The sequence below is a fragment of the Pseudochelatococcus contaminans genome, from assembly GCF_014195635.1.
In the GTDB taxonomy this organism is placed as follows: domain Bacteria; phylum Pseudomonadota; class Alphaproteobacteria; order Rhizobiales; family Beijerinckiaceae; genus Pseudochelatococcus; species Pseudochelatococcus contaminans.
The window spans coordinates 172273-229874 of record NZ_JACICC010000006.1 but is presented as its reverse complement, the minus strand read 5'-3'; the positions used below and the strand labels follow the sequence as shown (position 1 = coordinate 229874).

The 57602-nt window shown below is 60.9% G+C and carries 46 protein-coding genes and 1 riboswitch (1 of these 47 running past the window's edge); of the genes, 10 read left to right on the top strand and 36 right to left on the bottom strand.

Annotation, left to right across the window (positions count from 1 at the left end):
* Nucleotides 1-86: 86 nt before the first annotated feature.
* Nucleotides 87-719, bottom strand: coding sequence for a TetR/AcrR family transcriptional regulator (locus FHS81_RS13110; RefSeq protein ID WP_183753634.1), 633 nt, complete (start codon nucleotides 717-719; stop codon nucleotides 87-89).
* A gap of 153 nt (nucleotides 720-872) precedes the next feature.
* On the opposite strand from FHS81_RS13110, the gene FHS81_RS13105 reads away from it, so the two are divergent.
* Nucleotides 873-2369 carry a carotenoid oxygenase family protein gene (locus tag FHS81_RS13105; RefSeq protein WP_183753632.1) on the top strand — a complete coding sequence of 499 codons (1497 nt, stop codon included), beginning with the start codon at nucleotides 873-875 and terminating at the stop codon, nucleotides 2367-2369.
* A 58-nt stretch (nucleotides 2370-2427) separates the two neighbouring features.
* Nucleotides 2428-2979 carry a DUF3159 domain-containing protein gene (locus tag FHS81_RS13100; RefSeq protein WP_183753630.1) on the top strand — a complete coding sequence of 184 codons (552 nt, stop codon included), beginning with the start codon at nucleotides 2428-2430 and terminating at the stop codon, nucleotides 2977-2979.
* Between the two features lie 23 nt (nucleotides 2980-3002).
* Here the strand turns inward: FHS81_RS13100 and FHS81_RS13095 are convergent, their stop codons facing one another.
* The gene (locus tag FHS81_RS13095; protein WP_183753672.1) at nucleotides 3003-3551 is read right to left on the bottom strand and encodes a cupin domain-containing protein; all 549 of its coding nucleotides are present in this window, start codon (nucleotides 3549-3551) and stop codon (nucleotides 3003-3005) included.
* A gap of 175 nt (nucleotides 3552-3726) precedes the next feature.
* Here FHS81_RS13095 and aptA point away from each other — a divergent pair, with 175 nt between their 5' ends.
* Nucleotides 3727-5064, top strand: a complete 1338-nt coding sequence (aptA, locus tag FHS81_RS13090) for an omega-aminotransferase AptA (RefSeq protein ID WP_183753628.1) — start codon at nucleotides 3727-3729, stop codon at nucleotides 5062-5064.
* Nucleotides 5065-5192: 128 nt separating this feature from the next.
* Nucleotides 5193-6692 carry a CoA-acylating methylmalonate-semialdehyde dehydrogenase gene (locus FHS81_RS13085; protein ID WP_183753626.1) on the top strand — a complete coding sequence of 500 codons (1500 nt, stop codon included), beginning with the start codon at nucleotides 5193-5195 and terminating at the stop codon, nucleotides 6690-6692.
* 183 nt (nucleotides 6693-6875) lie between these two features.
* Here the strand turns inward: FHS81_RS13085 and FHS81_RS13080 are convergent, their stop codons facing one another.
* From FHS81_RS13080 to FHS81_RS12985, 20 genes are all read right to left on the bottom strand, one after another.
* On the bottom strand, nucleotides 6876-7721 hold the full coding sequence (locus FHS81_RS13080) for a FadR/GntR family transcriptional regulator (RefSeq protein ID WP_183753624.1): 846 nt from the start codon (nucleotides 7719-7721) through the stop codon (nucleotides 6876-6878).
* A gap of 10 nt (nucleotides 7722-7731) precedes the next feature.
* Nucleotides 7732-9216: a M81 family metallopeptidase gene (locus FHS81_RS13075; protein WP_183753622.1), complete on the bottom strand. Its 1485-nt coding sequence runs from the start codon at nucleotides 9214-9216 to the stop codon at nucleotides 7732-7734.
* Nucleotides 9217-9229: 13 nt separating this feature from the next.
* Entirely contained in the window at nucleotides 9230-10495 is a 1266-nt protein-coding gene (locus FHS81_RS13070; RefSeq protein WP_183753620.1) for a Zn-dependent hydrolase, read from the bottom strand.
* A 13-nt stretch (nucleotides 10496-10508) separates the two neighbouring features.
* Nucleotides 10509-11216: an ABC transporter ATP-binding protein gene (locus FHS81_RS13065; RefSeq protein ID WP_183753618.1), complete on the bottom strand. Its 708-nt coding sequence runs from the start codon at nucleotides 11214-11216 to the stop codon at nucleotides 10509-10511.
* A complete protein-coding gene (locus FHS81_RS13060) occupies nucleotides 11213-12043 on the bottom strand; it encodes an ABC transporter ATP-binding protein (protein ID WP_183753616.1) in 831 nt (276 codons plus the stop codon). Before FHS81_RS13060 ends, FHS81_RS13065 begins: the two co-directional genes overlap by 4 nt.
* Nucleotides 12040-13044, bottom strand: a complete 1005-nt coding sequence (locus FHS81_RS13055; RefSeq protein ID WP_183753614.1) for a branched-chain amino acid ABC transporter permease — start codon at nucleotides 13042-13044, stop codon at nucleotides 12040-12042. The genes FHS81_RS13060 and FHS81_RS13055 overlap by 4 nt, the downstream gene beginning before the upstream one ends.
* Before the next feature lie 4 nt (nucleotides 13045-13048).
* Complete coding sequence (locus FHS81_RS13050; protein WP_183753611.1) at nucleotides 13049-13903, bottom strand: branched-chain amino acid ABC transporter permease; 855 nt, start codon at nucleotides 13901-13903, stop codon at nucleotides 13049-13051.
* Between the two features lie 274 nt (nucleotides 13904-14177).
* On the bottom strand, nucleotides 14178-15386 hold the full coding sequence (locus FHS81_RS13045; protein ID WP_210281680.1) for an ABC transporter substrate-binding protein: 1209 nt from the start codon (nucleotides 15384-15386) through the stop codon (nucleotides 14178-14180).
* Nucleotides 15387-15664: 278 nt separating this feature from the next.
* Nucleotides 15665-16579 carry a 2-hydroxyacid dehydrogenase gene (locus FHS81_RS13040; protein ID WP_183753609.1) on the bottom strand — a complete coding sequence of 305 codons (915 nt, stop codon included), beginning with the start codon at nucleotides 16577-16579 and terminating at the stop codon, nucleotides 15665-15667.
* 13 nt (nucleotides 16580-16592) lie between these two features.
* Nucleotides 16593-16946, bottom strand: a complete 354-nt coding sequence (locus FHS81_RS13035) for a cupin domain-containing protein (RefSeq protein ID WP_183753608.1) — start codon at nucleotides 16944-16946, stop codon at nucleotides 16593-16595.
* A 73-nt stretch (nucleotides 16947-17019) separates the two neighbouring features.
* On the bottom strand, nucleotides 17020-18099 hold the full coding sequence (locus tag FHS81_RS13030) for a tartrate dehydrogenase (RefSeq protein WP_183753606.1): 1080 nt from the start codon (nucleotides 18097-18099) through the stop codon (nucleotides 17020-17022).
* Nucleotides 18100-18119: 20 nt separating this feature from the next.
* Nucleotides 18120-19583, bottom strand: coding sequence for an NAD-dependent succinate-semialdehyde dehydrogenase (locus tag FHS81_RS13025; RefSeq protein WP_281374501.1), 1464 nt, complete (start codon nucleotides 19581-19583; stop codon nucleotides 18120-18122).
* A 53-nt stretch (nucleotides 19584-19636) separates the two neighbouring features.
* Complete coding sequence (locus tag FHS81_RS13020) at nucleotides 19637-21064, bottom strand: aldehyde dehydrogenase family protein (protein ID WP_183753602.1); 1428 nt, start codon at nucleotides 21062-21064, stop codon at nucleotides 19637-19639.
* Nucleotides 21065-21111: 47 nt separating this feature from the next.
* Nucleotides 21112-22800 carry a GMC family oxidoreductase gene (locus FHS81_RS13015; RefSeq protein ID WP_183753600.1) on the bottom strand — a complete coding sequence of 563 codons (1689 nt, stop codon included), beginning with the start codon at nucleotides 22798-22800 and terminating at the stop codon, nucleotides 21112-21114.
* An 11-nt stretch (nucleotides 22801-22811) separates the two neighbouring features.
* Nucleotides 22812-23594: an ABC transporter permease gene (locus FHS81_RS13010; protein WP_183753598.1), complete on the bottom strand. Its 783-nt coding sequence runs from the start codon at nucleotides 23592-23594 to the stop codon at nucleotides 22812-22814.
* A gap of 4 nt (nucleotides 23595-23598) precedes the next feature.
* Nucleotides 23599-24471, bottom strand: coding sequence for an ABC transporter permease (locus FHS81_RS13005; RefSeq protein ID WP_183753596.1), 873 nt, complete (start codon nucleotides 24469-24471; stop codon nucleotides 23599-23601).
* Between the two features lie 136 nt (nucleotides 24472-24607).
* Nucleotides 24608-25648: an ABC transporter substrate-binding protein gene (locus FHS81_RS13000; RefSeq protein ID WP_183753594.1), complete on the bottom strand. Its 1041-nt coding sequence runs from the start codon at nucleotides 25646-25648 to the stop codon at nucleotides 24608-24610.
* A 145-nt stretch (nucleotides 25649-25793) separates the two neighbouring features.
* Nucleotides 25794-27098, bottom strand: a complete 1305-nt coding sequence (locus FHS81_RS12995) for an NAD(P)/FAD-dependent oxidoreductase (protein ID WP_183753593.1) — start codon at nucleotides 27096-27098, stop codon at nucleotides 25794-25796.
* Between the two features lie 23 nt (nucleotides 27099-27121).
* Nucleotides 27122-27847 (bottom strand): HAD-IA family hydrolase, encoded by a 726-nt coding sequence (locus tag FHS81_RS12990; RefSeq protein WP_183753591.1) that lies wholly within the window; start codon nucleotides 27845-27847, stop codon nucleotides 27122-27124.
* A gap of 128 nt (nucleotides 27848-27975) precedes the next feature.
* Nucleotides 27976-29064, bottom strand: a complete 1089-nt coding sequence (locus FHS81_RS12985) for an ABC transporter ATP-binding protein (RefSeq protein ID WP_183753589.1) — start codon at nucleotides 29062-29064, stop codon at nucleotides 27976-27978.
* Between the two features lie 228 nt (nucleotides 29065-29292).
* Here FHS81_RS12985 and FHS81_RS12980 point away from each other — a divergent pair, with 228 nt between their 5' ends.
* On the top strand, nucleotides 29293-30246 hold the full coding sequence (locus FHS81_RS12980; RefSeq protein ID WP_183753588.1) for a LysR family transcriptional regulator: 954 nt from the start codon (nucleotides 29293-29295) through the stop codon (nucleotides 30244-30246).
* Nucleotides 30247-30416: 170 nt separating this feature from the next.
* Nucleotides 30417-31229: an SGNH/GDSL hydrolase family protein gene (locus tag FHS81_RS12975; RefSeq protein WP_183753586.1), complete on the top strand. Its 813-nt coding sequence runs from the start codon at nucleotides 30417-30419 to the stop codon at nucleotides 31227-31229.
* 33 nt (nucleotides 31230-31262) lie between these two features.
* Here FHS81_RS12975 and FHS81_RS12970 read toward each other — a convergent pair whose 3' ends face one another.
* From FHS81_RS12970 to FHS81_RS12935, 8 genes are all read right to left on the bottom strand, one after another.
* Nucleotides 31263-32714, bottom strand: coding sequence for an aldehyde dehydrogenase family protein (locus FHS81_RS12970; RefSeq protein WP_183753584.1), 1452 nt, complete (start codon nucleotides 32712-32714; stop codon nucleotides 31263-31265).
* Nucleotides 32711-33685 carry an NAD(P)-dependent oxidoreductase gene (locus FHS81_RS12965; protein WP_183753582.1) on the bottom strand — a complete coding sequence of 325 codons (975 nt, stop codon included), beginning with the start codon at nucleotides 33683-33685 and terminating at the stop codon, nucleotides 32711-32713. The genes FHS81_RS12970 and FHS81_RS12965 overlap by 4 nt, the downstream gene beginning before the upstream one ends.
* A gap of 15 nt (nucleotides 33686-33700) precedes the next feature.
* Nucleotides 33701-35089, bottom strand: a complete 1389-nt coding sequence (locus tag FHS81_RS12960; RefSeq protein WP_183753580.1) for an NAD(P)/FAD-dependent oxidoreductase — start codon at nucleotides 35087-35089, stop codon at nucleotides 33701-33703.
* Between the two features lie 138 nt (nucleotides 35090-35227).
* Entirely contained in the window at nucleotides 35228-38284 is a 3057-nt protein-coding gene (gene ydiJ / locus FHS81_RS12955; protein WP_183753578.1) for a D-2-hydroxyglutarate dehydrogenase YdiJ, read from the bottom strand.
* A 177-nt stretch (nucleotides 38285-38461) separates the two neighbouring features.
* A complete protein-coding gene (locus tag FHS81_RS12950) occupies nucleotides 38462-38812 on the bottom strand; it encodes a cupin domain-containing protein (RefSeq protein ID WP_183753576.1) in 351 nt (116 codons plus the stop codon).
* A 41-nt stretch (nucleotides 38813-38853) separates the two neighbouring features.
* On the bottom strand, nucleotides 38854-40329 hold the full coding sequence (locus tag FHS81_RS12945; RefSeq protein WP_183753574.1) for an FAD-dependent oxidoreductase: 1476 nt from the start codon (nucleotides 40327-40329) through the stop codon (nucleotides 38854-38856).
* A 102-nt stretch (nucleotides 40330-40431) separates the two neighbouring features.
* Nucleotides 40432-41772, bottom strand: a complete 1341-nt coding sequence (locus FHS81_RS12940) for an MFS transporter (RefSeq protein WP_183753572.1) — start codon at nucleotides 41770-41772, stop codon at nucleotides 40432-40434.
* 273 nt (nucleotides 41773-42045) lie between these two features.
* Nucleotides 42046-43365 (bottom strand): FAD-dependent oxidoreductase, encoded by a 1320-nt coding sequence (locus FHS81_RS12935; protein ID WP_183753668.1) that lies wholly within the window; start codon nucleotides 43363-43365, stop codon nucleotides 42046-42048.
* A gap of 694 nt (nucleotides 43366-44059) precedes the next feature.
* Between FHS81_RS12935 and FHS81_RS12930 the strand changes: the two genes are divergently transcribed.
* On the top strand, nucleotides 44060-45022 hold the full coding sequence (locus tag FHS81_RS12930; protein ID WP_183753570.1) for a GlxA family transcriptional regulator: 963 nt from the start codon (nucleotides 44060-44062) through the stop codon (nucleotides 45020-45022).
* Nucleotides 45023-45103: 81 nt separating this feature from the next.
* On the top strand, nucleotides 45104-45823 hold the full coding sequence (locus FHS81_RS12925; protein WP_183753568.1) for a glutamine amidotransferase: 720 nt from the start codon (nucleotides 45104-45106) through the stop codon (nucleotides 45821-45823).
* A 103-nt stretch (nucleotides 45824-45926) separates the two neighbouring features.
* Here the strand turns inward: FHS81_RS12925 and metH are convergent, their stop codons facing one another.
* From metH to FHS81_RS12900, 5 genes are all read right to left on the bottom strand, one after another.
* Nucleotides 45927-49709 carry a methionine synthase gene (gene metH, locus FHS81_RS12920; RefSeq protein WP_183753566.1) on the bottom strand — a complete coding sequence of 1261 codons (3783 nt, stop codon included), beginning with the start codon at nucleotides 49707-49709 and terminating at the stop codon, nucleotides 45927-45929.
* A gap of 105 nt (nucleotides 49710-49814) precedes the next feature.
* Nucleotides 49815-50591, bottom strand: coding sequence for an ATP-binding cassette domain-containing protein (locus FHS81_RS12915; RefSeq protein WP_183753564.1), 777 nt, complete (start codon nucleotides 50589-50591; stop codon nucleotides 49815-49817).
* Nucleotides 50588-51589: an iron chelate uptake ABC transporter family permease subunit gene (locus tag FHS81_RS12910; RefSeq protein ID WP_183753562.1), complete on the bottom strand. Its 1002-nt coding sequence runs from the start codon at nucleotides 51587-51589 to the stop codon at nucleotides 50588-50590. Before FHS81_RS12910 ends, FHS81_RS12915 begins: the two co-directional genes overlap by 4 nt.
* Complete coding sequence (locus FHS81_RS12905; protein ID WP_183753560.1) at nucleotides 51586-52518, bottom strand: ABC transporter substrate-binding protein; 933 nt, start codon at nucleotides 52516-52518, stop codon at nucleotides 51586-51588. Before FHS81_RS12905 ends, FHS81_RS12910 begins: the two co-directional genes overlap by 4 nt.
* Nucleotides 52518-54413, bottom strand: a complete 1896-nt coding sequence (locus FHS81_RS12900) for a TonB-dependent receptor plug domain-containing protein (protein ID WP_183753558.1) — start codon at nucleotides 54411-54413, stop codon at nucleotides 52518-52520. Before FHS81_RS12900 ends, FHS81_RS12905 begins: the two co-directional genes overlap by 1 nt.
* Before the next feature lie 182 nt (nucleotides 54414-54595).
* Nucleotides 54596-54798, bottom strand: a riboswitch (cobalamin riboswitch).
* A 107-nt stretch (nucleotides 54799-54905) separates the two neighbouring features.
* On the opposite strand from FHS81_RS12900, the gene FHS81_RS12895 reads away from it, so the two are divergent.
* Together FHS81_RS12895 and FHS81_RS12890 are read left to right on the top strand one after the other, a co-directional pair.
* On the top strand, nucleotides 54906-55496 hold the full coding sequence (locus FHS81_RS12895; protein ID WP_183753556.1) for a cob(I)yrinic acid a,c-diamide adenosyltransferase: 591 nt from the start codon (nucleotides 54906-54908) through the stop codon (nucleotides 55494-55496).
* A 110-nt stretch (nucleotides 55497-55606) separates the two neighbouring features.
* Entirely contained in the window at nucleotides 55607-56932 is a 1326-nt protein-coding gene (locus FHS81_RS12890; RefSeq protein WP_246374999.1) for an SAM-dependent methyltransferase, read from the top strand.
* 65 nt (nucleotides 56933-56997) lie between these two features.
* Here FHS81_RS12890 and FHS81_RS12885 read toward each other — a convergent pair whose 3' ends face one another.
* Nucleotides 56998-57602, bottom strand: the 3' end of a protein-coding gene (locus tag FHS81_RS12885) for a ferric reductase-like transmembrane domain-containing protein (RefSeq protein ID WP_183753552.1). 784 nt of this gene lie beyond the right edge of the window; only the last 605 of its 1389 coding nucleotides appear in the window; the start codon falls outside the window, past its right edge; the stop codon is at nucleotides 56998-57000.

Below are 57602 nucleotides of genomic sequence, written 5' to 3'. Positions count from 1 at the left end.
GAACTGTTGGGCTTCGTAGCTGCCATCAAGAAGGCTGCGCAAAAGGCGTGAAATCGGCCTACCGTATATCTGTGCCCCTTTAATGTTCAGGGGCCATCCGGCTGGGCCTTCATGCCGGCGTTTCGGAGGGCAGCTTCGATGAAATCGTCTGGCGAAATATTGTCGGAAACTGTGCGCATCAGAGCCGTCAACCGTCCCTCGCTGATAAGCACCGCGAGGCCATGGACCAGCCCCCAGCGCGCGGCACGGGCGGCGGCTGCATTCAGCGGCGAGGCCCGATCTTCCCCGGGCAATGCCGTCTGGCGAAGGGCGACGCGGGAGGCTTCGATGGCGTCGCGAAGCGCGGGGCGGTGAATATCAAGACGCTCACTGCGAAACATCAGGGCGAACATGCCGCGATGGGCCAGAGCAAAGGCAACATAAGCCTTGCCAACCGCGAGATTCCGGACTCGCGGCTCCTCGCCGCCAGCGGCGCCGGCAGTGGTCAGCGCCTCGGTGAAGCGCCGGTATCCGACTGCGGCAAGCTCGCTGAGAAGCCCCGTCAAGTCACCAAAATGATTCTGAGGTGCGGTATGAGAAACGCCCACGGCACGCGCCGTGGCGCGCAACGTCAACGCTTGCACGCCCTTTTCCTCCACGATTCTCTCCGCCGCCGCGAGAAGCGCGCCGCGAAGGTCGCCGTGGTGGTAGGATCGACCTCTTTTGGACCCCGATTCCATGCCTGATGTTTACACCGTTCATATTTCCGTTGACAGGCCTGCCAAAGGGATATTATCAATCTTTACGGTGTAAACATAAGCGCACCGTGCAATATGGCACTCTGCGTCACCAACGCGTGCTTCACTCTCCGCTCCCCAAGGAGACACATCCTCATGACCGGCGATCCCACGACCGGGCGCGATGCCACGGGCATGACGGCGCATGCGTTCACGTCTTCCCAAGCGTTCACGTCTTTCCAAGCGTTTACGTCTTCCGGCGACGTTCCGTGGACGTCGGCCGATCCCTATCTGAGCGGCAATTTCAAGCCGGTCGGCCGTGAAATTATCAATGAGGATCTCGTCGTGACCGCCGGGGCCATTCCGCGGGACCTCTCGGGCGTTTACATGCGGAACGGCCCGAACCCGTTGTTCCAGCCGATCTCCTTCTGCTACCCGATGGATGGCGATGGCATGGTCCATGCCGTGACCATTGACAGCGGCCGCGCGCGCTACCGCAACCGTTTCGTGGAAACCAACAGCTTGAAGGTCGAGCGTCGTGTGGGGCATGCGGTGTATGGCAGCTTCACGGCTCCGCATCCGGTTGATCCGGCCATCCTGCAACCGGGCGAGAACCCCGGACCGATGAAGAATGGCGCTTTCATCAATGTCATCCGCCATGCTGGCCACCTTCTGGCGCTTAACGAAGCCACGACGTGCTACGAGCTGACGGCCGATCTTGAGACCATCGGGGAATGGACGGCGGGCACCGACAAGCCAATCCGCCTCGGCGCACACAACCGCCACCACCCGGAAACCGGCTCGATGTTTTCGCTGGCCTATACGTGGCGCTCTCCCGAGGTGCTGATTCACGAGATCGACGTGACTGGCCATTTGCGGCGGACGATGACGCTGAACCTGCCGGCACCGACGATGATCCATGACTTCATCCTGACGGAGCGCTACATCGTTATCGTTGCCGGGCCTGCGGTTTTTGACATCGACGCGGCCCGCGCCGGGCGCTCTCTGCTGCAATGGAAACCCTCGCTGGGCATGCGGATTGCACTTCTTCCCCTCGATGGCAGCCCTGAGATCTGGATCGAGACGGATGCGTTCTTCGTATTCCACTTCGCCAACGGCTTTGACCGTGGCGGCGATATCGTCATCGATTATGTTCACCATGAGAGCTTCGACGTCGAGCACCCGTCCAGCAAGGCGACGACTTTCCGCCGCATGGTGATCGATGTCGCGCGGCGGCAGGTGAGCCGGGATGAGTTTGCCGGGTTCGATGTCGAGTTTCCGCGTGTGAACGACCGGCTTGAAGCCCGCGCCACGCGTTTTGCCTATATGCCGACCCTCTCCGACAGCTTCAACATTCCGGATCAGCCGCCTGCGGTGTTCAACACCATGCTGAAATTCGATACCGAGCGGGGAGAGTTCCGGCAGCACGATTTCGGCAATCGGATCATCGGTGAAGCGGCATTCGTCCCGGCTCCGGGCAAGCACGGGGAAGATCAGGGATACCTTGCTGTCTTCGCCTACGACCCGCAGGACAGACACAGCGACTTCATCCTTCTGGATGCAGCGCACATTGAAGAAGAACCCGTAGCCGTGATCCGCCTGCCCCAACGCGTGCCGCAGGGCCTGCACGGCAATTGGATTGCGAGCACCTGAAAGTCACTCCGCCGCCGCCCATAGCGGCCGGGCGGACCGGTCAACTGAAGAGGCCCGCATGAATATCCTTGTTTCCTTCATCCCGTTTATCGTCTTCGCTCTGTTCGACCGGCTGGTAGGGCCGTTCGAGGGTCTCTTGCTCGCGACGGCGGTCTCCATCGCCCTTGTGGTGCGTGAGCGGATCGCCGGGCGCACGCCCAAAATATTGGAAGTCGGCAGCGTCATCCTGTTCGGCGCCCTTACGCTCTACGTCTTCTTCGCCGGGGACAATCTTCCCCTGATGGCCGTGCGGCTTCTGGTCGACAGCGGTCTTCTTGCCATCGTTCTGGTCTCTATCGCGATTGGAACTCCGTTCACGATTCAATATGCGCGTGAAAAGGTTCCTGAGCAGTACTGGCAATCGCCGCGCTTCCGGAAGACTAATCTCGTGATCACGTGGGTCTGGGCGCTGGCTTTCGCCATCACGGTCGCCGCAGATGCAGTGCTGCTTTTCGCACCCCAGGTGCCGCCCCAGTTTGGCACGATCGTCATTATACTGAGCCTCGTTGCAGCCTTTAAATTCACGGTCTGGTATCCAAAGCAGCAGGCCGGAGCGGCACAGGGGAAGTAAAGCGGCCTGCTATCATGCCCATGTTAGAAGGTCGGCGGCGTGCAGGCGCTGACGACCTCGCACGGAACGGGGCCGACGCAGCGAAAACGATGCGGACGACGGCTTTCGAAGTAATAGGCGTCTCCGGGGCCGAGCACCTTGCGCTCGCCATCCACCGTCACCTCAAGCCGCCCACTGAGAATCAGCCCGCCTTCCTCGCCGTCGTGAACGAGCGGGATCACGCCGGTATCGGCGCCGGGCTGATAACGCTCCTTGAGAATCTGTAGCGCGCGGCCGAAAACGTTGTCGCCGACCTGGCGGTATGAGATCCGCCCCTTGCCGATCTCCACCATTTCATCCTCTCGATAGAACGCTTTCTTCGGGGCCGCCGGCTGCAAACCGAAGAAATCGGCCAGGCTGATGGGAATACCGTCGAGAATGCGCTTGAGCGCGCCGACGGAGGGATTGCTGGTGTTCGATTCAATCAGCGAGATGGTGGAATTGGTCACGCCGACGCGCCGGGCCAGCTCTCTCTGCGAAAGCCTGTTGAGCTGGCGCACGTAGCGCAGGCGTGCTCCGAGATCGTCAATCATGCCGGTTCCTCCAAATTCGCCGGAAAGGCGTTGTTGCCGTTGCGTCAGTCGCAACACGCCATTATTCTTGTCCATATATTTCAGCATGTTATTTGCCGATAGAAAAGGACTTGTTGGGCGTTTTCCGACGTGATTAGGCTACATGCACCCTACCAGAGGGGATTGGAGAAAAATCATGACCAAACAGGCAAAAGCCAACATGCCCTCCCTCGACAACTACTGGATGCCCTTCACGGCCAACCGGCAGTTCAAGAAATCACCGCGTCTGCTCGTCTCGGCAGAAGGCATGCACTACACCGCCGATGATGGTCGGCAGGTTCTGGATGGCACCGCCGGTCTGTGGTGCGTGAACGCAGGCCATGGCCGCCGGCAGATCACCAGCGCCGTCGAGCGGCAGCTCGCTACGCTCGATTTCGCACCTTCATTCCAGATGGGTCATCCGGTCGCATTCGAGTTCGCCGAGCGTCTTGCAGCCATTGCGCCTGGCGGCCCGGAGGCGAAACTCGACCGCGTGTTCTATACCGGGTCGGGCTCTGAATCCGTCGATACCGCGCTGAAGATCGCCATCGCCTACCAGCGCGCCATCGGCCAGGGTACGCGCACGCGCGTCATCGGCCGCGAACGCGGCTATCACGGCGTCGGTTTCGGCGGTATCTCGGTCGGTGGGCTCGTGAACAACCGCCGCGTGTTTCCGCTGCTTCCCGGCGCGGACCACATGCGCCACACGCACGATCCCGCACGCAACGCCTTCAGCCGCGGCCTGCCGGAGCATGGCGCAGACCTTGCCGACGATCTGGAGCGGATGGTCGCGCTGCACGGCGCAGAAACCATCGCCGCCGTCATCGTGGAGCCGGTCGCGGGTTCGACAGGCGTGCTGGTGCCGCCGAAGGGATACCTTGAGCGCCTGCGCGATATCGCCACGCGCCACGGTATCCTGCTGATTTTCGACGAGGTGATCACCGGCTTCGGTCGCTTGGGCACCCCGTTCGCGACAGATTATTTCGGCGTGATTCCGGATCTCGTGACCACCGCCAAGGGGCTGACTAACGGCGCCATTCCCATGGGTGCGGTGTTCGCCAAGCGGGACGTCTACGATGCACTGATGACCGGCCCCGAGGCCGCCATCGAGCTGTTCCACGGTTACACCTATTCCGGTCACCCCGCCGCCGCGGCTGCGGGACTTGCCACGCTCGACATCTACGAGAGCGAGGGCCTGCTGACGCGCGGCGCCGATCTGGCGCAGGAATGGGAGGACGCGATCTTCACGCTGAAGGATGCGCCGAACGTGATCGACATCCGCACCATCGGGCTGGTCGCGGGCATTGAACTGTCGTCCCGCCCCGGCGCGGTCGGCGCGCGGGCTTACGACGTGTTCGTGGATGCCTTCAAGAAGGGCCTGCTCATCCGCGTAACCGGCGACGTCATTGCCCTGTCTCCGCCGCTGATCATCGAGCGCGAGCAGATCGGCGAGATCGTGTCCGTGCTCGGCGATGCGATCAAGCGGGCGGAATAAGTCCTATTCCGGCCAGACGAGAACGTCTGATCGATATTCATTCGCCCAAAATTCAAAAACTGGACTGTTTCCGCGTGCCGAGGGTACGCGGAAATGGTCTGAACAACTCCAGACGGGAACATTTCGACATGACGAAGACCATTAATCACTACATCGGCGGACATGAGGTTGCTGGTGAAAGCGGGCGTACCGCCCCGGTTTTCAACCCCGCCACCGGCGCGGAATCCGGGCGTGTGGCGCTTGCCTCCGCCGCCGAGGTGCGTGCGGCCGTCGAGGTTGCCCGCAATGCGGCAGAGGGCTGGGCCAATACAACGCCGCTGCGCCGGGCGCGCATTCTCAACGCCTTCCTGCGTATTCTTGAGGAGCGCACGGAAGAGCTGGCCGCCGCCATCACGGCAGAGCACGGCAAGGTGCTTTCGGACGCCAAGGGCGAAGTACAGCGCGGCCTTGAGGTAGTAGAATTCGCCACCGGCATTCCCCAGCTTCTCAAGGGCGAGATCACCGAGAACGTCGGCTCGCGCGTTGACAGCCATGCCGTGCGCCAGCCGCTTGGCGTTGTCGCCGGCATTACGCCGTTCAACTTCCCGGCCATGGTGCCGCTGTGGATGTTCCCTGTCGCGCTTGCATGCGGCAATGCGTTCATCCTGAAGCCTTCGGAGCGCGATCCGTCCGCTTCGCTGCTGCTCGCGAAGTGGCTGACGGAAGCCGGTCTGCCGGACGGCGTTTTCAACGTCGTGCAGGGTGACAAGGAAGCCGTCGACGCGCTGCTTCACGATCCTGACGTCCAGGCCATCAGCTTCGTCGGCTCCACGCCGATCGCGCGTTATATCTACGAGACGGCGGCCAAAACCGGCAAGCGCGCACAGGCGCTCGGCGGCGCCAAGAACCACATGATCATCCTGCCCGACGCCGATCTCGATCAGGCCGTCGATGCACTGATGGGCGCGGCCTATGGCTCGGCGGGCGAACGCTGCATGGCGATTTCCGTCGCGGTGCCGGTGGGCGAAAAGACGGCCAATGCCTTGATCGAAAAGCTGGAGCCGCGCGTGCGCGCGCTCAAGATCGGCCCCGGTACCGATCCGGAAGCGGAAATGGGTCCGCTGGTCACGAAGCAGCATCTCGACAAGGTGCGCGGCTACATCGATGCCGGCGAGGCGGAGGGCGCGAAGCTCGTCGTCGACGGGCGCGGGCTTACGCTTCAGGGTTATGAAAACGGCTACTTCATCGGCGGCACGCTGTTCGACAACGTCACCACGGATATGAAGATCTACAAGGAAGAAATCTTCGGACCGGTGCTGGCTGTGGCGCGCGCGGACAGCTATGCCACGGCGGCGAAGTGGATCAACGAGCACGAGTTCGGCAACGGCACGGCGATCTTTACCCGAGACGGCGACGCGGCGCGCGAGTTCGCGCACAGCATCAAGGTCGGTATGGTGGGCATCAACGTGCCGATCCCGGTGCCGATGGCATTCCACTCCTTCGGCGGCTGGAAGGCATCGCTGTTCGGCGATCATCACATGCATGGGCCGGAAGGCGTGCGGTTCTATACGCGCCTGAAGACGATCACCTCGCGCTGGCCCACGGGCATCCGCGCCGGTACTGAATTCGTCATGCCCACGCTCGGCTAAAGCGTTTTCAAGCAAAGCGGATGCCGTTTTGCGTGAAGAAAACGCGTAAAACCAATAAGATAGAGCATTTCTGCGTTTCAACGAAATGCCGAAATGCTCTAAAAACGAGTTGCACACAAAAAGCCCGCTTCCGCGTTTTGTTAAAACATGGAAGCGGTCTTTTCTTTTGCCGATGGCGGCGCTCTAATCCGGAGAGCCGGGGAAATCCATACGAATACCGGACGTGCGCTTCAGCCGCTCAGGCCCCGGAGTTTCCCGGCTTAGCAGGTCGGAATGGAAAGAGGCGTCAAGGCGCAGCATGAAATGCTCGGCGCAGCACATATGCTCCTCCATGATGCGTGAAACTGCCCCGTCATCCTGCGCGCGATAAGCCTCCAGCAGCGCCTTGTGGCTAGCGACGTTGTGGTCACCGAACGCTTCGTTTTCCTTGAGGCTGTGGCTGCGATAGCTGACGAGATCGCGCAGCAGGCTGTTGAGGAAGCGGCACATGAACACCAACAGCACGTTGTCACAGGCTTCGCAGAGGATGTCGTGAAACTCCGTCTCCGCCGAGCGTCCCACTGTGCGGTCGCCTCTGGCGTTGGCTTCCTCACAGATGCGGATGTTGTCTTCCAGACGGAGAAAAAGCGCCGGCGTCAGCTTGCCGACGACATTCGCCGCCAGAGTCGTTTCCAGCGACCGGCGCAGCTCATAGACATGCTTGAAATCCAGCTTCTGAAAATGCAGGTATTGCCGCAACTGCTGCATCACGCTGTCAATGGAAACCGTGCGCACTTCCGGGCCGCCGTTGGGGCCGGATTGCATGGTTAGCAGGCCTTCCACCTCAAGCGCCTTCAGCGCCTCGCGCATGGTGCTCTTGGCGCAGCCGTATTCCTCCGTCAGGGCGCGCTCATGCGGCAGGCGGTCGCCCGGCATCATCTTGTCATGGGCGATACGGCGGCGCAGATCGTCGGCTATCTGATCCGATAGCTTGATGCGTTTAACCCGGGCACCGCCCACGCGCGCCCGGGAATGCCTGCGCTCCACCATGTCAGCCCTTTCAACTCCAGTTCGCTCCCTCATCCAGCGGGAAGATCGGACGGGTTACCTTCTCGAACGAGAACAGCTCGTAAGCCGAACTCGTCACGCCCCGGCTGGCACAAGCGATCACAGCGCTGGCGCGCGGCTCGAATACAGGACGACAATACATACGCGATTTCAATATCAGGAAACGCGCGGCAAATGGATCTATCCCCAGACATTGGAACACACCAGCGTCCCAAGGCTCGTGCGGCTGCTCCACAATCAGGATGCGCGCCTGCGGTGTGCGCAACACCGCCGCCCGGCCCATGAAAAACGTCTGCCCGGTATAGATCGGCCCGGACACGGTATAGCGCCCCTCGCCCAAGGCCTCGACGACACCCGTTACAGACAAAGGCGGCAGCGACGCGAACCCGTCCGCCACAATCTTGTTGCCCAGTTTCAGGGTGATCTCTGCGCCCTCGCCCGCCGCCTGACATGCTTCGACCGCGGCGGCATCGTTGATGGGGCCGCACACGATCCCGTCTAGCCCCGCGCCAAGTGCTGCCTCCAGAACATCCATGACATCGCACGTGCCGCCCGACATGCAGTTATCGCCATGATCGAGCAGCAGAACCGGGCCGGCGCCGCCCGCCTCTTCGGCCACACGGCGCGCCTGCGCGATGGAAATGTCCAGCGGTTCCTCGCGAAAGACCAGTTCGTCCCGCCGCTGCCATACCTCCCTCGCGATGTCGGCAGCCACGTCGCGCGCAGTATCTTCACGCGTGGCCGTGACCGCGACGGATACGCCGGCCGTCGGAATATCGGCCAGCGAGAAGCCGCCGAAAACCGACACCGCCAGCACGCCCGCAGCGGTTTCCGCCTCTCTCGCCCGCTCGATAAGGGCGGACATCGCATTGTCCTGCGTGGTGTTCATGCTCAGGGTATGCGCGAACTGGGGCGGATGCGACCACGCATTAACCGGGCGAAGACCCTCGCGAACCATACCGTCGATAATACGGGTGACGTGCTCGCCCGTCTCGTACATGTCGATGTGCGGGTAGGTTTTGAACCCGACGATGCAATCGCAGTTGCTCACGATGTCATCCGTCAGGTTCGCGTGCAGATCGAGCGCAAGGCCCAATGGCACGCCGGGGGCAAGACGCCGCACGCGCGCCAGCAGCTCGCCCTCGCCATCATCGAACGATTGCGTCACCATCGCACCATGCAGATCAAGCAGGATGATGTCGCACCCCTTCGCGACCTCCTCCAGCACGGCTCCCGCGAGCGCCTCGAAGGCATCGTCCGCGACTGGCCCGCTTGGATTGGCCATGGCAAAGACCGGCACGGCAATTTCGGCGCCCTGAGCACGGGCATAGGCGTGAAACGCGCCGATTGCCGTGTTCGAAACCCGCGCCGCCGCTTCGGCCTCCTCGCCCCACAATGGGGTAAACGCGGATAGCGGTGTCGGTATGGGCGAGAAGGTGTTCGTTTCGTGGTTGATCCGCGCCATCACAATGCGCATAGCAGTTCTCCTCTCAGCCTGCATTCCCGGCACGGTTGGCCGCCGTGCGCCGGTCATATGCGAGCACCGCGTCAAGCAGCACCTGCACACCGGCAGCGCATTCGTGGGGAGCGGTAAATTCCGCCGCGTTGTGACTCAATCCGCCCTCGCTCGGCACGAAGATCATGGTGGTGGGCACAAGGCGCGACAGATGAACGGAATCGTGTCCCGCGCCGGAAATAATGTCCCGGCTCGCATAACCCGACGTCGCGGCAGCGTCGCGCACAGCCTCGATGCATTCGTCGTCGAAAGAAACGGCTGCCGTTTCAGCAACCTTCCTGAACTCCGCAGTCACATCGGCGCTATGGGCGGCGTCCGCGATTGCCCGCTCCACGGCGCTCGCCATTTGCGACAGCACGGCGTCGTCCGGGTGGCGAAGGTCAACCATCAGCCGGACGAAACCCGGGATGACGTTGTTGGAGTTGGGATGCGCCTCGATGAAACCGACGCTGCCAACAGCATGGGGCGCATGGTCGCGGGCAACGGCATCGACGCTCTCGATGATCCGGGCCGCAGCGAGCAGGGCGTTGCGGCGCATGCTCATGGGCGTGGAGCCGGTATGCGCGGCCCTCCCCGTCAGCTCCACCTCATACCAGTTCAGGCCCTGCACCCCCTGCACGACACCGATGACGGCGTTTTCTGCTTCGAGGATGGGGCCTTGCTCGATGTGCAGCTCGAACAATGCGCCGAGCGGAACGGAGCCCGCCGGCACGTCACCGCGATAACCGATGCCGTCCAGCGCCGCGCCGAACGTCTCACCGTTCACGTCCGTTCGCGAACAGGCGTAATCGGGGCTGTAGACACCGGCATAGACGCCGGAGCCAAGCATGGCGGGGCTGAATCGCGAGCCCTCCTCGTTAGTCCAGTTCACCAGCGTCAGCGGGGCATGGGTGGTGATGCCCGCTTCATCCAGCGTCCGCAGCACTTCGAGAGCGCCGAGCACGCCGAGTATGCCATCGTATCTGCCGCCGGTGGGCTGCGTGTCGAGATGGCTTCCCATGGCAATCGGCAGGGTGCCGGCTTCCCGTCCCGGACGGGTCGCGAACATGTTGCCAACCGCATCGACCGCCACGTCGAGCCCCAGCGCCTCGCACTGCGCGCGCAGCCAGTCGCGGACCTCCTTGTCATGACGGGAGAGCGTCAGCCGCGCCACGCCGCCGTTCGGCAGCCCGCCGAACTGCGCGGTTTCGAAAATTGTGCCGAGCAGCCTGTCGGCATTGATGCTTATTGTATCCGGCATGATTCATCCATCGTCAGTCTGCCTTGACGCCCAGGTAACGATCCCTGGCTTCGTCGTCGTTGGCAAAAGTTACCGCATCGGCGTGATAGGCTATTTTTCCAAGCTCGATAATGTAGTTCCTGTCGGCAATCTTGGCGCATACGGCCAGATTTTGCTCAACGATGAGTATCGGAATGCCCCTCTGCTTGATCTCAAGAACCTGATTGACGATTTCGTCGACGATGACGGGCGCCAGTCCTTCCACGGGCTCATCCAGCATCAAGAGCCTTGGATGGTTGAGCAACGCGCGGGCAATCGAGAGCATCTGCTGCTCACCGCCGGATAACTGGCCGCCGTTGTTGCGCCTGCGCTCTTCCAGACGCGGAAACATGCGATAAATATCCTTGAGCGACCAAGGCGAGCCTTTGCGCTGGGAGATGCGCAGGTTTTCCTCGACCGTCAGCAGGCCGAAGATGCCACGGTCTTCCGGCACCAGAAGAAGCCCCTCCTGCGCTGCGCGGAAAGCCGGCCAGCCGGCGATGTCCTTCCCCCTGAAACGAATTGCGCCCTGCGCCGGCCGCAACGCGCCGCATACGCTCTTAAGAGTCGTCGACTTGCCCGCGCCGTTACGCCCGAGCAGCGCGACGATTTCGCCCTCGCGCACTTCCAGCCCGATACCTTGCAGGATATGGCTTTTGCCGTAGAAGGTGTTGAGATTTTCCACCTGCAGCGCAATGCTCATGCGATGTCTCCCGTGATCATGTTGCCGAGATAGGCCCGCCGCACTTCGGGATCGTCGCGGATTTCCGCCGGTGTGCCTTCCACCAGCTTCTGCCCGGCGCGCATCACGGTGACCGTGTCGCTGATGTTCATCACGATCCCCATGTTGTGCTCCACGAAAATCACCGTGTGATCGGCGGCGAGGCTGCGGATGAGTTCCTTCATTGCTTCGATGTCGTCGACGCCCATTCCGGATGTCGGCTCATCCATGAGGATCACGCGCGGGCGGGCGGCAAGCGCCATGCCCACCTCAAGCCGGCGCTGCTGGCCGTGGGACAACTCGCCGGCCGCACGCCCCGCGACCTGCGTCAGCGACAAGCGTTCCATCACCTCGCCCGCGGTGGCCATGGCCTCCTTGTTGTGGTTGATGCTGCGCCACGGCGCCAGAGCCTGCCAGGGCGTACGGCCTTGCGAGGCAAGGCGCAGGTTTTCCTGCACAGACAAATTCGGAAACAGGCTCGTCACCTGAAAAGACCGCGCGATGCCAAGCCGCACGCGATCGTCGTCACGCGTATGCGAAATATCCTTATCATCAAGCCGGATGGAGCCGGCGCTTGGCCTGACGCGGCCCGTGAGAGCGTGGAACAGCGTCGTCTTGCCGGCACCGTTAGGGCCGATGATGGAGTGGATGCTGTTGCGCCGCACCGACAGGCTGACCCCGCGCACCGCCAGGAAGCTGCCGTAAGCGACAGTCAGTTCGCTCGTTTCCAGGGCAACCGGATGTGGGGCTGGCGCATGTTTTCCGGAACTGTGGCCAGACCTCTTCAGGGCTTCGTTATGAATGCTCATGCCTTGCCTCCATCAGCCTGTCGATGCAGGGGCCGCTCGGTTGCAGCATTGGGGGTGCGTTTGGACGTGGCTGTGATGTGCGACACCAACGTCTCTATCAGGCCCCAAAGTCCCCGCTGCATGAACAGCGCCACCACGATCAGCGCGACACCGAGAAGCAGCAGCCAGCGAGGCCAGATGGTGGACAGGACATCGGCGAGCAGCATGTAAGTGCCCGCGCCCAGCAGCGAGGCAAAGAGATTGCCGCTGCCACCGATGATGGTCATGATCAGGATGATTTCGCTGGTGTGATATTCGATGCTGGACAGCGGCGCGACGCCGATCAGCATGGCGTGAAGCGCCCCGGCCAGCGCAGTGACCGCGCCGGAGATGGCGAAGGCCGCGATCTTGAATGCCCGCACAGGAAAGCCGACTGCGCTGGCCCGCGCCTCGTTCTCGCGGATCGCGCTCAGCGTGCGGCCGAACGTCGACTGCGTTGTCCGCAGCATCAGCGCGAACACGGCAAGGAAGATCACCGCCACGAACCAGTAGTAACTCCAGAGATTTGTGAAGTCGAAACCGGCGATGACAGGACGCGGCACATCGAGAATGCCGTTATCTCCGCCCGTCAGCCCGCTGAATGAATAGGCAAGGAAGAAGAAGAACTGCGAGAATGCGAGCGTCAGCATGACAAAGTACACGCCCTGCCGGCGGATGGACAGCCAGCCGACCGCGACGGCAATCAGCGCCCCAAGCACCACGGAGAGCAAAAGCATCAGCGGCACCGGAATCTGGTAGCGCGTCAGCAGGATGCCGGCGACATAACTGCCAACACCGAAGAAGATGCCTTGCCCGAAGGACAGAAGCCCTGTGAAGCCAAGCAGCAGATTACACGCCGCAACAGCGAGACCGAAGATCAGTATTTCGCTCGCCAGAACGCCGGAGCGCAGGAACAGCGGCAGACAAACGACGGTCAGAGCGGCGAGGAAGAAGTGAAAGATCGGGTTGTTGATCGTTTTCATGATGTCACGCCCTCCCGAGCAGGCCGCGGGGCATTGCGACGATCACCAGTGCCATGCCGAGATAGATCATCAGCCGCGCGCCTTCAGGCCACAGCGACGCCATCACGCTTTGGGTGACACCCACCAGAATGCCGGCCAGCAACGCGCCGGTGTAGCTGCCCATGCCGCCGATGACGACCACGACAAACGCAATACCAAGCGCCTCCAGCCCCATGAAAGGCTCCACGCCCCGAATGGGTGCGGCAAGCGCACCGGCAAGGCCGGCGAGACCCGCGCCAAGGCCGAATACGGCGGAGTTGATGCGCAGGGTATTGTAGCCGAGCAGCGCCGTATTCTCGGAGGACTCTGAGCCAGCGCGCACGATCGCGCCGATGCGCGTGCCTTCCAGCACCCACCACAACCCGACAGCCAGAACAGCGGTGAAGGCAATCACGAACAGCCGGTATTCCGGATAAATAAAGTCGCCCACGATGATGACGCCGTTCAACCCTTCAGGCGGCGGGACGTTGCCGCCGAGCGGCCCCCAGACGATGATGGTCATCTCCTGGATGATCAGGGCGAGCCCCACCGTGACCAGAATGTGGAACGTATGCGGCAGCTTGTAGATGCGCCGCAGCAGGACGATCTCCGTCAGCGCCGCCAGCGCCATCACCATGATCGCGGCGAGCGGCATCGCGACCCAGAAGCTGTATCCGCGCTCGACCAGATCATAAGTAAAATAGGCGCCAAGCAGGTAAAATGCGCCGTGGGCGAAGTTGACGAACTGAAGAAGACCGAAAATCACGCTCAAACCGACAGCGAGAAGGAAGTAAAGCATTCCAATCCCGATGCCATTGAATATCTGGAATAGATATGTCATGGTTTTTCTCCTGTCGCCTGTAAAGCGGCAGATTGAATGACTTGGGAAATACGCGAACTTCGTCCGTAGGCGCCAGCGCGCAACCCGGATACCGCAAGCAACATGGCTGCGCCTCCGGCATCCGGGAAACTGGACGCACCAAGCCGATAGCTCTCAGCCGAGCCGATGCCCCTCAATGCAGAGGGCGTGCCGTATATTCATTCTGTCTTTGTGACGGCTTCTGTAACGGCTTGGTGGCGGCCTGTCGCGGGAACGATACTCGCGCCCGGAAGGGTCAGCCCATCTTGCAGCCGGCATCCTCGGGAGACAGGAACGACTTGCCCTGGCTGACGATTTCCGCGAAATCGTCCTTGTCGGCCATGTCCTTTTTGGCCTTGCCCTTGAGCAGGTAGTAATCCTTGATCACCTGATTGTCCTGCGCCCGGATGGTTTCCTCTCCAGTCAGCCCCTCATAGGTTTTTCCGCGCAGTTCCGCGGCAACCTTGTCGCCGTCGATTGACCCCGCCTTGACGGCAGCGTCGACGAGCAGCTTCGTCAGAATATAGGAACCGGCCAGAGAATAATTCGGCGTCAGATCGAAACGCTCGCGCACGCTCTTGACCAGCGCCTGATTGCCCGGTGTATCGACACCGTGCCAATATTGAGCGCCGAAATACACGCCCTCGCAAATATCCGGCCCCAGCGCCTCGAACTGTTCAAGTCCCGATGCCCATGCAACCAGAATTGTCATGCGGTTCTTCAGGCCAAAGCTCACTGCCTGCCGCAGCGTGTCCGAAGATTGCGAACCGAAGTTCAGGATGAGCAATACATCCGGCCGTGCGGCAATGGCATTGGTGAGATAGCCGCTGAATTCCTTTTCCGTCAGCGAGTGATAGCTGTTGCCGACGTGCTCAATGCCTTTTTCCTTGAAAATATCCTTGGCAACGTTCAGCAGCCCGTCACCGAAAACATATTGCGGCGTGATCGTATACCAGCGCTTTGCATCGGGAAGCATATCGACAAGCGGGCGAACCGTCTGCTCGATGGCGCCGTAGGTCGGCACGCTCCAGCGGAACGTTGCGGCATTGCAGTCTGTGCCGGTGATTTCATCGGCGCCCGCCGTGGTGATGAACACGCCGTTGCGACGCAACGCCTCCTTGCCCATCGCCAGCGACTCGGACGACAGGATGCCACCTGCATAAAGCTTGATGCCATTGTTATCGAAGGCATCCTGAACCTTGCGCACCGCCGTTGCGGGCTTGCCTTCCGTATCGAGATCCAGCGTTTTCACCTGCCGGCCGAACTCGCGGCTCGCCTCTTCAGCGGCGAGAATACCTCCCAGAGATGCGAATTTTCCGTTTGCGGCGAACGGGCCGGAGATTGGCACCGGAATACCGACCGTAATCGCTTCCGAAGCCGAGAATGCGCGTCCGGCAAGGCCGGGCAACAAGAGAGATGCGCCTGCAATGGCGCCGCTTTGCAGCAGTCTGCGACGATTGATCATATTACCCTCTGATTTTATTTTTTTGCCCCTTTTTTAGGGATAATCATAACTATAATGATAGATAGACAACTGTCTACCACTTTCGTCGCATACTTTGATAAAATCGCGGAGGGCGCGCTGGGGCTTTTCAGGGGGAGGCCGAACCGCTGTTTTCCAGCTTATTGCGCATGCTGGAAAACCGGGGGATGTGTCGCATAAAAGCGCTTTATAACAAAAAGATAGAGCACTCCGGCGTTTCAGGGAAATGCCGGAGTGCTCCAGATTGTCAGCGCGCTGAATCAGTATCCTTTTGCCCGGTCGATCAGGCCATCGGGTTGGCGGCCGTCGAGATCGGCCACGATGCCGGCGACGACATGATGCGCCCCGTCCCATGCGCGTGTCTGGCAAGCGATGTGCGGGGTCACGATGACACGCGGATCGTGCCACAGCCAATGCTCTTCCGGCAGAGGCTCGGGATCGGTCACATCGAGCATCGCCTGCGAGATCTGGCCGCTATCGAGCGCGGCGCGCAGGGCATCGTGATCGAGTTGCCGCCCGCGCCCCAGGTGCACGAGCCTCGCGCCGCGTGGCAGCTTCGCGAACAAGTCCGCATTCAGGAAGCCCGTGGTCTCGGGGGTCAGCGGCAGGAGGCAGAGCAGGATGTGGCTGCGAGCCAGAAAGGCGTCGAGATCGGTGTAGCACTCAACGCCGTCGATCCAGCGCGGGTTGCGGCTCCAGCCTGCCAGCGGAAAGCCGAACGGGCGCAACGCCTCAAGCACCGCCTGCCCCATATTCCCCAGCCCCAGCACACCCACGCGCCGCCGAGCCGCCGGCTCGTTGACGCCTTCCTGCCAGCGGGCGCTGCGCTGGCGCTCAAGGTAAGCGGGAAGATCGCGATGCATGGCGAGCGTCGCCAACGTCGCATATTCCTGCATCTGTTCGGCGATACCCGGCTCCAGCATGCGCACGATGCCGACGCTCTCCGGCAAGGATGCGAGATCGAACTGATCGACCCCGGCCCCCAGCGAGAAGATCAACCGCAGATTGGGATAGGTTTTGGCCAGCCCCTCCGGGGCAAGCCATGTAATGAGATAGCGCACGGCCTCCGGATCGGGGGCTTCGCCGATATGAAACGGCATGTCCGGCAGGCTGGCAGCGAGGACTTCAGCAAAAACCTCGCCGCGTTCCGGATCGGATCGGAAAAGGACGGCCATCGATTCCGCGCCGTCAGCCGACGATCACATAGATCTTACGCACGGTCTCGATGGTTTTCCAGATGCCGCGATAGCCCGGCTTCATAATGAAGCTGTCACCCTTGCGATAGACGACCGGCTCCTTGCCATCTTCCGTCAGCTCGATCACGCCTTCGAGGATATGACAGAATTCGAAAGTCTCGCCCTTGATGGAGATCGTCTCGCCGGGCGTAGCCTCCCAGATGCCCGTTCTGACCTCGCCATTGCGCGAACTGTCCAGCGCCCAGGTGAGAAAGGACGGATCGCCGGCAACGAGCCTGTCGGGCGCGGCCTTGCTCGCCTCAGGCTCGGTCTGCGGGTTGGGGTTGATGGTCAAGAGAAGCGACATGAACATGCCTTTCAATCAAAACAGAAGCACGCAGACAGGTGTTTGCCGTGCGCCTGAAAGCTAATCTGTGAATTCATGCGGTTCTAATGGCATCCGCGATGGCTTTGCCGCAATCCGTGGTGCTGGCGCGTCCGCCAAGGTCACGCGTGCGCAGGCCCGGCTCCTTCAGCACGGTTTCGATGGCGGACATGATGGCCGCCGCGGCATCCGCCTCGCCCAGATGATCCAGCATCATCGCGGCGGACCACACCTGCCCGATCGGATTGGCCACGTTCTGCCCGGCAATATCCGGTGCCGATCCATGAACCGGCTCGAACAGCGACGGATGATCGCCCTCCGGATTGATGTTGCCGGAGGGAGCGATGCCGATGGTGCCGGCGCAAGCAGGGCCGAGATCCGACAGGATATCGCCGAACAGGTTGGAGCCAACGACGACATCGAAGATCTGCGGCTTCAGCACGAAGTTGGCCGTCAGGATGTCGATATGGAACTTGTTGTGTGACACATCGGGATATTCCGCGCTGATCGCTTCCACGCGCTCGTCCCAATAGGGCATGGTGATGGCGATGCCGTTCGATTTTGTGGCCGATGTCAGCAACTTGCGCGGACGCTTGCTGGCGAGATCGAAAGCGAAGCGCAGGATGCGGTCCACACCATGGCGCGTCATCACGGTTTCCTGCAGCACAATCTCGCGCGCCGTGCCGGGGAACATGCGCCCGCCGACCGAGGAATATTCCCCTTCCGTATTCTCGCGCACGACCCAGAAATCGATATCGCCCGGCTTGCGCCCGGCGAGCGGACAGGGCACGCCCTCCATCAGCCGCACGGGCCGCAGATTGACGTACTGGTCGTATTCCCGGCGGAACTGGAGCAGCGAACCCCACAGCGACACATGGTCGGGAACGGTATCCGGCCAGCCGACTGCGCCGAAGAACAAAGCCGAGGGCCGGCCCAGACGTTGCTTCCAGTCCTCGGGCATCATGGTGCCGTGGCGGGCGTAATAATCGCAGCTGGCGAAATCATGCCATTGCTGGCGAACGGAAAATCCGAAACGGCTGGCGGCCGCTTCCAGCGCGCGCACGCCCTCCGGCATCACCTCCTTGCCGATGCCGTCGCCGGGAATGACCGCGATATCATAAGTTCTGTTGCTCATTTCCAACCCCATCAATGATGTCAGCGTCCGTTCAGCCCGCCGATGTGGAACGCCTTCGTTTCCAGATATTCCTCGATGCCCTCGCGCCCACCCTCGCGGCCGAGCCCGGATTGCTTGACGCCGCCGAAGGGCGCGACAGTCATGGAAATGCTGCCCGTATTGAGGCCGACCATGCCAAATTCGAGGTCTTCCGCCACCCGGAAGGCACGTTGCAGATTCTCGGTGAAGAAATATGCCGCCAGCCCGAACGGCGTGCCGTTGGCAATGGCGATGGCCTCGTCATCGGAGCTGAAACGGAACAGCGGCGCGACCGGCCCAAAAGTTTCCTCGTCCGCCAGCCGCATGTCCGTGGTCGCGCCCCGCAGCACGGTGGGCGCAACATAGCGATGTCCTGCGGGCAGATCGGCACGCGGCGTCAGGTTTTCCGCGCCCTTCGCCAGCGCATCCGCCACATGGGCGTTGATCTTATCGACTGCGGCATCGTTGATCATGGGGCCGATCTGCGTGCCGTCTGCGAACCCGGACCCGACACGCAGCGCCTGCACCCGTGCCGCGAGGCGGTCGGCAAAGGCGTCGTAAACGCGATCATGCACCAGCAGGCGGTTGGCGCAGACACATGTCTGGCCACCGTTGCGGAATTTCGAGGCCAACGCACCCTCCACCGCCAGGTCGAGGTCCGCGTCATCGAACACGATGAACGGCGCATTGCCGCCAAGCTCAAGCGAGAGGCGCTTGACTGTCGGCGCGCTGCCGGCCATCAGCAGCGAACCGACGCGCGTGGAGCCGGTGAACGACACCTTGCGCACGATGTCGCTATCCAGCAGCGTCTTGCCGATGGCGGCGGGCAGCCCGGTGAGGATGTTGATCACACCCGCCGGAATCCCTGCCCGCTCCGCCAGCACGCCCAGCGCCAACGCGGAATGGGGCGTGAACTCAGACGGCTTGACGACGACGGTGCATCCGGCCGCAAGCGCTGGCGCCACCTTGCGGGTAATCATGGCATTGGGAAAGTTCCACGGCGTGATGATGGCGCAAACGCCGACCGGCTCCTTCAGTGTCAGGACGCGCCTGTCCGTGGTGGGAGCAGGCACCGTGCCGCCATAGATGCGGCGCGCCTCCTCCGCGAACCATTTGATGAAAGATGCGCCGTAGCGAATTTCATCCCGCGCCTCCGCCAGCGGCTTTCCCTGCTCGGCTGTCATGATGCGGGCAAGATCATCCGCGTTCTCCAGCACGAGATCGTGCCAGCGCTCCAGCAGCGCGCCCCTTTCGGTGGAGGAGCGCTTGCGCCAGGTTTTCAGCGCCGCTTCCGCCGCCGCTATCGCGCCGGACGTTTCATCCGCCCCGGCGGCCGGCACGTTGGCGATGATCTCCCCGGTGGCGGGATTATCCACCGCCACGGTCTCGCCACTGGCGGCGCCAATCCACTCACCGCCAACAAGGCAGCGCGAAACGAACAAGGACTTGTCCTGAAGCTCAAGCATCTTGGTTCCCCGGTCCATGGCCATTGTCTGGCCATTGCATGGTGTGTTGAAAACTATTCCTCATCAAAGCCGACGACAGCCTTGATCTCACTGAATTCGTGCAGACCGAACTTGCCGTATTCGCGGCCATTGCCGGATTGCTTGTAACCTCCGAACGGGGCCGAGCCATCCCACGCGGACCTGTTCAGCCGCACCACGCCCGCGCGCAGTTGCGCGGCAACGGCGCGCGCTTCGTCCTGTTCGCCTTGCACATAGGCAGCGAGGCCGTAGGGCGTGTCATTGGCGATGGCGATGGCGTCTTCCACCGTTTCGTAACCGATGATCGACAGCACCGGCCCGAAGATTTCCTCACGGGCGATGGTCATATCGTTGGTCACGCGGGCGAACACGGTCGGCTGAACGTAATAGCCCCGGTTGAGATGGGCCGGACGCCCCGGACCACCGGCAACGAGTTGCGCCCCTTCCTCGATACCTTTCAGGATCAGCGCCTGAATACGGTCGAACTGCAACTCGCTGACGACCGGCCCAAGGTCCGTCGCAGGGTCTTCCGGCGGCCCGACACGCAGGGCGTCGGCGGCAGCAGATGCAACGCGAATGGCGTCATCCATGCGCTCGCCCGGCACCAGCATCCGCGTCGGCGCGTTGCAGGACTGGCCGGAATTGCCGAAGCACTTCAGCACGCCGTCGCGCACGGCATCGTCGAACGCGGCGCTTCGCAGGACGATATTGGGCGATTTGCCGCCAAGCTCCTGATGCACGCGCTTGACCGTGGGCGCGGCTGCTTCCGCGACAGCGACCCCGGCGCGGGTGGAGCCGGTGAAGGACACCATGTCCACGTCCGGATCGCTCGACAGCACTGCGCCAACGGTTGCCCCGTCTCCCTGCACCAGATTGAACACGCCAGCCGGCACGCCCGCTTCCTCCAGCACCTCCGCGAACAGGACTGCATTGAGCGGCGACACCTCGGAGGGTTTCAGTACCATGGTGCAGCCCATCGCAAGCGCGGGGGCGACCTTGCAGGCAATCTGGTTGATCGGCCAGTTCCACGGGGTGATCATGGCCACCACACCGGCTGCCTCGTGCACGATGCGCGTGGTGCCCTGCATCTCCTCGAACGGGAAAGTGCGGAACGCGCGGATCGTGGCTTCGAAATGGTGCAGGCCGATCCACGCCTGTTCCTGACGCGCCATGGTGCGGGGCGCGCCGATTTCGCGTGAGATGATATCACCGATTTCATCGTTGCGTCGCCGGAGGATTTCCGCAATGCGTTCGAGCAGCGCAAGCCTTTGCGCGCGCGGGATCTGCGAAAATCCCGGGAAGGCTCTGCGCGCGGCAGAGATCGCACGCCGGGCATCGGCCTTCCCGCCCAGCAGGACCGTGGCGAACGGGCGCTCGGTGGCTGGATCGATGACATCGATTGCTCGTCCCTCGATAGGGTCGACCCAGAGGCCGTCGATATAGAACTGATGCGCATGCTTCATGGTATCTCCTCCCTTCATGGTATCTCTTTCGCACCTGCGCGACGGGATCAGTGTCCCCGGCGTATGAAATCGGCAATCCGCTCGGCGATCATGATGGTCGGGATGTTGGTGTTCGCACACGGAATCGCGGGCATGAGCGAGGCGTCGGCGATCCGCAGATTGCCAACACCGTGAACCCGGCCCACAGGCGACGTAACCGCCGCCGGATCGCCCTCGCTGCCCATGCGGCAGGTGCCGGATGCGTGCCACGTCACTCCCACGTTGGCACGCACGAACGCCGTCAGCGCGGCGTCGTCCTGCAACAGGCCATGCATGGTCGTGCCCTGTGTGACGAGGGCATGCACCAGCGCCGCCCGCGCCGGGCCGGCGGCATCCAGCATGGCGGACAGCAGCCCGCGCTGGGCGGCGTTCCAACCGCCGGGAAGCGCTATTTTGGCGACGCGCGGAGAATAGCTGGACGGAAACACAGGGCCGATGCTGCTTGCGATGCGCGGATCGGACAGCACCTCCATCCCGAGCCGCAGGGCGGTTTTCAAACGCTCAAGGTCACGATTGTCCGACAGCAGGCGGAAGTCGACGAACGGCTCCGTTTCCGGTCTGGCATCCTTGAGTTTCAGGAAACCGCGCGAGAACGACTTGTTGACCCAGAAGAACATGCTGCCGATGCGCTGACCGACCGAATGCCAGCCCGAGCGCGACAGGATCGCCGCATGCATGTCTCCGGGAGGCGTATCCGGCAGGTTGGACGAATACCGCCACACGCCCTGCTCGTGATGCTCCGCCGCATCCCGAACACGCATGGCGGGCGGCAGATAGGCCGACACCGCGATGGACGGGTGCTCCATGAGGTTGGCTCCCACACCCGCCAGCGGCGCGACACATGGAACGCCGACCTCCTGCAACGCGTCGGGCTGGCCGATGCCAGAGCGTAGCAACAACGCCGGGGTATGGATGGCACCGGAGCAGACGATCACCTCCCCGGCATCGATTGTTCGGGACACGCCGTCAGGGCCTGCTATCTGCGCTCCGATAGCCTCCCGGCCTGCGAACAGGATGCGCTCCGCCTGATGGCCGGTGAGGATTGTCAGGTTGGGGCGCTGGCGCACCTGCGGCGTCAGATAGGCAATCGATGTCGGCAACCGCTCGCCCGCGTCGCTCACGGCCACCGCACCCCGAAAGCCGCCATCCTGCCAGATGCCGTTCTGATCGGGCCGCAGCGGATAGCCACGCCCGTCGAGCGTTCGCAGCACCCTGTCGACGAAGGGCGAAATCCGGTCGTCGGTGACACGCCGGATCGACAACGGGCCGCTTTTGCCGTGTAGAGACCCATCGAAATCCCGGTCGGCCTCGATGGCGCGGAAAAACGGCAGGCATGCGTCCCAGTTCCACCCGGTTGCGCCCAGCGCCTGCCACTCGTCATAGTCCGCCGGTGCGCCGCGATTGGCCATGAGCGCGTTGATTGCCGATCCGCCGCCCAGAAGTTTCGCCTGTTCGTAACGACGCGGCACGCGCCGCGCTGCCGCACCCATCAGTGCCTGCAACGACTGCCAGATATTGGACGTGTCGAGATAGGCCCGGCCGGGATAACGGCTGCGGATGTCGTCGGGAACGTCATCCGCGCTGATGTTACGCCCCGCTTCCACGAGGATCACCTCGCGCTGCGGGTCTTCGGACAGGCGGGCAGCCATGACGCACCCCGCTGAACCGCCGCCAAGGATGAGGTGAGTGGCCTTCATGTCCATCCGCCTCACTTCTTGCCGCCGGTGCGCGCATTCAGCGACAGCAGCATCACCAGAATGAAGGACGTTGCAGTCAGCAGCGAGCTGATGGCCGCGATGGTCGGGTCAATCTCGTCGCGCAGCGCCGTGAACATGCGCTTCGTCAGCGTCTGGTATTCACCGCCGGAGATGAACAGCGCCACCACCGTTTCATCGAGTGCCGATATGAAGGCGAACAGCGTGCCGGAGATCACGCTGGGACGGATCTGCGGCAGGGTAACGATGAAGAACGTCCTGAAGCGGTTCATACCGAGGCTGCGCGATACCATTTCCTGCGCCGGATCGAACTTGCGCAGCCCGACAAGCACCGCCGTCACCACATAAGGCAGTCCCAGCATCACATTGGCCAGAATGAGCCCGGTCATCGTCGCCAGCAGCCCGACATTGGCATAGACGAAAAAGATGCTGACGGCGGTGATGACGATGGGCACCACCAGCGGCAGGAACAGGATCACCTGCAGGTTACGCACCAGCCGCGACGACGTCATGTTGAGCGCGTAAGCGGCCGCTGTGCCCAGAACAGTGGCGATGACGGCGCTGGCCACCGCCACGATCAGGCTGACGCGCGTTGCCTGCATCCACGCTGCGTTGCCGAGATAGGCTTCATACCAGCGCAGTGACCAGGCAGGCGGCGGGAAGGCCAGAAAGCGTGAATCCGAGAACGACATGGGCACGATGATGACGACAGGGATCATCAGCCAGACGAGCACCAGCGCCACGAAGCCATAAAGAACCGAGCGGGAGAGTGTCATTGGCTCACCTCGTACCCATGATGCGCTCGAAGGGAACGAGCTTTGTCGACAGGCGGAAGATCAGGAAGACGCTGAGCAGCAGCACCACGCTGATGGACGAGGCCGCGCCCCATTCGTGATAGATTTCGATATTGCGCGACACCAGCATGGACACCATGAAAGTGCGCCCGCCACCGAGCAACTCCGGCGTGATGTAAAAGCCCAGTGTCAGCACGAACACCAGCACCATGCCCGCGATGACGCCTGGCATGGACAACGGCAGAAAAACGCGCGTGAAGACGAATACGGGACTGCCGCCAAGGCTGGAGCCAGCCATCGTCAGCTCACGCGGGATCTTCTGCATGGTGGCATAGAGCGGCAGCACCATGAACGGCAGCAGGATGTGAATGGTGGCGAGGACGGTGCCGAACTCGTTGTTGACCAGCAGCAGCGGGCTGTCGATCAACCCCATGTCCATCAACGCCGAGTTCACGAGGCCGCGCCTTTGTAGCAGGATGAGCCAAGCATAAGCGCGCACCAGCACGCTCGTCCAGAAAGGCAGCACCACGGCGGCCAGAATGAGGACGCTCCAGTGGCGCGGGGCCATCGAGGCCGCGTAGGCGACCGGATAACCGAGCAACAGCGTCACCACCGTCACGATTATGGCGATCCGGAATGTCTGCAGGAACGATATCAGATAGATGTCGTCCGTCAGAAACCGCTGGTAATTGACCAGCGTGAAGCCCCCGTCGGCGCGAATGGATTGCCAGGCGAGCCAGAGCAACGGGAGAACGAGCAGGCAGATGACGATGGCAAGAGCTGGCGCCAGCAGCAACAAGGTCAGCCGCTGCTCCCGGCGTTCATGAAGTATTTCGGGACCCGTATGGGAAACGGCCATGGATGTCCCTCCCGATAGTGAGCGTGTAGGGGGGTGAACGGCGCAGCCCGGATCGTGGCCCGGAAACCGGACCGGGATCGCCGCCCGTCAGTGGAACAGCCGGTGCGGATCGCAGCAGCGTCCGCACCGGAGACCGTCAGCGCTGAATGAACGAGGCCCAGCGCCGCTGCGCTTCTTCGCCCTCCGGCGAACTCCACCATTCCTCGGAGACCAGCGCCTGCACAGCCGCGTTGGCCGGCGAGCTTGGAAGCTGCGCCGCGCGCTCCGGGCTGATCTTACCCGTATCGTAGGCTGCGGGGTTGGCCGGGCCGTAATCGATATAGGTCGGGAAGTTGGCCTGGATTTCGGGCGTCAACGCCGCATTGACGAACTTGACCGCCGTATCGGGATTGGGCGCGTTCTTGAGAATGCACAGCGACGTGAATTGCAGCAAGCCGTCGTTGAAGGTGTAGCCGACTGGCGCACCTTCCTTCTCCACGGCGGCGACACGGCCATTCCACGCCATCACGAGATCGGCCTCGCCATCGGCGAGAAGCTGGGCGGACTGCGCGCCGGATGTCCACCACACTGTGATATGCGGCTTGATCTCGCCCAGCTTGCGGAAGGCGCGATCCACATCGAGCGGATACAGCTTGTCGCGCGGCACGCCGTCTGCGATCAGCGCCGCCTCAAGCGTGGCGAGCGGATGATTGCGCAGCGCGCGCGTGCCGGGGAACTTCTCCACGTCCCAGAAATCGGCCCATCCCTGCGGCGGCTTATCGCCATACTTGTCCTTGTTGTAGGCCAGAACGCTGGAATAGAACTCGTAGGCCACAGAATACGGGCTCTTGTAGTCATCCGGCAGGTCCGAGGCATTGGGAATCTGCGCGAAATCGAGCTTCTCGATGAAGCCTTGCTCCCCGCCGCGGATGCAGTCCTTGGTCGGGGTGTCGATCACGTCCCAGATCGGCTTGCCCGTCGCCGCCTGCGTGCGGATCACCGGCCAGGCATCCGGCGAACTATCCTGCCGGATCGTGATGCCGAGCAGTTCCGCAACCGGGTTCAAAATGGCCTTTGTCTGCGCCTCCTGATAAGCGCCGCCCTGCGAGACGAACGTTATCTGCTGCGCCTGCACCGCCCCTGCGGCCAGCATGGCCACGGAAGACAGCAAGGCAACCGTCGTGAATTTCATGCGCATCGTTGTTCTCCTCTGGTTATTATTTGGAATGACGTAAAGCACGAACACGAACACTTCATTTTTATCAAAGCGTGGACAACTCTATATCCGCATTACCCTTTCTTCATTCTGGACATACTGCATACAACCGGCTGGTGAGCATGCATCAACGCCCTGCTGCATCCAGAAACTGATACCACCCCGCAACGAGCCGCACGGCAGGTTCCCGCAGGCCGTAGAATGGCACGTTCCTGAGCGGCAGCGCCGATATCAATCCTGCGTCGACTGCTTTTCCGGTCACGATTCCGGCAACATATCGTCCCATGTTGGAGGCCATGGCAACGCCCGTGCCGTTGTATCCGACGCAGTAGACGACACGCTCATCCAGCCTTCCGACATGGGGGAGACTGTCCAGCGTCATCGCGACCAGCCCTGACCAACGGTGCGTGACACTCACCGATGCCAGTTCAGGAAACTGCCGCACCATTGCCTTGCGCAGCGCGGCAAAAGCACTTTCTGAATCCTGCTTTCCGAACGCACCCCGGCCGCCATACAAAAGCCGGCCGTCATACTTGCGGAACCAACGCATCATGCGCCGGGTCTCGGTATAGCTGCGGTCGGTCTTCAGCAAAGGCTCGCCGGGGGTTCCGGCAAGCGGAGCGGTGGCGATCATCGCCGAGCGGAAGGGAATGATCGCCTTGCGCACCGGGGCCGTGGCGGAGGTGAGATCGGAATAACCATCGGTTGCGATCACCACCTGCCGCGCCGTCACCGTTCCTGTCGGCGTTCGAACGACAACACCCTGCCCGTTTTGTTGAATGCCGGTGACGGGCGACTGCTCGAAAATCGCCACGCCGTCGTTTTTGAGGCCTCCCGCCAGTCCGAGCACGAAGTTCAGCGGGTGGATGATGCCGCCGTGGGTGTTCAGCATCCCGCCGACGAAGTCTCGCGAGCCGGTTTCCTCCGCCACCTCCCCGGCCTGCAGGATCGAGCAGCCGGTATCGCCCAGCTCGCGTTCAAGCCACAGGGTCTCATCCTGCAAAGCCTTGAACGTCAACGCGTTGTGGGCGCAGCGCAACGAGCCGTTGGGGCGATAATCGGCTGATTCTATGTCGTAGGCACGCGTCAACTCGCCGACATGGTCGATGGCCTCCAGCGCAAGATCATGCATGCGCCGTGCCGTGTCCTTGCCGAACCGGCTGGCGATGTCCGGGTAGCTGATGCGGAACTTGCCGGACACGACACCGCCGTTGCGGCCACTTGCGCCCCAGCCGATGCGGCTGGCTTCCAGCACCACCGGCTGAAGGCCAGCCATGGCGAGATAACGCGCGGTGCCGAGCCCCGTATAACCGCCGCCGACGATCGCGACATCGTAGTGATGATCCCCTGTCAGGCGTCCGAATGCCGGACGCTCGACAGCCGTATCCTGCCAGAGAGAGTGAACGTCGGGAAATGGCGGTATGGAGTTCATGTTCGGCACCGATTGTTCTGACGTCAGGCCGCGGCCCTGGTCGTGATGCCGAGTTCCGCGTCGACGGCATCGGCGAGTTGCTTCAGGCTGGAGAAGTGGAAGTCGGGCTTCGTCACCTCACGCGGCTCGGGCGTACCGCCGAAGCCTTTCAGCCCCTGCCGGCGCTCGATCCAGCACGTTGCGTAACCAAGCGAACGGGCGATGCCAATGTCATGGTACTGGCTCTGCGCCACGTGCAGGATCTCCGACTGCTTGTAACCAAGGGCCGACTGACGCCCCTTGTTGAAGGCGAAGAACTCGGGCGCGGGCTTGGCGTAGCCGGTTTCATCGCAGGTAACGCCATCATGGAAAGGGTTACCCAGCGTTTCGGCATAAGCGGAGAAAGCCGTGCGGTCAGCGTTCGTCATCGCGACAAGGCGGAAGTTCTTGCGCAGCCGGGCCAATGCCTCGGCGGAGTCGGCGAAAGCGGGCCAACGCAGGACGGCGAGCTGAAACGCATCGGCGGTGGCGTCGTCATTGTTGAAACCGGCCTCGTTGGCGAGCGAGAGATAGACATCCTTCATTGCCGAAGACGAGCGGCCATAGAATTTTTCACGCCCGCGCAGGTAGGGCTGAAAAATCTCATCGTCGGTTGCCTGGCTGGCCTTTTCGCCGCCGAGGGCGCGGACAGCGTCCAGCACACCCTTTTCGAAGTCAATCAGCGTCCCCACGACGTCGAACGTCAGTACCTTGAAATTCGTGATCTTCATGATGATCCCTTTCAGCAATAGCCCGGGCGCACGCGTGCCATCGGCGAACGCCTGCCCGCCCGAAAGTTTCGATGTCTTTTGCCAAGATCGTCTCCGGGAAGCCGGCGTCACGCCCTCCCGGAAGCGCGTTACGCCTGCGGCACCACGACGGTATCGTCCGGGTGCAGCAGAACCGTAATCGGTTCGCCAGGCTGCTTCAGAAGCCGCCGGCCAGAATGGTTGCTCGGAAGCCGCAGGCTGAGTTCGCCGCCGGTATCGAGCGTGATGAAAACGCGGATGCTCTCGCCCTGATAGAGCGTGTCCTTCACGGTGGCATGCAACACGTTGACATTCGTGTCGTGATTGCCGTCCGAAACTATGAGCTTTTCCGAATGCACCGCGAGAAACAGCTTGTCGCCCGTCGGCACCGGCTGGGTGGAGCGCAGAAGCGTATCGCCAAGCGCTGCCGTGTCGGCACTTTTGCGCACGACCGGCAACAGCGTCGCCTCGCCGATGAAGCTCGCCACGAAGGAATCCGCCGGCCAGTCGTGCAGGCGTTCCGGCGTATCGATCTGGGCGATGCGGCCCTTGTTCATGATCGCCACCCGGTCACTCATCGTCAGCGCCTCGCGTTGGTCGTGGGTGACGTAGATGATCGTGGCGTCAAGCTTGTGGTGCAGTTGCTTGAGTTCGATCTGCATCGTCTCGCGCAATTGCTTGTCGAGCGCCGAAAGTGGCTCGTCCATCAGAATGAGGCGCGGCTCGAAGATCATGGCCCTTGCCAGCGCCACACGCTGGCGCTGGCCGCCTGAAAGCTCATGGATCTGCCGCTGGCCATACCCGGACAGCTCGACCATCGCCAACGCACCTTCCAGCTTGTCGGCCCACTGTGACTTGGGCACATGCCGCGCCCGCAGCGGAAATGTAATGTTGTCGGCCACATTCATATGCGGAAAAAGGGCGTAGTTCTGAAAAACGATGCCGATGTCCCGCTTGTGGGGCGGCGCATATGTAATATCCACTGTTCCAAGATGGATGCTGCCGGATGTCGGCTGAACGAAGCCCCCCAGAATGCCGAGAAACGTGGTCTTGCCGGAGCCCGATGGCCCAAGGATGGAAACGAATTCACCCGGCGCGACCTCAAGGCTGACATTATCGAGCGCCAAAAAGTCATCGTAAGATTTCGTTGCTGAGCGTACTGATACGCCAACAGGCTCCCGAAATGATAATTTCGACATGCTATTCCACTACAGGTTGTCAGTTCAGAAGCATAACTATGCAACTGACCATCTTGTTAGCGAAAACTCGCACAAAATCGCGGCAGGCCGGACCATTTTACAGCCTCTGAAGCGCGCCGCGTTCCCCTTTATTCTTGTCATAGCGCTGATCGCGTTATTGACTGACTTCACCAAAGATTAATTACCCGTGCAATTGAAAAATAATCCACCCTGATGTTACATGGTGTAATGGACAAGCTCAGACGTCGCCTCCCTTCCATGAACAGCCTCTTCACCTTCGAGGCAGCTGCGCGGTTCTGTAATTTTTCCAAAGCGGCGGAGGAGCTTAACGTGACTCCGGCGGCTGTCAGCCGCATGATTTCGCGCCTTGAGGAACACCTCGGAATCGCGCTTTTCGTGCGCCAGCCAGGCGGCGTCGATGTGACCGCGCCGGGACGCATTCTGTTCGACGCCATCGCGCAAGGATTCTCAGGTATCGATAACGCCTTGCGCGAAATCGAGGATCACAAGACCGGCCTTGAGACCATTACCCTCTCGGCTTCGACCGGCTTCACGACGCACTGGATGATGCCGCGCATGGCGGATTTCAAACGTGCGTTTCCCAAAGTCGACCTGCGGTTTCAGCTCGTCATGGGAGAACTGGCGGGCGAAGTTCACGACGTTGATATCGGCATGCGTTTCGGGTCAGGCCCGGACGCCTTGCATGAAGCCGCTTATATCATCCCCGAAATCCTGATTCCGATCAGCAACAACAGTTATCGCGACAATCATCTGCGTGATGGCTCGTGGTGTCAGGAAATCGACAAGCTGGCGCATCTCGATGATATGCGCATGGCATGGTCGAACCTGTTCGTGCCGGGCAACGTCAACGATTCGATGAAGTTTCTCGACTACGCCATCGTGGTGCAGGCCGCTTTGCTTGGGCAGGGCGTCGCCTTCGGCTGGCTGAACGTCATCGCGCACTGGTTGAGCACCGGCGCGCTTGTGCCCGCAAGGCCATGGCTGATCGTGACTCAGCGCCAATGCCTGTTTCTGCGCTCACGCAAAAAACCCTTGCGCCCTATCGTTGCCGATGTGCAGGACTGGATCATCGCGGAGCTGAACAGGGACGTGATGGGCGTCAATGAACGCTATCCGGAACTTGGCCTGAAACCTATCATCGAGAAAAACGCCAAAGGCTGACGCAGATATTATAGTGAATACAATATGAATACATGTTCAAACGCGATAACGTTGTGTTTCTGACTGTTTCTGACACCTCGGCAAAAACAATCGGGAAACAAATTCACTCGCGGGCTGAATAAGCCGGAAACAAACGTCGGTAATCGTGCCGCTTCATGAAGGAGACATGAATGCACGCTTACCCCTTTGGCCGGATGCGGTGCCGCTGGTCGATGATCGCGCCGCGCGGCCTGCCGCCCTATTCGCGAACCACGAAAACCCTGATGGGACTTGGCGTTATCGCAGTGGCTGGCGTTGCTCTCGCATGGACGCTCATTATGCCCGAAGCACCCAAGCCACGGGACGGCTACGCCCTCGTGCGGCTTCGGACCGTTGAGGCGCAGGCGGAGCAGATAGAGGGCGATTACATCCTGCTTGCCGGCGATTCACACGTCGAGCGGCTCTATCTTCCCCAGCTCTGCGGGTTGCCGACGCTCAACGCCGGTCTTTCCGGCGCCACACTTGCAGAGGTCGTGCCGTTCCTCACAGCGGCAAAGATCAGGCCGCCGAAGCTGGTTCTGATCTCGGTGGGCACGAATGACGCCCATCTCAAACGCGCCCCCAATAGTGACAGAAGCCTGAACCGCTTCCGGCGGAATTTCGATGAGCTGTTATCGATCCCGCAATGGGAGGCCACGCCCATCGTCATATCGCAGGTGCCACCGTTGCGGGAAACCGATAACCCCGAGTTCTCCGCAACGGCGATTGCCGCGTTCAACGCCATTGAGAACGACGCCTGTGACGCCGGAAAATGCCGGCGCATCGAGTTGTTCCCGCAGGACTGGCACCCCACGTCACCCATCGTGACCGCAAACGTGGCGGAGGCGCCCGGCCCTCTGACATCGCAGGAATCGTTCCACGCGCCCGACGGCATCCACATCAACCGGCTGACCGACAGAATATTGGCCAAATCCGATGAAATCTGCGGCGCTCTTGCCAACTGAGGCACCAAACGTGGATGCCGGGGCAGCAGGTGTTCAAGCGAGCTGGTAGGATGTCTTGACGCGTGTGAAGAACTGGCGCGCGTAAGTGCCCTGCTCCCTCGGCCCAAGGCTTGAGCCCCTGTTGCCACCAAATGGCACGTGATAATCGACACCAGCGGTCGGCAGGTTCACCATGATCATGCCGGCCGAAGAGTTGCGCTTGAAATGCTCGGCATATTTCAATGAAGTCGTGACGATGCCGGCGGACAAGCCAAACGGCGTATCTTCCGCCGCCGCGAAGGCTTCATCATAGTTCCTGACGCGCAGCACACTGAGGACGGGGCCGAAAATCTCCTCGCGGTAGATGCGCATACCCGGCTGGACATCCGTGAACAGAGCCGGCGAGAAGTGATACGCTTTTCTGTCATTCTCCAGATATTGCCCGCCAAGCACGAGCTTTGCGCCTTCGTCGACACCGATCCGGACGTAAGAGAGATTCTGTTCAAGCTGACCGGGGTCAACCACCGGGCCAATGTCTGTTGCGGGGTCGAGCGCATCGCCGATGCGCAGTTGCCGGGTTCTTTCGGCAATGCGTTCCACGAGACGGTCGTGGATGCCGTCCGTCACGATCAGGCGCGAGCTGGCCGTGCACCGCTGGCCGGTGGAATAGAACGAGCCTTGAACAGCCACCTCGACGGCAAGATCGAGATCGGCGTCGTCAAGCACGATGAGCGGGTTTTTGCCGCCCATCTCCAGTTGCACCCGCACCAGACGTTCCGCAGCGATTCCAGCCACATGCCGCCCGGTTTTCTCCGAGCCTGTGAACGTGATGGCATCGACGTCGGGAGAGCGCAGCAAGGCGTCACCCACAGTGCGGCCCGGCCCGATGACCGTGTTGAACACCCCGGCGGGCAGGCCAGAGCGCGCGATGATATCCGTCAGCGCCCATGCCGAAGATGGCACAAGCTCCGCGGGCTTGAACACGATCGTATTGCCGAAGGCAAGCGCGGGGGCCGCCTTCCACGCCGGAATTGCAATGGGGAAGTTCCACGGGCTGATGATGCCGACGACACCCACCGGCTGGGTGGTGACATCGATGCCAACGTTTTCGCGTACGGAGTCATACTTTTCGCCGTTCGCCCGCAACGCCTCCTGCGCGTAGAACTTGAACGAGCGGCCAGCGCGGTCCACCTCGCCGAGCGCCTCGCGAACGACCTTGCCCTCCTCGCGCGCCAGCAGTGTGGCGAGTTCCTCACGGCGCGCCAGGATCTCGGTGCCGATACGGTCGAGAATGTCCGCGCGGAGCTGGGGGGTGCTGCGCGCCCATTCGCGGCTCGCGGCCTTCGCAGCCGCGATGGCGCGATGGGTCAGTTCGGCGTCAGCCCGCGCGAAACGGTCGACAACCTCACCCGGATTGGATGGATTGAGGTTTTCCAGCACGCCGCCAGCCTCATGCGCGGCTACGAACTCGCCATTGATGAAGCTCGATTTGATCGTATCAGTCATGTGTTTTCCCTCCGAACGGCGCCCTCGGGCTCCTTGCCTTCAACGAACTGGACGATGTTGCCGACAGCCCTGTCGATGAGCCCCTGCATGGCGTCTTCACTGCTCCACGCGACGTGCGGGTTCAGGATAAAATCGGGACGGTCGATCAATTCGAAAAGCGGATCGTCGGGGCGCACAGGCTCGTTCTCGATCACGTCGATGGCGGCTCCGGCGATGCGGTTGTCCTTCAATGCCCTGATCAAAGCCTGTTCGTTGATGATGCCGCCGCGCCCGGTGTTGACGATAATCGCGTCCTGCTTCATGCGCAAGAATGCGTCGTCATCGAACAGGTTGCGGGTTTCATCCGTCAGCGGGCAATTGATCGATATGACGTCGCTGATGTCGAGCAGACGGTCGAAGGGCAGAAACTCGTCGCCTTTGAGACGGCCGAAGAAGTCCTGATAATAGACCGTCATGCCGAAGCATCGGGCCAGTTCGGCCAGGCGCCGCGCAATCGGCCCGCTGCCAATGATGCCGAGCACCTTGCCGCGAATATCCCTCACGCGATAATCGAAATAGATGTTCTTCGGCTCGATCTCACCGCGATGAACCTTGCGCAGGAGATCGTGATAACCGGACGTGCGGCGCATGAGGTCGAGAATGAACGACAGTGTGTGCTCCGCCACCGTGTTCTCGGCATATCCGGGCACGTTCGTCACCACGATATCGTGCGCATGACAGTAATCGACATCGACGATGTCCGTGCCCGTCAGCGCGAGTGAGATCATCCTGAGTTTGGGCAACTGCCGCAGGTGTTCCTCGCGAAGCGGCACGCTGCATGTCATCACGATGGTTGCATCGCGCAGGCGCTCGACGACATCCTCGGGCTGCGTATAGGCGTAGCTCTTCCAGGTGTGCGGAAAAGACGGCTCATGCAGTTTAACGGTCGGCCCAATACCTTCACTGTCGAGAAAAACGATGTGCTCGCTCATACAAATTGATCCCACTTACTTTTTATTCGGGACGTAGCCGGCCGGCGCGAGGCTGGCGAGGAAGTTTGTTATCGGGCCAGCATTGCGGTTCTCATCCTGCAACGCTTCCTTGCGCACCAGTGCATCGCGCACGAGATGCGCGCCGACGTAGCGGAAGGGTTCCGGCGGGAAAAGCTGCATCTTCTGGTCGACAAGCCCGCAGTTGGACCATTCGTCGTTCGCCTCCTCGACAAGCGACTTGATGATCTTGCTGGCGAAAACCGTGGTGGCGATACCGCTGCCGGAAAAACCGATGCCGTAGACGATGCCGCGATGGCCGCCGAGATATCCGAAATTCGGAATGCCCTTCATGGCCCGGTCGAGAGGACCGGTCCATGAGCTGACAATCGGCACATCCGCAAGCTGCGGATAGAAGGAGCGCAGCACAGCCGCCACCTTGTCGGCAGCAGGGGTCGGCTTTTCATAAAGATTGCCGACGCGACCGCCAAAGCCGAACTGGCCCAGCGGCTTGCCAAACACGATGCGGCCATCCGGCGTATTGCGCCAGTAATTGAGCACCGTGCGGGAATCCGTGATGGCGACGCCTGTGTTGAACCCGGTGGCATCAAGCCTTTCCTTGACCGAGGCCGTCGCGACCATATCGCTCGACATGACGGCGATCATCCGCCGCAACTCCGGGAACTGCGCGCCCCAGGCGTTCATGGCGATGACGACCTTTTTCGCCGTCACCTGGCCCCGATCGGTCTTGACCACCGGCTCCGTCGAGCGCTCCAGATGCACCAGCGGCGACTTCTCATAGATCGTCACACCAAGCTGAAGCGCGACACGCCGCAGTCCGCGTGCCAGCATGGCCGGTTGCACGGTGGCGGCGTTGGGATCGAAAAGCCCCTCAAGCGTGCGCGGAGAACCCGTGCGCGACTGCATTTCCTCCCGGCTCACCGGGCGGAAGGGATTGACGCCATACTTATCAAGGCTCTCGACCAGCCCCTGCCAGGAGTTGATCTGGCGCTCGTTGCTGGCAGCCCACAGCCAGCCTTCCTTGCGATATTGCGCGTCGACGCCGTACTCGGCACAGAACTCACCGATTTCGTCGATGGCGGATGCCGCGGCCTCGCAAATGCGCCGTGCTTCCGGCTCACCGCAAATGCTGACAAGGGACAAATACTTTGGCCACCAGTTGGCCGCGTCGCCGCCATTCCGGCCGCTGGCCCCGGCGCCGCAGCGATCGCGCTCGATGACGACAACCGACTGGGCCGGGTTGGCTTTCTTGAGCCGGATCGCGGACCACAGGCCCAGATATCCGCCGCCTATAATGCAGACGTCAGCCCTTATGTTCCCCTGAAGCGGCGGTGCGAGATGACTGTCCAGGTCAAGTGCCTGCGCATACCAAAATCCGCGATACATGTTCTTGTTCCCACAACTGGCCGACTGTCCCCGGAGTAGGCCTATCGTGACAGGCTGAGACCGGCTATTACGTCGATGACAATTACTAGAATGGTCCTGACGTGCCGCGATACGCATGCAGCCGGAACCAGTTATCCGTCAGGCGGCGTGCGTCCTGCCGCGCACGTCATCGAGCAGCGCCTCCACCGGATGACGCAGGCGGCGGCCTTCGAAACGCTTGACCTGACTGCGGCAGGAATAACCCGTGGCCAGCGGCTCCACCTGCTCAGGTACGGCCGCCAGCTTGCGCTGCCACGATTGGGAGAAGATCACCTTTGAGGTTGCGGCGTTCCGGGCCTCATGGCCATAGGTGCCAGACATGCCGCAGCATCCGGTGGCTTCCGTGCGCAGTTGCAATCCACGGCGCAGGAACAACTGCTCCCAGCGGCTGCTGCTCTCGGGAATACTTGTTTTTTCGGTACAGTGCCCGAAGAGCCGGAAGACCTTGCCCGGTTGATCCGGCGTTCCCGGCGGCAGCGCCTGTTCCAGCCATTCCTGCGGCAGCAGAACCGGCGGCGGCGTGCCGACCTCCGGCACGTAAGCGTATTCCTGCCGGTACACCAGCGTCATCGCCGGATCGAGCCCGACAAGGGGAATGCCGTGGCCCGACAAGGCGTTCAAGGACAAAGCATTGCGGCTGGCAGCTTTTGCGAATTTATGGAGGAACCCCTGCACGTTCAAAGGCTTGCCATTGGGCCTGAACGGAGCGAGCCAGACCTGATAACCAAGATGAAACGCCAGCTCGATATAGGCGGAGAAAAGCTCCGTCTCGAAATAACGGGTAAATGCATCCTGGACGAAAATGACGCTCCGCGACCGCTCCGCCTCAGACAAGGCCGCCAACGCTTGCGGCGTCGCCGGGCGAACACGGCAGCGTTTTAACGTGGCAACGAAGTCATGCCGACTGAAAGTCGGGCTGTCGACCATGCCAAAGAGACGCTCGATAAGAGCGCCGACGAGCTTGCTGCCCATCAGCAGATTATAAACACCCCGGACCTTGCTAAGGTATGGCAGGGTGAATTCGAGCGAGCCTATCATGTAGTCCCGCAGCGGACGCATGTATCGGCGGTGATAGAGATCGAGAAAACGCGAGCGGAACTCCGGTACATTGACCTTCACCGGGCACTGGCTGGCGCACGATTTACACGACAGGCATCCGGCCATCGCATCGTAAACATCATGCGAGAAATCCGGGTCGCCGCGCCACGCGTTGAAGCTGTTGCGCAGGCGCGGAACGAACCCCGACACCGGCGACGACCTTTGCCTGGCAACAGCCAGCACATCCACCCCGGCGGCCTGTTGCAGCCGCAGCCACTCGCGGATGAGGGAAGCCCTGCCCTTGGGTGACTGCACCCGTTGGCGGGTCGCCTTCCACGATGGGCACATAGCGTCATCGAGGTCGAAATTGTAACATGCGCCGTTGCCATTGCAGTGCATGGCCGCGCCGTAGCTGCGCCAGACGCGCTCATCGATCTGCCGGTCCAACTCGCCGCGCAGGGGAACACCGTCGATCGTCAGCAACCGCGCCGCGACCGCCAGCGGGGTCGCGATCTTGCCGGGGTTGAACTGGTTGTGAGGATCGAAGGCGGCTTTAAGCTCCTGCAAAGACGGATAAAGCGCGCCAAAGAACGCCGGTGCATATTCCGAGCGAACGCCCTTTCCATGCTCACCCCACAGCAGCCCGCCATATTTTTGCGTGAGCTTGGCCACCGCATCCGACACGGGGCGGATCAGCGCTGCCTGTGCTGGATCTTTCATGTCGAGCGCCGGCCGCACATGCAGCACACCGGCATCGACATGCCCGAACATGCCGTATCGCAGACCATGACTGTCAAGCAACGCGCGGAATTCGGCAATGAAATCGGCGAGCTTTTCCGGCGGCACCGCCGTATCCTCGACAAACGCCTGCGGGCGAGCCTCGCCGCTGACGTTGCCAAGAAGCCCGACAGCGCGCTTGCGCATCGCATAAACCTGCTTCACCGCATCATGGCCAATCGCCAGCGTATGGCCAAGGCGCTCGACGCTGGTGTCCAGACGCAGGTGATCGACAAAGCGCGCCACGGTCTCATCGAGGCGCTGCGGATCGTCATCACTGAACTCAACCAGATTGATGCCCAGTGTTTCCCGGCCGACTTCCGAGGGAAAGTAATCGGCGACCGTTGCCCAGACGATATCCTGCATGGCGAGCAGCAGAACCCGCGAGTCGATCGTCTCGATTGACAGCGGCTTATGCACGAGCAACGCTCTTGCGTCGCGCAGCGCGTCCATAAATCCGGCGTAGCGAATGTTGACGAGAACCGTGTGCTTGGGAATCCGCAGCACATTCAGCCGTGCTTCGACCACGAAACCCAGAGAGCCCTCCGCCCCGCACAGCACGCTGTTCAGATTGAACCGGCCATCCGGCACCTGCAAATGCGCCAGGTCATAGCCCGTCAGGCAACGGTTGAGCTTCGGGAATTTTTCCGTGATCAGCTCCGCCTTTTCCTCGCTGATGCGGCGGGCGGTGCGATAAACCTCTCCGGCCCGATCCTGCCGCGCGCACCATTCATCCAGCTCGGCGCGGTCCATGGCGTGGCTCTGAATCCGCTCGCCGCCCATCAGCACGAAATCGAGCGCCAGCACGTGATCCCGCGTTTTTCCGTAAGTGCAACTGCCCTGCCCGCTGGCATCGGTGTTGATCATGCCGCCGATGGTGGCGCGATTGGATGTCGACAACTCCGGCGCAAAGAACAGGCCGTATGGCTTGAGCGCGGCATTGAGCTGATCCTTCACAACCCCCGCCTGCACGCGCACCCAGCCTTCCTCGGCGTTGATTTCGAGAATCCGGTTCATATGCCGGGAAAGATCGACGACGATGCCTTCGGTCAAGGACTGGCCATTCGTGCCTGTGCCGCCACCGCGCGGGGCGACGACGATCGTCCGATACTCCGCCAGCGCCAGCAGCTCGGCGATGAGTTGCACATCCTGCCCATGCCGAGGAAAAATGGCGGCCTGCGGCATGCGATGATAAATGGAGTTATCCGTCGCGAGCACCGTCCGGATCGCGTAATCGGTCTCTATCTCCCCTTCAAAGCCGCGCGCCGCGAGCGCTTCGAGGAAGCGGCCGCAGACGGTCGAAACAGGATCGACGGGACTCGAAATCTGGGCGATTGACATAGTCGCAAACGGCCTCCACTGCCGGCTGATCCTCTCGATTTTGGGGCATGAGCCACATTCACCTGGCACGCCACCCTGCCAGACCACGGCTCTGTTTGACTAAACGTGGCCATGGTCTGATTTTTAATGTCGAACCGCTTCTATCGACCGGATGATCCTGTCGGATCAAGGGACGCTCTAGAACAGGACATAGGTCTTGCGCAGCGTTTCCTTCACGTCCCAGACGCCCTGGCAATCGGCCGGGAACAAGACGGCGTCGCCCGGATGCAGCTCGACCGGCTCACCGCCATCCGGCGTGAAGGTGCACCAACCGCTGATGATATGGCTGAACTCGCGGTTTTTGAGATGACGGCGGAAAACACCGGGCGTGCTTTCCCAGATGCCGACGCTTGCACCGACATCGGCCGCCTCCTGATGCTGGTTTGTCGCCTGGCTTGCGATGACGTCGCCCTCAGGCAATTTTGCCGGGGCGAAATCCGTCAACGTCGCCTCACCGGATTGACGAACAACCGTAAGAACCTGAGTCATAGGGAAACTCCTTCTATCTCTGTTTCAAAACAGGGCTGGCATCACACGCGCTGGTAAACCCGGGCCGTGTTCTCATCGAAGTAATCCAGCTCTTTCCGCCGGCGCTCTTCAGACCACCCGGCAGCCGCAGCCGCGATGTGCGACAGCTCCTCCGCCCGGTCGCGTCCAAGAGATGGATCGAGGCCATCCGGCAAGCGGCGGCGGACGAGATCGACAAGACGAACGACATGTTCCTCCCGGACGATGCGGCTGACATCGTTGCCGTCGATTCCAGCGAGCATGCCTTTGGTCGGTGCGCCGCGTTTGCCCAGCACTTTCTCAACCGCTCTGGCGGCGAGACGTCCGGCATGGCGGTGCATCATGATGTAGGAGCCGGTCATCGTCACCAGCCCCGGTTTGGCCGGATCTTCGATAGCGCGAACGGGCAAGCTGACCGTTTCGCCATCTTCCGTGGACATGGGCCGCACGCCGCACCACGCATGCTGCACATCCTTGCGGGTCAACGCGAGCTTGGGGAACAGCAGGTTGGCCTCACCGAGAATATAGTCGACCTCTGTCTCCAGCACGCGGACATCATCCGAGTCTTCAGTGACGACAAGCTCAGTGGGGCCGATGAAGTGATAATCACCCCACGGAAACACGTAAAAGGTTTCGCCCTTGCTGGAAAATGCCTCCAACCCCTGACCGCGCCAGGCATCCGGCAGGCGTATCATCACGTTCACGCCCTTGCGCCCAAGCACCCGTCTGGTTTCACTGGCGCCGCCGCCCGGCACACGGTCAACCCACGGGCCAGCGGCATTGACGACCGCAGCCGCGGTAACGGTCGCCCGCCCGGTGGCGTCGGGGGCCTCCTCATCCAGTGTAACGTGCCACGTGCTGCCGCGCTGTTCGATGCCGCTTACTTTCGCATAAGTGCGGATCGTTGCGCCGCGACGCTCGGCATCCAGCGCCGTATCCACGCAGATGCGCTCAGGCCATGCGTACATGAACTCCTCGAAAACGCCGACGCTGGACACCGGTCCGCCAAGACCCGCCACCATCGCGCTTTCTTTGGCGGCCTGCTCCGGCGACAACCGACGAAACGCCAGCGGAACGTTGCGGCTGGCAACCGTTTCCATGAGCCGGAAACCGAACTCGATCAGCCAATGCGGATACCGGTCTCCGGCGCGGAAAGGATACTGGAAGCGATGCTTCGTCAGGCGGTGCGGCATGTCGCGAACCAGCTCCGCCCGGCAGTGCATGATGTTGCGCGCGTAAAGGAACCGCTTCCAGACGGCCAGCGGCCGGAACGGTATCTGCCACAGCGGAAAGTCCGGAGCCAGATAACCCACGCCGGAATACAGCATGCGGCTGGAGCGCGAAGACGTGCCCGCGCCGATATCACCCCGATCCACCAGCAGGGTTTTAAATCCTCGTCCGGCGAGTTCGCGGGCAGCGGCGCAGCCAACCGCGCCCGCGCCTACGACCACCACGTCCCAGGCCGTGCCTGAAAGCGTTTCAAGCGGTGCGCGGGTCATGCGTTATCCTTTCCTGATAGAAAACCCAGACAGTCAGCCTGACGACATTCGCTGACGCGTGGACAAGACCACGCGTCAGCAAGCGGATGCGGACCTGATGCCTCAATGATCGAGCGAAGCCGCTGCATGAAGATCCAGTTCGCGCGTTTCCGGCGCCATCACATACGTATTCCACGCACCGATGAAACAAACACCGGCAGCAACAAGCATCGTGTTTCCAATGCCGATGCTGCTCACCGAAATCGGCACCAGATAAACGCCCAGAGCGGTGCCGATGCGTGACAGGGACGTGGCGAGACCAACCGCAGTCGCCCGGATTTCCGTCGGGAACAGCTCGTTGGGATAGACGAACTCCATCACCTGCGCGCCGCCATTGGCAAGAGCATAGGCGCAGAACAGCATCACGACGATTATCGGCGCGGCATCGGGGAAGAAGCCCAACACTGCCAACGGAACACCAGACCAGATGAAGCTGTGGATCAGCATCTGCCTGCGCCCCATCAGGTTCACCAACTTCATCGCAAGCAGGCAGCCCAGCACGAATATGATCGTGATGACAACCGATCCGAAAGTCGCATCACTCTCCGCAACGCCGAGGGCCGCGAGCACTGTCGGCGCAAAGGAGTAGATCGCAAACAAGGGCACGACGGCGCAAGTCCAGAAGATGGTGACGAACAGCATGCGCTTGCCATATCCGGAATGGAACAGCGACCATATGGAAAGCTTGCTGTCCTTCTCCGGCTCGGCCATGTTCGCGATGGAGTATTCAGGGCCATAGACCTGCTTGATGATCCGATTGGCCTCGTCCTTGCGCCCCTTGCTGAGCAGCCAGCGCGGCGATTCAGGCGTGCCGGCGCGGGCGAACAGGAACAGGATGCCCGGCACCAATGCGCTGGCGAGCGCATACCGCCATGCATCTTCACCGCCAAAATGCAGGATCAGACTTCCAGCGATGTAGGCACAGGCCGCTCCCGCAAACCACATCACCAGCATGAAGCCAAGCAGCGGGCCACGATGCTTGCGCGGCAGGAACTCGGCCAGAAACGCCGTGGCGATGGGATAATCCGCGCCAACGGCAACGCCGAGCAAAAAGCGCCAGACGAACAGCATCAGGGCCGATTCCACCCAGAACTGCGCAACCGAGAAACCGACGATGGCAATGAGATCGACGAGATAAAGCACCTTGCGGCCAAATCTGTCCGTAAACCAGCCGCCGAAGAACCCGCCGAAGAAGATGCCGATTAGCGCGGAGGCCGCGACAAGTCCCTCCCATGAGGTGCTCAATTCCAGCGCCGATGTAATCTGCGCCATTACCACGCCGATGATACTCAGCACATAACCATCAAGAAATGGCCCGCCTGATGAGTAGATCGTCAGGCGTTTATGAAACTTATTGAGAGGCGCGTCTTCCAGAGAACCAAGCGCCAGACTTTGATTTTTCATGCATTATTCCTCCCTAAGATGTTTTTGATTGCCGGTTCCGCTACAGGCGAGCCTCTTGCACAGGCGAGCGTCTTAGCCCGCTGCGCGACGCAAGGGTTCTGCGTCGGTCGGTGAAACGGCATTGATTGACTTATGTCAGGTAACGAAAAGACCTGATCCAGAAGCAGCAAGTACTACGTCTGGATAAAGCACCTCATCGAAGCGCAGCGGCGCGCAATTTTTCTGGAATACTCCGGTATCAAGAGAACAGCAGGGTGCGAAAAGACCTGCCGATCAACTTTCAAGCCCTGCCCGGCGCTCTCCGTTCCAGAGATTTGCATTGACGCCAAGGCTGAGGAATGGCTCTGGCGGATTGGCCGCCGGAACCGGTGACTGAATGAGAAAATCGATAAGTTCATTGCGGTCACCCGCCAGCCAATCCGCCAGAAGAGTGCCGGTGATCGTCCCGCGCGTCAGGCCCAGTCCGTTGCAGCACACAGCGGCAGAGATGTTGGAGTCCAATGCGCCAAAGTAACTGGTGTGGTTCCGCGACAAGCACATCGCGCCACCCCATGTGTATTCAAACTCGACATCCTTGATAGCCGGAAACCGGCGCTCGAATGATAGTCTATGCTTGCGCTTCGACTGTGCCAGAGCACCGGGATTGACCTGCCCGCGTGGATTAAAGCTAAAACTGTTGCGGACGAGGATGCGATTGTCCGGCGTTCTTCTGAGAGTGGTCCCGAACGGATGCGCCGGGATAATACCCCAATGGTCCTTGCCGCCGATCCGCGCCTGCTCGTCGTCGGTCAATGGCCGAGTGATGCTCGCATAAGTAAAGATTGGCAGCAGACGCCGTTTCAGAAACCCGAAATGGGACGCGAAAGCATTGTTGGTCAGCAACAGGTTACTGGCCTTGATACTGCCCTTGGCATGGCGCAACTCTACTTCCTGACCGCGCTCGAAACCTGTTATCGGTGTATTTTCATAAAGCGTAACGTTGGACGGAAGACTATCCGCAAGCCCCTTTACGAGAGCCGACGGCTGCAAAAGCATCGTTCCGGGCGTATACAGAGCCTTGCGATAGAAAGCCGTGCCCAGATGCGCCGGTATATCTTTGGCCTCGATGACCTCATACGCCTCTCCAAGCTTGTCGAGGCCGCTGCGATAGGAATCGAGAACCGACACACCACTGTCTTCGATCGCGGCCTGATATTTGCCAGAGAAATTGAGGCTGCAATCGATATTGTGGTTCGAAATCAGTCGTTTAAGGATTTCTTGCGCAGCTTTGTTCAGCGCAAGATTAAGCCTCGCAGTGCCAATATCTCCAATGTAATCGGGTGCTCCGATATCATGCGGAAGATCAATAACAAACCCTGAGTTTCGTCCCGAAGGGCCAAATCCCACCTGCTGCCCTTCGATGAGCAGCACTTCATCATCGGGAAACCGGGTTGCCAACTGGCGGGCCGCAGCCAATCCGGTAAGCCCGGCACCAACGACGGCCCACCGCGCCTGGCGGTGACCTTCATGAGCTGAATTGGGTTGCCGACGCTTGCTTAGATGAAACCACCCGCATGACGCATCGTCTGCAGGCACCGGTAACGTTGTTACCATATTACACTTCCTCCCACTTGTTTTTAAACTGCCATTCGGCCATAGCGGGGGCATATAACGGGAGCGACCAATGCTATTGTGTTTGTGTCATTCATCTCGACCTAAAAAATAGAATTGCAAAAAATTATATTTTTTTATAAACTTTAAGTAAAAAATATATAATTTAGTTGTTTTTATATATCTATGTCAAATAATTAATAAAAATTTTAACCAATTTTATCATATGATGAGAATCAATAAAATGAAAAATTCAATATTTATTGATTTAATCTAAACATATATCATAAAAATATAATGGACACACGCCATTAAGCGCTCAATTTTCGGAAAACAAACATCCTACTCGCCCGTAATATTCAGGAAGATGAAGGGTCATCACAACGTCTCTCTCCATGTTTTCGCGACCCCTATAATGTTTCGGTCATTTCCTCGTAGAAGCCGGCCATTTCCGCGATCAAGCGGCAGCGCCATGGATGGCTTGCCGGGTTTTGCAGTTGCCAAGGCGACCTTCAGGTTATAATTTCGGTCGATCTATCATAAAAAAGACATTAGGGAGCACGGGAAGGTGGCTACATTTTCCTCAAATCTGAAACCGGATAGAACCGACGATCCCGAAAAATACGACGGCCATGAGACTGATGAGGCAGAGGCCGCCGGCCCTGCCCGGCCGGATCTGAAAATCGGTTTTGTCCTCATGAACCATTTCACGCTGGCTCCGGTCGCGGGTGTGGTGGAGTCCTTGCGTTTCGCCGCAGACAAGTCTTTCAGAAGCCAGCAGATATTCTGCCAGTGGGACTGGATGACGTGCAATGACCAGCCTGTGACGGCAAGTTGCGGGATGACGATCCTGCCGACAAGACCGCTGGACCTCAAGGAAAAGTACGATTACATCGTCGTCGCAGGTGGATTGCTGGACGGCACACGGAACCCGCCGGAATGGCTTCTCGATGCGCTGAGATCCGTCCATGCGGCTGGCGTGCCGCTTATTGCCCTTTGCTCCGGCTCATTTGTTCTGGGCAAGGCGGGATTGTTGGATGGACATCGTTGCGCCGTGCATTTCTCGATACGTGACGAGTTCGTCGAGCGTTTCCCGAAAGCCACCGCGCTGCTTGATAAAACATACGTGGACGATGGCCGTATCATCACCTGCCCCGGTGGGCCGGCCATCGACCTTGCTATCCACCTGATCCGCAGGCACTGCGGCGCCTTGCGCGCGAAGAAAAGCATTGAATATCTGCTGATCGACGAAAGCCGAAAGGCATCGTCAGCCACGAACGATACCGATGACAAGAACGACGCATCCGTTTATCAAAATGCACTTGTCCATCGTGCAATAGCTTTTATGAAACAGCATCTCGATGCCAATGTATCGTTGAAGGAAGTTGCGAAATTCGTCGGCACGCACCCAAGGCAGTTGCACCGCGTATTCATCACCAATACCAACACGCCGCCCGCTAACTATTGGCGAAAATTAAGGCTTGAACATGCTCGCACTCTTCTTTCAGATACGAGCATGAACATCACATCAATTGGATTCGAGTGCGGTTTTTCCGACGCGTCTCACTTCATATTGTGGTTCCGCAAGTTCTACGGCGAGACACCTCATGCCTATAGAAAACGCCGACACGAAGTGGAGCGCCTGCTCGTATCCGCATAAGGCTCCCTCGAACAACGCTAGTCATTGCGGCATAACCCATCATTGAGTGTGCCGCGTGCTTTTGTCATGGAATAAGAAACGATGCAGAAACCTGTCCTGATCATTCTGGCCGGACGAGCCTATCCTGAAATCAGCGGCGCGATTGGCGATTATGACGACTGGATTGCTGCTGGTCTGGGTGATGCGCTCCCGCATATCGTCGTCGATGCCCGCGAACAGCCGGAGCTGCCGCATCCGTCCGATCTCGCCGGAGTCGTCGTCAGCGGCTCGCACGCCATGGTCACGGATCGGGAGGACTGGAGTGAGCGACTCGCGGACTGGTTGAAATCCAGCGCCGAGGCGGATTTGCCCATACTTGGAATCTGCTATGGTCATCAGTTGCTGGCCCATGCCTTCGGCGGCACGGTTGGCAATCGTCAAACGGGCGTCGAAATTGGAACCAGAGCCATCGCATTGACCGGACAGGCCGACGACGACGAGTTGTTTAAGGGCTTGCCGGCGGAATTCCCGGCGCAACTCGTCCATTACCAATCCGTCCTCGGACTTCCCGATGGCAGCACCGTGCTGGCGTGCAGCGACGAAGAGGCGCATCAGGCGTTCCGCATTGGCAAGCGGGCGTGGGGTGTGCAGTTTCACCCTGAATTTTCTGCCGAAGCCATGCGCGGGTACATCCGGCAGCTTCGCGATCGTCTGGAAGCCCCTGATGCTCTGCTGGATGATGTGAGCGATACCGCAGTCGCCCGAAGCATCCTGCAACGCTTCTCCGCACTATGCGCGGTTTCTCGCCCGAAGGTGGGCTGAGCCAGCTTGCGCGCGGGGTCCTTACGGCGCACAGGCATAAGCAGATCGACGGGAGCCAGATTCGGCGCCCGTCGACTGGATTGCGCAAGAAGGCTTGCCCGGCCTATTCCGCCGCTGCCAGAGCCGCGGACGGCGTATAGTTCAGAACCGGCCCCAGCCAGCGTTCCACATCCGCCAGATCCATGTTTTTGCGCGCTGCGTAATCCGCCACCTGATCGCGCTCCACCTTCCCGACGCCGAAATAGTAGCTCTCGGGATGCGACAGATAAATACCCGAGACGGATGAGCCCGGCCACATGGCCATGCTTTCCGTCAGGCTGACGCCCGTGTTGTTTTCCGCGTCAAGCAGGCGGAACAACGTGACCTTCTCCGTGTGATCGGGCTGCGCAGGATAGCCGGGTGCCGGGCGGATGCCCTGATAAGGCTCGCCGATCAAATTATCCGGGGCGAAAGTCTCTTCCGGCGCATAGCCCCAGAATTCCTTTCGCACTTTCTCGTGCATAAGCTCGGCAAATGCTTCGGCGAAACGGTCTGCAAGCGCCTTGACCATGATGGCGGAGTAATCGTCGTTGGCGCGCTCGAAACGCTCGGCGATAGCGACTTCCTCGATACCCGCCGTGACCACGAAACCGCCGACCCAGTCCGGCTTGCCGCTATCGGCAGGCGCAACGAAATCGGACAGCGCCACGTTGGCCTTGCCATCCCGCTTCGGCAGTTGTTGACGCAGGGTGAAGAGGCTGCCCAGCTCCTGCGTCCTGTCCTCGCCGGTGTAAAGGCGAATATCGTCACCAACGGCATTGGCCGGCCAGAAACCAATCACCGCCCTTGGCGCAAACCACTTTTCAGCGATAATTTTCTCCAGCATCGCCTGCGCATCGCTGAAGAGCTGACGCGCCGCCTCTCCCTGCTGCTCGTCTTCAAGGATCTTGGGATAGCGCCCCTTCAGTTCCCACGTCTGGAAGAAGGGCGTCCAGTCAATATAGCGGGCAAGATCCGCCAGATCCCAGTTGTCGAAAACCTTGACGCCGGAGAAAGCGGGCTTTGGCGGATCATAGGAGTGCCAGTCAATGCGATGCGCGTTCGCCCGGGCTTGCGCCAGCGGCAGCCGACGCTTTTCGCGCTCCGACCGCTCGTGCGCGTCTGCGACCTTCCTGTATTCGGCGCGCAGCGACTCGACATAATCCGGTTTCAGATCCCGCGACAGCAGATGCGACACCACGCCCACAGCGCGGCTGGCGTCCGTGACATACACCGCCTGCCCGCGCTCGTAACGCGGGTGGATCTTCACCGCCGTATGCACGCGGCTTGTGGTTGCCCCGCCGATCAGCAGCGGGATGTCGAACCCCTCGCGCTCCATTTCGGATGCAACATGAACCATCTCGTCGAGCGATGGCGTAATGAGACCGGAGAGGCCGATGATATCGACTTTCTCATCACGAGCGGTCTGAAGGATTTTCGCCGCAGGCACCATGACGCCCAGATCGACGATTTCATAATTGTTGCAGGCCAGGACGACACCGACAATGTTTTTGCCGATGTCGTGGACGTCGCCCTTCACGGTCGCCATCAGAATCTTGCCGGCGCTTTCGTGTTTGCCCCCGCCGCCCGCAAGTTTCTCCTCTTCCATATAGGGCAGCAAAACTGCCACTGCCTGCTTCATGACGCGCGCGGATTTCACAACCTGTGGCAGGAACATCTTTCCGGCCCCGAAAAGGTCGCCGACGACGTTCATGCCCGCCATCAGCGGCCCCTCGATGACATGCAGAGGGCGTTCTGCGTTGAGACGGGCTTCTTCGGTATCCGCCTCGATGAATTCGGTAATGCCGTTGACCAGCGCGTGCTCAAGGCGCTTGTCCACCGGCAACTCGCGCCATGACAGATCCTTTTCACGCACCTGCCCGCCGCCGGTTCCCTTGAAACGCTCGGCGATCTCCAGCAGGCGTTCGGTTGCGGAGCCGCCGGCTTTCGGCTGGCGGTTCAGCACTACATCCTCGCAGGCTTCGCGCAGCTCCGGGTCTATGGCCTCGAACACGGCAAGCTGGCCGGCGTTGACGATGCCCATATCCATGCCGGCCTGAATGGCATGATAGAGAAACACCGCGTGCATGGCCTCGCGAACGGGCTCATTGCCGCGGAAGGAGAAGGACAGGTTCGACACACCGCCCGAAACATGCGCACGGGGCAACGTCGCGGTGATCTCACGCACGGCCTCGATGAAATCGACGCCGTAATTGTCGTGCTCCTCGATGCCGGTGGCGACCGCGAAAATGTTCGGGTCGAAGATGATATCCTCGGGCGCAAAACCGGCCTTTTCTGTGAGCAGCTTGTAAGCGCGGGTGCAGATCTCCACCTTGCGCGCTTGCGTGTCGGCCTGCCCGACCTCATCGAAGGCCATGACGACAATGGCAGCGCCATACATGCGGCAAAGACGAGCCTGGCTCAGAAAAGCCTCTTCGCCCTCCTTCATCGAGATGGAGTTGACGATCGGCTTGCCCTGCACGCATTTCAGGCCAGCCTCGATCACCTCCCACTTGGAGGAATCGATCATCACCGGCACTCTGGCGATGTCCGGCTCGGCGGCGATCAGGTTGAGGTAGTCGATCATCGCCTTTTTGGAGTCAATCAGCCCCTCGTCCATATTGATGTCGATGACCTGCGCACCGCCTTCCACCTGATTGCGCGCGACATCGAGCGCCGCGGCGTAATCGCCCGCCGTGATCAGCTTGCGGAACCTCGCGGAGCCGGTGATGTTGGTGCGCTCGCCGATGTTGACGAAGGGAATGTCTTTGGTCAGCGTGAACGGTTCCAGTCCTGAAAGGCGCATCAGAGGCTGGACCTTGGGAATGTCTCGCGGCGTATGGCGCGCAACGGCCTCGGCGATTGCGGCGATATGTTCGGGGGTCGAGCCGCAGCACCCGCCGACGACATTGACCAGCCCCTCGCGGGCGAACTCTTCCACCTGCCCGGCCATGAAGTCCGGCGTCTCGTCATATTGGCCGAAAGCATTGGGCAGACCGGCGTTGGGATAGGCGCAGATGAACGTATCGGCGACCCCGGACAGTTCCGCCAGATGCGGCCGCATGGCGGCGGCGCCCAGCGCGCAGTTCAGCCCGACCGTGAATGGCTTGATGTGGCGGATGGAATGCCAGAACGCCGTCGGGGTCTGGCCAGAAAGCGTGCGGCCGGAGAGATCCGTGATCGTGCCGGAGATCATCACCGGCAGATGCACGCCTTTTTCCGCGAATATTTCCTCGCAGGCAAAAATCGCGGCCTTGGCGTTGAGGGTGTCAAAGATCGTTTCGATCAGGATGATGTCCGCGCCGCCGTCGATCAGCCCGCGCAGCTGCTCGCCATAAGCAATCCGCAAATCATCAAATGTAACAGCACGATACCCGGGGTTGTTAACATCCGGTGAGATGGATGCCGTGCGGTTGGTCGGCCCGAGAGCGCCGGCCACGAAACGCCGTTTCCCATCCTCCTGCTGCGCCCGATGCAGGGCGCGTTTGGCCAGACGGGCGCCATCGCGGTTCAGTTCGTAGACAAGATCCTCCATGTCATAATCGGCCTGCGCGATGGAGGTTGACGAGAAGGTGTTGGTCTCGACGATATCCGCGCCCGCCTTGGCGTAAGCGTAGTGGATATCCTCGATGGCCTTTGGCTGTGAGAGGATCAGCAGATCGTTGTTACCCTGCTGGTGGCAGGCGCAGCCGATGAAGCGATCGGCGCGGAAATGCTCTTCCTGAAACCCGAGCCCCTGAATCTGAGTGCCCATCGCGCCATCGAGAACGAGTATCCGCTCGCGCGCCGCCTGTTGCAGGGCCGCAAGAATTTCGGAACCATCCGGTTTGGGGGCGACGGGTCCGAAAAGGTCATCGATGAAAGGCATGGGCTGGGTCTTCGTCCTCAAGATGGCGCCTGATGATGCGGACAGTACCCCTATGTTATCGCGCGGACGTTTGCAATCAAGCCGCCATGGACGATTATGATTTGATCACTGCCGGGGAGCGATGAGATCAAGCGGCTGTACGACAAGGCCATGATCGTGTTCGCGCACGTAAGCCTCAACGTGATAGACACTGCGCAGGCGATCGAGCGTCAGCACATCGCGCGGCGGGCCGTCCGCCACGACTGCCCCGGCCTCCATCAGAACAAGCCGCGTGCACCAGCTTGCCGCCAGACCCAGATCGTGGAGACAGGCCACGACACTGCCGCCCTCGCGCGCGATACCGGCAAACGTGCGCATGAGCGTGATCTGATGCTCGGGATCAAGGCCTGCAGTTGGCTCGTCAGCCAGCAGCAATGGTGCATCCTGCGCCAGGGCACGGGCAATCAGCACGCGCGCCTGCTCCCCGCCCGACAGCTCGGTCACCGCCCGCCCGGCAAAGGCTGCCACCCCCATGCGCCGCATTGCCCGTGCCACGGCATCGCGATCCTGCGCACCGGGGCTGGAGAAAGCTGGCAAATGCGGCATGCGGCCTAGCGAGACGACGCGCTCGACCGTCAACGGCCAGTTGACTTCCCGCGCCTGCGGCACGTAAGCGACAACCTTTGCCCGTTCGCGCGCCGAAAGGCCGGTGTTTCCCGCCAGCGCTACAATACCCCTCGATGGAACAAGCCCGAGAGTGGCCCGCATCAGCGTGGTTTTTCCAGCGCCGTTGGGACCGATGAGGCCGACGAACTCGCCTGCATCGACGTTGAGAGAAATGCCGCGCAACACAGGCCGCGCGCCGAGCCGGACATGCAGATCGCGAACATCCAGAAGACTCACGCCGCCATCCTCCTTGCTCGCCAGACCAGCCAGAGGAAGAACGGCGCGCCAACCAAAGCCGTCAAGACGCCGAGCTTGAGATCGCGCTCGGGGGCAATCAGCCGCACGGATATATCTGCCAAAAGCAGGATGGCCGCGCCGCCAAGAGCGCTGGCGGGCAGAAGCCGCGATGGCACGCTGCCCACCAGCGGGCGCAGCAAGTGAGGCACAACAAGGCCGATGAATCCGATGGCGCCCGCAACGGCGGTTGCGGCTCCGACGGATGCCGCCGTGCCCGCGATGGCGAGAAACTGCGTTCGGTGCAAATCGATGCCAAGGCTGGCGGCGGCGTGATCGCCGAGCGTCAGCACATCCAGCGCCCGGCCAGTCAGGGCGAGCATCGCCCAGCCTGCCAGCATGAAGGGTGCTGCGAGGGCCACGTCCTGCATGGAACGGTCTGCGAGTGATCCCATCATCCAGAACACGATTTCAAGCGCAGCGAACGGATTGGGTGACAGGTTGAGCGCCAGCGACGCCATGGCAGCCGAGAAGGCGGAAACCGCGACACCGGCCAGAATAACGGTCAACGTACTGCCGCTACTGCCCGCCATGGCCCGCACCACGATGACGGCGAGAGCCGCACCCGCCAGCGCCGAAAGCGGCAGCGCAAGCGGAAAGGCCAGCGACAGGCCGCTATAAAGGGCCACAACCGCGCCAAGCGAGGCAGAGGCGCTGATGCCGAGCAGGCCGGGTTCCGCCAGCGGATTACGCAGATAACCTTGCAGCACCGCGCCGGACAAACCCAGCGTCGCGCCGATCATCAGGCCAAGAATCGCTCGTGGCAGACGGATCTCGCGCATGATGACGGTCATTTCCGCCGCCTTGCCGGAAAATAGGGCATGCAAGCCCTCGGCAAAGCCAATCGCGGCAGGCCCGACCGTCAGCGACAAGACGAACAGCGCCGCGACCGCAAATCCCAGCGTTGCCAGCACGAGACGATATCGCGCAATCTCACTCACTGTGTTGCCCCGGCAGCATCGCGAAGGATGCGGATAGCCTCAAGCGTGAACGGCGTGCCGCAAGTCCAGTATGCATCCGGAATGCCCACCTGCCTTTCGACGCCAAAAGCGTCATGAAACGCCGGATGGCGGAGATTATCCTGCGCCCGCGCGGGTGCATCGTAGGGCGTGGCGCCGGTGATGACCAGATCAGGTTTAACCGTGAGCAGCACCTCAAGCGGCACGCGTCCGCCCCCTCGAATGCCTTGTTCGGCCAAAGGGTTGGTCAATCCAGCCGCCTGCATCGCTGCATCCGTGAAAGTGCCGGTACCGGCGGCATAACTGTTTGCCGACCACGCCACGGCTGTCTTTCCGGATGCTACGCCATCTGCCGCAGCCAGACCGGTATCGAGGTGGGCGACAAGTTCTGCCGCACGCTCCTCCCGGCCAAGCAGCTTGCCGATACGGACCATCTGCTCGCGGACGTCGGAGAAATCCTTAACAGGTTCAAACAGTTCGACGCGGAAGCCGAGACGCCGCAGCAACTCCACGGTGGCGCGGGCGGTGTAGGTTCCGGCAAGGACAAGATCCGGCTGCATGAGGAAAATCTCCTCGGCGCGTCCATGGTTGATCTTATAGGCCTTCGCAGCCTCGACCATAACGGAGGCGTGCGGGTCCGAAGCCAGATGCGACACCGATAGCAACTGGCCTTCTCCCGCAATCAGCATCGCATATTGGTCTGTGCAAACATTGGTCGAGACCACGCGGGACGGCGCTGCCCCATCTTTCGCCACGGCAACCGCCGGCATCGCCAAGACTGACGCCAGCACGAGCGAACCGGCGCATGCAGCCGCAAACGAAGAACGGCCTGCATGCCCCACACTATTTTTGACTTCAAGCGGATTGCCGCCGATCAGATGACGCCATCCAATCCGCAAGCGCTCCAGCATCAGAACTGCGCCCTTATGCCGACATATCCTGCGATTCCAGGTGAGCCATAGCCAAGAACCGTCTGATAATCCTGATCAAACAGGTTTTCGCCTCGCACGTAAACCTGGGTCGCTTCGTTCAGATTATACGCCACCTTGGCGTTGAACAGCGCGTAGTCGGGAAGCGACACGTTCTTTGCGGGATAGGTGTTAAAGTCGGTGTCGATGGTATCGGCGATGTATTTCAGATCGGCGCTGATGGTCCACTTTTCCGTCGGGCGGGCGGTCGCAGAAAGCACCACGGCGTGGCGCGGGATGCGCAGGCTACGCACGTCACTATCGGTTCTCGAATCCGTGTAGGTGTAGGAACCGCCAAGATCGAGCCAGTTTGTCACGGCGTAGATAAACGACGCCTCCACACCTTGCGACAGCGTATCGCCGGGCACCTGATCGTAGCCCGCGACAGTCCAGTCGATGCGGTCCTTCACCTCAAGCCTGAAATAGGTCGCGCCTACTTTCAACGTCCCGCCGAGCAAGGCCTGCTCAATACCGGCATCGAAGCTGGTGCTGGTTTCAGGTTTCAGCGACGTGTTGCCGTAGTCGGGGTCGTAAAGTTCGTTCAGGCTCGGCGCACGGAAGCCTGTGCCCACGGATGCATGAAAGCGGGTGCCCGTCGCATCGATCAGGTAGGAGCCTGTGCCGCGATAAGTCGTGTGGCCGCCAAATTCAGAGTGCTCGTCGTGCCGCACCCCTGCCGTCAGCACGAGATTGTCCACGGGCTCGACGATGCCCTGTGCCCAGAAGCCAGTCTGATGATTGCTGCCGGCAGACGGCACGGGGTTCCACGACCGGACGCCCTTGGCCTCCTGCCGCTCGTGATCCGCACCATATTGCAGGATAAGCCTTTTGTTGATTTCGAACGAGCCGTTGTAGTCCAGCTTCACGCGCTTGCCGAAATAGTTATCTCTGCTGGGCCGAATATCGCGCTCGACGTGTACCCCCTGAACGGAGAAGGTATTTTTGACCCGGCCATCGAGCAGATCGAGGTTGAAGCCACCCCGGCCGCCTGTCGTCTTGCCGAAATTGCGATTGAACAGATTGTCCGCGCCCGGATCGTCGAAGTCCGCCTTTGCGTCGATATGAAGCGCGGAAGCGAAAACCGAGAACGCATCGTTAAAGCGATGCTCACCGTTGAGGTCGAGCGTTACGTTGCGATAGCCGTCCCGCTCCGGAAAACCCGCAGCCGCCGAAATGCCGTTGGTCCGCAGGCCGGAGATATTGGCCGCCAGCCGCGACGCTTCGGTTGCGGCATCGAACCCATAGCGGCCACGGAAGGTGCCGAAAGACCCACCCTCCGCCTGAATGAGGTGATGGACGCCGGGCTTCCGCTCACCCAGCGTCGACATATCGACCACGCCGGCGATCGCGCTGGAGCCATAAAGCGTGCTCTGCGAGCCTTTCAGCACCTCGATGCGCGAAATGCCGCCGGTCTGAAGATATTCATATTGGGTCTGAACCTGCGGGCTTGAAGCATCGGAAATATCGATGCCGTTATAAAGCGTCTTGATGTAACGCCCCGGCAGACCGCGAATGAACAAGCCCGCCGTCTGTCCCATACCACCCGCCTGGCTGGCGGCGACACCGGGTAACAGAGTGAGATAATCGATGACCGATGGAAACGACTTCGCCTCGATTTCCTCGTTGGTGATCACTTCCACCGTGGAGCCAGTTTTGGCAAGCTCGGTCGGCGTGCGGTTCGCACTGGTCACGAATATGGTGTCAAGAAGAAGGCTGCCACCCTCGTCATCGGCCACTTGCACCGGCGCGGCTTGTCCGCGAGCCGCCTGCTCCTGCGCCCTCACCGTTCCGCTCATACCGAGCCCGATGACGCTCGCGGCGATAATCATGCCCCTCATGGTCGCCCCCAACTTCCGGTCGACAGCGAACCGGAACAGAATTGCACGGTAACCGCGGGCGGAAAGCGAAGCAGAGGAGCGAGAGCTATATCGCATCAGTCTCCGGCGCTGCCCGACATGCGGCACATTCCCTGAATGTCACCGCGACGGACGGCCGTACCGCGATGCGCCCCGCATCGCGACAAGGGTGACTGGAACAGGCAGGTCTCCTGGCTTCCGTGTCAACGCCCGCCCTTTCACCTTCCCGATACGCGTATCAGTGGCACTAGAAAGTCGGCTCGACGGTTACAGTTGCGGGGGCAGCCGCAGCGTTGGCCGGAACCCGGCCGCACTGCGTTCCCATTTTCATCCGCCTCGCGGCAGAACCTGTTCCATTGCAACCTATAATGCGGTTTGATAATGCCCGTCAACGCGCAAACGCACATATGGCAAAGCTGTCAACCGGAGTCTTCCCGGCATGGCGGCGCAGCCAGTCATTTTCGGGAGAACACCATGGGTCATCGCTTATCCAGCATCGTCACGCGCACGGGTGATCAGGGGGAGACAGGGCTTGGCTCGGGTCTGCGGGTCGACAAGGATGCTCCCGTCATCGAAGTTCTGGGCGTCGTCGACGAACTGAATAGCTGGATCGGCGTCGTCATCGCGACAGCAAAATCGGACGGCCTCAAAGAAACGCTGACACTGGTCCAGCACGACCTGTTCGATCTGGGCGCACAACTCAGCGTGCCGGGCACCCCTCTGCTTTCGCCGCCACATGTTGCTCGAATCGAGCAGGCATTCGAGCAGATCAACTCCGGGCTCGACAAACTCAAGGAGTTCATTCTGCCGGGTGGATCTGTTTCGTCGGCGTATTTCCATGTCGCGCGCACGGTGTGCCGGCGGGCCGAGCGGCGTCTGGTCACGCTGCGCAAGCTTGAGCGAGAGAAATCACCCGCCGATGCGCCCGCAGATACTGCCACCGATTATGGAATCATCTACCTCAACCGGCTTTCGGACCTGCTGTTCGTCGCATCCCGTGTGGAAAACCGCGCGGCGGAGCGTGCGGATGTGTCATGGGAGCGGGGTAAAAGCCTTTCATTCTGACCGAAGCAGACTTTTTGTGCGCCGCAGACGTGTTTCGGCCAAGAGACGTGACAAAGACATCTGCAACCCATAAACATCGGCTATCTCGATCTTTCATGCTGGAGAGACCAATGAGCGGTGAAGCGGACAAACAACTCGCGGCGATCAAGCGACTGCTGGCGCATGTGGCCGAGAAGTCCGCCGGGCAGGCCAACCCGACCGATCTCGTCGTACGCCTCTGGAACGGCGAGAGCATACCGCTCAGCGCCGGGGCTAAGGATGATGTCGCCATCGCCATCCGCTCCCCTCGGGCAATCACGCGGCTGGTTCGCTCCCCGCGCCTTCCAACCCTCGTGGACCTGCTGGGGACGGGAGAAATCGATATCGAAGGGGGCAGCCTGTTCGATCTTGCCGCCCGTCGCGGCGCTGCCGGCAAGCGCGTGTGGAAGCAGCTCGATAAAGGGCTTGTGCTCCGTTCCGTGCTGCCATTTCTGTTCGCGCCGAGCAAGCAGGCCAGCGACAGCGCCAGCTTTGCCTATGCGGGCGAGCAGACGGCAAAAGATGCTGAGGGGCGTGACAACAAGGCGCTGGTGCAGTTTCACTACGACGTCTCCAACGCCTTTTATCGCCTGTTTCTCGATCCTGAAATGCAATATTCGTGCGCCTATTTTCCGACATGGGATACGGCCATCGAGGAAGCCCAGCAAGCCAAGCTTCATATGATCTGCAAGAAGCTGCGTCTGCAACCGGGCGAGCGCTTTCTCGACATCGGATGCGGCTGGGGCGGGCTGATTTGCCATGCAGCCCTGCATTACGGCGTGCACGCCCACGGCGTTACCTTGTCTCAGGCGCAGTTCGACCACGTCCGCGAGAAGATCGAGAGCTTGGGACTTGCCGACCGCGTCACGGTAGAACTCAAGGATTATCGCGATCTCGACGGCGAGTTCGATAAGATCGCCTCCATCGGTATGTTCGAGCATGTCGGGCTGGATAATCACTCCGCCTATTTCAGCAAGCTGAACGCCCTCCTCCGCCCACGCGGTCTGCTGCTGAACCATGCCATCACCCGCCCGGCCAAGAAATCGCAGCGCGCGTTCCGCCGCAAGCGCCCGGAATACGCGGCCATCATCGATTACATCTTCCCCGGTGCCGAGCTTGACCACATCGGCGGCACCGTCACGACCATCGAGAGACACGGCTTCGAGGTCCACGATGTCGAAGCATGGCGGGAGCATTACGCCCGCACGACGCGGCTCTGGCACGACAGGCTGGCCGCCAATCGCGCCGCGGCAGTCAAGGAAGTGGGCGAAGCGAAAACGCGGCTCTGGCTGCTTTACCTCGCCGGCGTATCGCTCGGATTCGAGCGCGGCAGCATCGGCATTTTCCAGACATTAGCATCAAAACGCGCCCGCGGCCTCTCCGGCCTGCCACCAACCCGGGCCGATCTCTACGCCTGAAAATCTGATGCCTGTAAGGTGGGCCTGAAGCAAGGCCCACCGAGGGGCGGGCTTTGCCGATCCGTTTAATGGAAGGCAAAACCCTCCGCATAAATATGGTCGCGAGGAACGCCCATAGCGCGCAACTGCGCGATGAAATCGATCAGAAACGGTCCCGGTCCGCATAGCATAACGGCGGTGGAGTGGGCAGGCGTCAGAAAATCCCGGAATTGCTCGGCCTTGATAAACCCTTGATCGGCAGTCACCCACAGATTGTAGTCGATTGTCTCGACGCCAGCAGCAGCCTCCGCCAAGGCAGCATCATAGGGGGCCTGATCCTGCGAGCGGACGACATATGTCAGCGAGATATGGCGGCGCTCATTGTTGGTACCCTCGAATTCAAGAATACCGAGGAAAGGAGCAATGCCTATCCCAGCGCCAATACACAGGACGCGCTCGAAATTCGCTACCGAGTGCAGCGTAAAGCTGCCATACGGACCATACAGCCGAACCTCATGCCCCTTGGGCAGCGTCCGAAGCTTGCGCGTGAAGTCGCCAATCTCCCGGATCGACAGTCTCAGCTCCTGCTTTACAGGAGAGGAAGACAGCGAAAATGGATGCAGATCTCGCGACCAGTGGTTTCCTTCCGCAATCGATATGAAGATGAATTTTCCCGGCGCATAGGACATCC

Excerpts from the sequence above, each read along its gene's own strand:
- FHS81_RS13110 (WP_183753634.1), bottom strand. The coding sequence starts at position 719 with ATGGAATCGGGGTCCAAAAGAGGTCGATCCTACCACCACGGCGACCTT.
- FHS81_RS13105 (WP_183753632.1), top strand. The coding sequence starts at position 873 with ATGACCGGCGATCCCACGACCGGGCGCGATGCCACGGGCATGACGGCG.
- FHS81_RS13100 (WP_183753630.1), top strand. The coding sequence starts at position 2,428 with ATGAATATCCTTGTTTCCTTCATCCCGTTTATCGTCTTCGCTCTGTTC.
- FHS81_RS13095 (WP_183753672.1), bottom strand. The coding sequence starts at position 3,551 with ATGATTGACGATCTCGGAGCACGCCTGCGCTACGTGCGCCAGCTCAAC.
- aptA (WP_183753628.1), top strand. The coding sequence starts at position 3,727 with ATGACCAAACAGGCAAAAGCCAACATGCCCTCCCTCGACAACTACTGG.
- FHS81_RS13085 (WP_183753626.1), top strand. The coding sequence starts at position 5,193 with ATGACGAAGACCATTAATCACTACATCGGCGGACATGAGGTTGCTGGT.
- FHS81_RS13080 (WP_183753624.1), bottom strand. The coding sequence starts at position 7,721 with ATGGTGGAGCGCAGGCATTCCCGGGCGCGCGTGGGCGGTGCCCGGGTT.
- FHS81_RS13075 (WP_183753622.1), bottom strand. The coding sequence starts at position 9,216 with ATGCGCATTGTGATGGCGCGGATCAACCACGAAACGAACACCTTCTCG.
- FHS81_RS13070 (WP_183753620.1), bottom strand. The coding sequence starts at position 10,495 with ATGCCGGATACAATAAGCATCAATGCCGACAGGCTGCTCGGCACAATT.
- FHS81_RS13065 (WP_183753618.1), bottom strand. The coding sequence starts at position 11,216 with ATGAGCATTGCGCTGCAGGTGGAAAATCTCAACACCTTCTACGGCAAA.
- FHS81_RS13060 (WP_183753616.1), bottom strand. The coding sequence starts at position 12,043 with ATGAGCATTCATAACGAAGCCCTGAAGAGGTCTGGCCACAGTTCCGGA.
- FHS81_RS13055 (WP_183753614.1), bottom strand. The coding sequence starts at position 13,044 with ATGAAAACGATCAACAACCCGATCTTTCACTTCTTCCTCGCCGCTCTG.
- FHS81_RS13050 (WP_183753611.1), bottom strand. The coding sequence starts at position 13,903 with ATGACATATCTATTCCAGATATTCAATGGCATCGGGATTGGAATGCTT.
- FHS81_RS13045 (WP_210281680.1), bottom strand. The coding sequence starts at position 15,386 with ATGATCAATCGTCGCAGACTGCTGCAAAGCGGCGCCATTGCAGGCGCA.
- FHS81_RS13040 (WP_183753609.1), bottom strand. The coding sequence starts at position 16,579 with ATGGCCGTCCTTTTCCGATCCGATCCGGAACGCGGCGAGGTTTTTGCT.
- FHS81_RS13035 (WP_183753608.1), bottom strand. The coding sequence starts at position 16,946 with ATGTCGCTTCTCTTGACCATCAACCCCAACCCGCAGACCGAGCCTGAG.
- FHS81_RS13030 (WP_183753606.1), bottom strand. The coding sequence starts at position 18,099 with ATGAGCAACAGAACTTATGATATCGCGGTCATTCCCGGCGACGGCATC.
- FHS81_RS13025 (WP_281374501.1), bottom strand. The coding sequence starts at position 19,583 with ATGCTTGAGCTTCAGGACAAGTCCTTGTTCGTTTCGCGCTGCCTTGTT.
- FHS81_RS13020 (WP_183753602.1), bottom strand. The coding sequence starts at position 21,064 with ATGAAGCATGCGCATCAGTTCTATATCGACGGCCTCTGGGTCGACCCT.
- FHS81_RS13015 (WP_183753600.1), bottom strand. The coding sequence starts at position 22,800 with ATGAAGGCCACTCACCTCATCCTTGGCGGCGGTTCAGCGGGGTGCGTC.
- FHS81_RS13010 (WP_183753598.1), bottom strand. The coding sequence starts at position 23,594 with ATGACACTCTCCCGCTCGGTTCTTTATGGCTTCGTGGCGCTGGTGCTC.
- FHS81_RS13005 (WP_183753596.1), bottom strand. The coding sequence starts at position 24,471 with ATGGCCGTTTCCCATACGGGTCCCGAAATACTTCATGAACGCCGGGAG.
- FHS81_RS13000 (WP_183753594.1), bottom strand. The coding sequence starts at position 25,648 with ATGCGCATGAAATTCACGACGGTTGCCTTGCTGTCTTCCGTGGCCATG.
- FHS81_RS12995 (WP_183753593.1), bottom strand. The coding sequence starts at position 27,098 with ATGAACTCCATACCGCCATTTCCCGACGTTCACTCTCTCTGGCAGGAT.
- FHS81_RS12990 (WP_183753591.1), bottom strand. The coding sequence starts at position 27,847 with ATGAAGATCACGAATTTCAAGGTACTGACGTTCGACGTCGTGGGGACG.
- FHS81_RS12985 (WP_183753589.1), bottom strand. The coding sequence starts at position 29,064 with ATGTCGAAATTATCATTTCGGGAGCCTGTTGGCGTATCAGTACGCTCA.
- FHS81_RS12980 (WP_183753588.1), top strand. The coding sequence starts at position 29,293 with ATGGACAAGCTCAGACGTCGCCTCCCTTCCATGAACAGCCTCTTCACC.
- FHS81_RS12975 (WP_183753586.1), top strand. The coding sequence starts at position 30,417 with ATGCACGCTTACCCCTTTGGCCGGATGCGGTGCCGCTGGTCGATGATC.
- FHS81_RS12970 (WP_183753584.1), bottom strand. The coding sequence starts at position 32,714 with ATGACTGATACGATCAAATCGAGCTTCATCAATGGCGAGTTCGTAGCC.
- FHS81_RS12965 (WP_183753582.1), bottom strand. The coding sequence starts at position 33,685 with ATGAGCGAGCACATCGTTTTTCTCGACAGTGAAGGTATTGGGCCGACC.
- FHS81_RS12960 (WP_183753580.1), bottom strand. The coding sequence starts at position 35,089 with ATGTATCGCGGATTTTGGTATGCGCAGGCACTTGACCTGGACAGTCAT.
- ydiJ (WP_183753578.1), bottom strand. The coding sequence starts at position 38,284 with ATGTCAATCGCCCAGATTTCGAGTCCCGTCGATCCTGTTTCGACCGTC.
- FHS81_RS12950 (WP_183753576.1), bottom strand. The coding sequence starts at position 38,812 with ATGACTCAGGTTCTTACGGTTGTTCGTCAATCCGGTGAGGCGACGTTG.
- FHS81_RS12945 (WP_183753574.1), bottom strand. The coding sequence starts at position 40,329 with ATGACCCGCGCACCGCTTGAAACGCTTTCAGGCACGGCCTGGGACGTG.
- FHS81_RS12940 (WP_183753572.1), bottom strand. The coding sequence starts at position 41,772 with ATGAAAAATCAAAGTCTGGCGCTTGGTTCTCTGGAAGACGCGCCTCTC.
- FHS81_RS12935 (WP_183753668.1), bottom strand. The coding sequence starts at position 43,365 with ATGGTAACAACGTTACCGGTGCCTGCAGACGATGCGTCATGCGGGTGG.
- FHS81_RS12930 (WP_183753570.1), top strand. The coding sequence starts at position 44,060 with ATGAACCATTTCACGCTGGCTCCGGTCGCGGGTGTGGTGGAGTCCTTG.
- FHS81_RS12925 (WP_183753568.1), top strand. The coding sequence starts at position 45,104 with ATGCAGAAACCTGTCCTGATCATTCTGGCCGGACGAGCCTATCCTGAA.
- metH (WP_183753566.1), bottom strand. The coding sequence starts at position 49,709 with ATGCCTTTCATCGATGACCTTTTCGGACCCGTCGCCCCCAAACCGGAT.
- FHS81_RS12905 (WP_183753560.1), bottom strand. The coding sequence starts at position 52,518 with ATGCTGGAGCGCTTGCGGATTGGATGGCGTCATCTGATCGGCGGCAAT.
- FHS81_RS12900 (WP_183753558.1), bottom strand. The coding sequence starts at position 54,413 with ATGAGGGGCATGATTATCGCCGCGAGCGTCATCGGGCTCGGTATGAGC.
- FHS81_RS12895 (WP_183753556.1), top strand. The coding sequence starts at position 54,906 with ATGGGTCATCGCTTATCCAGCATCGTCACGCGCACGGGTGATCAGGGG.
- FHS81_RS12890 (WP_246374999.1), top strand. The coding sequence starts at position 55,607 with ATGAGCGGTGAAGCGGACAAACAACTCGCGGCGATCAAGCGACTGCTG.